This window comes from Mangrovibacter phragmitis, assembly GCF_040429585.1.
GTDB classification, from domain to species: domain Bacteria; phylum Pseudomonadota; class Gammaproteobacteria; order Enterobacterales; family Enterobacteriaceae; genus Mangrovibacter; species Mangrovibacter phragmitis.
Window position 1 is genome coordinate 5,582,699 of record NZ_CP134782.1, and the last position, 54,997, is coordinate 5,637,695.

The following is a 54,997-nucleotide window of genomic DNA, read 5'->3' on the forward strand; positions in this document are numbered from 1 at the left end:
AAAGTCCAGAAAAGCATGTCAGTGGACGCGATGGGCACGATCATTTCAGTGCTGGAAGCGTCCAAAAAACTTGCACCAGATAAGCAGGTAGCCAACCTTACCCAGATTTTCGGTAAAGAGTTCGGCGATGATGCGCAGAAACTTGCGAACAACCTGCCCGAACTACGCCGCCAGATAGAACTGACGCAGGGCGCAGCCGCTAAAGGTTCCATGAATCGGGAATCTGATATCAATAAAGCTTCCCTTTCTGCTCAGTGGCAACTGACCAAAACCGGCGCGGTTAACGCATTGAGTTCAGCAGGAGAAACGCTCCGCGAACCACTGATGGATATCATGCTTACCGTCAGTAAGGTAGTTGGCAGCGTCCGCCGCTGGGTTGAGGCAAACCCGGCTCTGGTTGGCTCAATCATGAAAGTCACCGCAGCCATAGGCGCGCTGCTGGTTGTCGTTGGTGGCCTGATGCTGTCCATCGGCGCAGTGCTCGGCCCGATGGCACTTGTTCGCCTCAGCTTCACCACGCTGGCTGGCTCCGGTGGGGTAACTCCCCTCATAGGCTCGCTGGGAAAATTATCCAGCACATTACGCGGGCTGATCCCCTCACTATCTGGCGTGGGCCGAAGTATTAAAGACTGGCCTGCCCTCTTCCGATCTGCTGCGTCTGGCATTACCCAATTTAGTAAACAAGCTATTGGCGGGTTAAACACAGCGTTAATGGCACTTTCACGCGGTGCTGTTGCCGCCGGACAGGGGCTATTTACCCTGTTCACAAGGCCTATGACGGCTATAACCTGGCTTGGTAATGGCCTCAGAACTCTGGCAACCTCCGGTTTCGGCGCTTTGCTGAACGTTGGACGCACCGTAATGATGGCGTTGGGTAGCGGGTTATCATTACTTCTTAGCCCTATTGGAATACTGGTAATCGCTTTATCAGCAGCAGCGATCGCCGTTATTAAATTCTGGGAACCTATAAAAGCCTTTTTCACTGGCTTTTACACCGGGTTAATGAGTGGCTTACAGCCTTTAACCGCAGCATTTAGTACAGCCTTTGCACCACTAGCCCCACTCTTTGACTCTATCGGTAATGCTGTCGGTGGCGTCTGGGAGTGGTTCACAAAACTCTTCGAACCTATCCAGTTCTCCAGCGAAGCGCTGGCCTCCTGCACCAGTGCCGGGGAAACGTTCGGTAAGGTTGTCGGTAACGCTCTATCTGCATTAACACCAATAATCGAAGGAATAGCGCGCGGTATAGGATGGGTACTGGAAAAACTCGGCGCTATCCCCGACGCAACAAAAGCAGCGCAGCAAGCTGCGGAAAGTATGCACAAAGACCCTGTTGTCTGGGAGTGGGATCCGCAGCAAAAGAAAATGGTTAAAAAGGGTTGGAACTGGTCGCCGAAAGACGATCAGCAGAAGAAAACCAACCAGAAGCAACAGCAGGCCATTGACCAGCAGAAAAAGCAGGATAGCTTAATTAACTCGCTCAAGGGCCCGGCCAACATCGTGCCGAAGATGAGCAGCAGCCTGGACAAGATCGCCACCAATACCACGGAGAAGAAAGACGGGCCCGGCGAAATCGTCTTCAAGAATAAGCAGCCCTATATCCCGATCCGTGGCGGATATTCGGAACCGCTTAAGCAGGCGCAGCGCCAGCTACCATCCCTTACAGATTGGGTGACGCAGCAGGCCGGATCGCTGATCGCTTCCGTTACGCCGTGGCAGGTTGAGAAGCCCGCCGCACGGGTGCCCGTTTCGGCGTCGCCGTCTGCGGCTTCCGTCGCTGCGCTGATGCCTGCGCCGGGTGGCGATGTATATAACCTTAACTTCGACTTTAGCGGCCAGAAACTGGATGAAGAAACCATTATCAGGCGCGTGCGCGAAGAACTTGCGTTAGCGAAGCAGCAGGCTGACCGGCGCAAGCGTTCCCAACTGACCGATCACGTCTAAGGGCAATATCATGATGATGATTCTGGGGATGTTCCCCTTTTCACTGCAAACCACGCCTTACCAGAGTGCGAATAAAACCAACTCCTGGCGGCACGTCAAAAACGATCGCGTGGGGAAATCCCCGCGCTATCAGTTCATCGGCGCAGATGAAGAACCGTTCGTACTCAGCGGCACGCTGTACCCCGAAATAAGCGGCGGTGATGTGTCGCTTGTCATGCTGGAAACGATGGCTTTTTCCGGGCGCCCGTGGCCCCTGATAGAAGGCACGGGCAGGATCTACGGCATGTATGTCATTGAGCAGATCACGCAAAACCGGACGGAGTTTTTTAAGGACGGGAAGGCAAAGAAAATTGATTTCACGCTCAACCTGAAACGGGTAAGCGAGGACATACGGGAAAAGCTGGCTGAAACGACCACCGACGATCTCTTCTCTCTGGTGAAAACCAACCTTTTGATATAAGAAAAGCGGGCCTTTGCCCGCTTCGTCTTCCGGAACACACCGCCATAACTGACCGTGCTACAGCACCGTTAAAAATGACTGTACTCGATACGCACGTCCAGCACGGTTAGAACCGGCCATGCGTGCCGGAATGAAAACTTATTCCGGCTTATCCGGCCAGGTGATATCCGGCGCTTTCGAGGTGTCCACCGCCTGCACGGCTTTGATGTAGTTCATCCAGGCGATCAGGCTGGTTTTATCTTCATCGCTGATAATGCCTAACTGTAGCTCCGTCTGCCAGAGACTGATCGTTGCCTGCGCCTCAAGCAGTAGCGCAGCTTTCTGTTGCTCGGCCGCTTCCACGTCCGCCGCGTGCTGCGCCTCCGTATCCGTGACCCACTCGCTACCATCCCACTTATCGTAAGGCGTGTCAGGTGCCAGCGTGGTGGTGCCTTCCGGGTAATCGCCAGGCAAAGAAACGATCACCGATTCGCCTGTTTCAGTGCTGTACACCGTTTCACCACGGTGATCGGCGACGTATTCCCAGGTGGTAAAATCGGCTGTCCGGCAAATGGCCGAACCAGCTTTAGCTTCGCCTGGTGCCTCAGTACTAGAATTTGCAGGAATGCCGACGCCAACCGGCAGATATTCCACGGATGAAGAAAGGTATTCGCGTGTCTCTCCATCGTAGTTAAACACAGTGATATCACCTGCCGCCGTGGCAATAAATTCACTGTTTAATTTTGCCTGCGCCATTATGCTGCCCTCACGATGTAGCTGAATGAAACGTTACGCGGGCGCGTTTCTGCTGCTGACCGTGCGACCAGCGAAGAATCGAAGTTAACTGCGTATGATGTGCCCGCTATTGTGCTTAGTACTATGCCGCGCGTCGCCCCTTCGCTGAACACGCCTGATGTCGATTCATGCGGGCGAGTCATAAGACCAATGCCATTTCCACCCTCAAGTAGTCCCGTGATTTTCTGCAAAGCATCAAGTTGAAATGTCAGTATCCCACGCCCACTATCAATCCCGCGCCCATCATCCCAGCCGCGCAAAAATTCCCCGCGCAGATCTGGCAATACACCAGAAGGATAAGCCGTCGCCAGCTTAGGGTATTTAGCTTTATCGAACGTAGCGCCATTGCACTTAAGCCAGCCACCTGGCGGCGTTGCCTGCGGCCACGGAAGCGGAAAACCTGCCGGGAAATATTTATCAAAATCCGACTCAAGCAAATATTGCGCATGAGGATCAGCCGCAGCCACATGCGCCGCCAGTTGCTGATCAACATAGGCCTTCACCTGGATTATCTGATCATCAACATACTGGCGCGTTGCCAGCACTACCGAAGGGTCAATTTTCAGCGTCACGGCGGCGGTGCTGCTGACGATCAGGATCATGCGGACAATCTGAACGCGCCCGCTCCCCTCCTGCAACTGCGGCTTATAGGTTTCCGCACAGTTGGCTACGGCAATCATATCGCCGTCTTTATCGAATAAACCGATTTCACGGATCCACCATCCGCCCACATCTTCGGGGATCACCTGTTCGGCAATAATCTGGTTGGCGTTGTTCGGATCAATACTCATGGTATTGAGTGGCGCACGACGCAGCTCATGAACCAGCGCCGTTTGTGCCTGGTTCGGCGTCGGCAATGCGCCGTTACCATCGCCTACAGCCATCTGGGTGATCTCAACCTGCGCACCCAATGCCGTGGCATTTGCCAGTTTCGCCGCGCCCACATTGGTTAGCACGGCATAATATTTAGTCGCCACTTGCGATCTCCACGGTGTCAATTAAATGGATTGCCGCCCCGGTGTAATCATCACCGCCCACGGCTATGGTTTCATGGAAATACGGGTATACGGTCAGCGTATCGCCGGAATAACTGCCAGCGCCGATATACAAATCGCCGGTTGTTTGCAGGTGAAGAGACATTCCCAGCATATGACGGCTGCACGGTTTCACATCGGCGATCAGGCGTTCAAGCTCCTGATAGGTTTCTTCACTAATACCCTGGTCTTCCACGCCAATATCCAGCGTGAAGGTGCCCGGGGCGGTGTCGATGTTCCACCACTCGTTAACCCGGATGAAGAAGCCGAACGGCTCAACAACCCGGCGCATGGCGCCCGTTGTACCCTTGTACTTATGCAGGTAGAACGCATCGGCCACCGCCTTTCGTTTTGTGCTGATCGGCCAGGCCTCATCCCAGCGATCAACGGAGAAGGCCCAAGCCAGATAGGGCAACAGATCAGCCCGACACGTCCACGGGTTCCACAACTGGCGCAGCGGCACGGGCACTTCACCCAACGACGCGCAGACGCGTGCGGCGACTCGCTCCATTCGGCTGGCGCTGGGTGGTAACAGGTCATTACTCATCGTAACCACCCACCGTTATGGTGTATTCGGTGCAGTGTGATGCCTGGTAGTCACTCAGCACGATATCCGCAACAGGCTGCGCCAGTTCCACGCGCTGGACGCCTTCGACGTGCAGAGCGGCGTAGATAGCTGAAAGACGGATATCACGCCCTAAGCGATTCTGCGCGGCAATATACGCCTGTAACTGCTGTTCCGATGCCTGCCGGACGGGTTCGGCTTCCGGCCCCGGATAGATGTAAAGCGTTGCATCGATCTGATACGGCACGATCTCCGCAGACTGCACCGTTACCCTGTCGGCCACCGGGCGCACCTCTTCATCGTTCAGGGCAGCAGCGACCACGGAAAGCAGATCATCGCTGGCCGTTCCGTCACCCTCACGCGACAGCACCGAAATGGTGACGCAGGCAGGCGTAGGACTGACCGCCGAAATATCAGCTACGCGCCCGTCTGCCGAACGCCCCCAAAATTCATACGCTGCCGTTGGCCCGGCCACGCTAAGACCTTCAAAAGCCTGCTGGGTACGCGTGCGTAAATCCGGGTCTGACTCCATCACAGCTTCAATTGGCGGGGTAACGCTGTCGTCTTCTTCCTGAATGGTCAGACGTTCAACGTTGAAATTGACCGCCAGATTATCCAGATCGCTATCCGTGGAATAAGCCAGCATCACCGCGCGGGCCGCTTCATTCACCCGCTGGCGCAACAGCAATTCGCGATAGCAATTTTCTTCCAGCAGCATGGTGATCGGCTCCGATTCAAGCTCAAGCGTGCGGGCGATCTCTTCCTGATCGTCTTCCGGGTACATCGCAATAAATGCGGCCTTGCGCTGCGCGAAAAGCGTTTCGAAGTCCAGCGGTTCAACCACCACGGGCGGCGGTAGCTGCGATAAATCGATCGTGCCGCTCATGCCTGGCCCCTCAATGTGATATCGGCGTTAAATGGCGTCTGATTGTCGGTGCGATTGGCCTGGATAGTGGCAACCAGCCGACCGGCACCCGGCGCGCTCAGGGTGATACTGGTCAGAGAGATCCGCGGTTCCCATAAATACAGGGCGCTGTAGATGGCAGACATAACGCGCAGCTTCGTTATGGCGTTATCGACCGGCTGATCTATCAGGTTGAAAAGCTGCGAACCGTAAGCGCGGCGCATTACACGGGAACCGATCGGCGTTAACAGAATATCGCCGATAGACTGCGCTATATGCTCGTTGTCGGTGATGGCATGGCCTGAACCGGCATTCATGCCGCTGTAACGGACTGTACTCATACCGGGCCACCTGTATTACTGCCACCGGACTGGACGCCGCTATGTTTGTGCGAATGGACAACGACACCATTAGACGAAAGCGATCCGCCTGAATGGGTAATATTGCCCTTCATTTCCCCGCCGTTTTGTACTTCCAGCGTGGCGGTGATCAGCTTGTTGGTGCAGACCACTTCCGGCGTGTCCAGGGTAACGCGCGTATCTGCCTTGACAGTTACCACCGGCACGGTGGCGGTAATGGATTCCGACGCGGTGACGCTTGCCGTTTTCACCCCGCTGACAACCAGCGCGCTGGCCTCCGGGTCATATGAGATACGGGCGCCATCCGGGTGCAGGATCACGCAGGAGGTAGCGCCAGCATCTGGCGGCGGTGCGTCTTCGCTGTAAAGGCTTCCGGCAATGAATGCCGTTTCCATCTCACCGCAGGGGCACAAAATATAAACCTGCTCGCCCACTGTCGGCGCCCACCACGTCACTGCTTCACCGGCGCGCGGCACTGCCCAGCGGATCCAGTCGGTTTTGTTCTCGCCGGTTTCGACGCGTGCAAGATACTTTTCCGTATCCACTTCCAGCACGGTGCCAATGCGGGCGAGATTGCAGATAAGGCGATAGAGTTCGTTTAAATTCATAGTGCTGACTGTTTCCCGTGGTGCCGGTTACGCTGTCCGGCGTCGCTTCCACCCGGTATCAGGCTTTACGACCGTTTCGGCTTTTGGGTTATGCAGTCAGTATCAGGAGTCGCGCGCGCGCAAACAACGCGGCGCCATTGTGGCGGGTTGGTGACAATCAAATCTCTTGCATGAAGGTAACAACTGTATCGGCCAGCCAGTCTAAATCCCCCTCGGTCATGCCCAGGAGTTCACGCACCGGGTAACGCGCACGGGCACCCGGCACCACGTTATCAACTTCACCGTACTGGTGAACGCTGGCAATTTCGGCGGTATGCCCCTGATAGCCAACCACGGCCATGCCGCCCGTACCGTAAGCCTTAAGAAAGCGTGCGGTGCGCAGCTTGCGGAACATCGGATCCTTTCTGGTGCGGTTTTGCTTTGACTGGTTGAGATTGATTTCAATATAACGCTGGATATCGCGCTTATAGAACGTGCGCAGGGCACCGCGATCCACGTCATAGCCGGTGATTGCGCGGTGCTCACCCCTGCCCGTGGTTCGCCAGTTGCGTAACTCCCTGGCCTCATCATTCCATATGAACTTTATCCCGCCCTGGGTGCGCAGGATTTTGCGGCGGCGGGCCGGATAGCTTTCACCGCTGGGGTTCTTCTGGCTGGCGATACGCTTTTGCTGGCGCTTACGCAGCCCGATCGCAACGTCGCGCGTCAGCTTGCGACGGTGCCCAGGCGAAAGCTGCGCGGCAACGCTGGCTAACCAGTCGTCTAACTGTTGGAAGAGGGGATCGGTTTGTTGTCCTGCCATGTTTCGCCGCTGACCTCATCAACAAATACCAGTGACCACGCGCCAATTTCTGGCCCCGGTGCAGGGTCAGCACGGTGACGGGTGACGATCTCGCCATCTTCCCGGGTGACGATCACCGCTTCATCAGCCTGAATCTGGATCAGCACGTCCATCGTGCTGTTACTCAGGATATCGGCTTCGAATGTTATGCCGTTCTGCTGCCTGTCCGGGTTAAACAAAAGATCAGGCTGATATAAACGCGCCCAAGCCAGCACCGGCACGCTGATAGTATCCAGAGATTCAGGGTAATCCATCACCAGCACTTCCAGCGTATAGCGATACTCAAACGCAGCAGCACGCTGGCCGGTGCTGACCATACGGCCTTTACGCAGGTAAACCGCCAGATTATCGGGATTCTCACGCAGCCAGGGCACATGCTGGCTTATCATCTGGCGCAGCAAATCGGGTTTAAGCATTACTTATCCCTCCCGGACTTAACCGCATCATACGCAGCCTCACAGGCTAATCCTCTGGCTCTTGCTTCATCAGCTTCTCTTGCCAGCTCCCCCGCTCGCTCGTCAGCCCGCTTAAACAGGTCGGCAAGCAATGCGGCACCGCTGGCTTTTGCCTCGCTTCTGCCGGAAGTTCCGGCACCGCAGGCGCGTTCACGGTCTGCCAGTTGCCTGGCGAGTTCGTCGGCTTTGGCGTGCAGCCCACGAGAAACAGCACTGGCACGATCGGCAGCAGCCTGCACGCCAGCAAGCTGCTGGCTGGTTTGTTTTCTGATCGCATCAATTTCACCTTGTCGGCGTTGTTCTTCTGCCCTGGCCTCAGCCTGCCTTTGCGCCAGCGCGGTGGCGTCGCGTGCATCACGTTGCGCCCACTTTTCACGCCAGTGCTGATCGGCATCACCGTAACCGGCGCAGTAACGCCAGTGGCTAAAACCCCATACAGCAGCAGCGGCCAGCACAAAACAAACGATCACTTTCCAGCGTGATAACAGCCCCATTTCAAAACCTCTCGCCAGCTCGCACCGTCAATACCGGACGTGCTGGAGCACTGTCAAAAATGACCGCGCTCGATACGCACGGCCAGCACAGTTAAAAATGACCTGCACGGCACATCAGGCAGGGTAATCGGCATAAGGTAACTGGAAGTGTGGCCCGTCTTTGAGCGTCTTCCAGTCTCCGCCCCACTCCACTGGAATGCCCAGATTTTTACCCGCCTGCTTAAACGCCTGGGAAATCTGCTGGTAATACTGCCAGTCCCATGAACCGGTAGGCGTTGGATAAGCGAAAACATCAACGGCGTGACCGGAAATATGCCTGCTGTTCATGGTCTGGCTTTTACCTTCCGCAACCAGTTGCTTTTGACGTTCGACAGTACGCAAACCTTCCGTAATGCCGAAATCAACCGGCGAAAGCTCAAGCGCCAGCCTGACTACCTTCACCAGATCGGGATGCACACCACGCAGGTTATTTTCACTTCGCTGACTGAATTTAAAGTTATTTGCCATTACGGGCACCTCGTTTGCTTATGCTCATTACGTCCGATCTGTTAACAATCTTCATTACGTTGCCTTTGGCCGATAAAACAGCCACACAGAGCGCCATATTGATCGCCGTATCCGCAAAGTTTGCGGTTGAATACCTTCCGGTAACGATCAGGATGGTGACTGAACCGCACGCAACAATGAGCACCCAGGCAAACAAAGCAGCCATTCGCTTATGCTTTGCCCCATTGCGCTGATAAGTACCCAAAGTTACCGCGATTACTGCGCATGTAATTGCATTCACGATAAGTAGAAGTTCATTTAGCGTTACCATCGCCACCCCCCGAAAATAAACGCCCTTGGTTTATTTTTCTGAGCATGAGAAGTACATAAACCCCCAGCGCGGCGGCGACGGTTGCCCCAATAGATTTACCCACCGTAATGCCGTCAGGGAGGTACTTACCGATCGCCAACGTGATAAACCCGGTTGTCATATCTGCCGCGAGTACGCCAATCAAAAAAGAAGCAATGAAATACCCAATTTGAGCGAACCGGCTTAACTCAGCAGCGGAAAGCACATACACCACAGCCCCGGCAAAAGCGCCGACAAAAACGCCCGCGTCAGTGCCTGATAACATGCTGGCAAATGTGACGCCTGTAATTGTCACCGTTGCAGCGGCAGCGCCGGAAATTGGCTCACCGACCATACTTACACCCCGCTTAATCCTCTGAATTATTCACTTTTAATCAATCCCATAGCTGCACGGTTTCCCGCTGGGCTGGCGGCTGGATCTCTGGCAGGTAAACAATCTGCCCGGCCTGCAACTCAGTGGCGGCGGAAATGCCCTTATTGGCATCGATCACAGCCTCGGTGACGCCTGCTGTTCTGCCGTAATAGCGCCAGCAAAGCAGGTCGATCGTGTCGTTTTGCTGCGCCTGAACGTTCATTACACCAACTCCGCCAGGCCCCGGCTTTCGTCCTGGATATCACGGATTGACCAGCGCACATCCCGCCACAGCGTATCGATCTGCGTGCTCAATGCAGCCGCGTGGTCTTCGCCTTTACTGGTGGTATCAATATCGCGGTAGCCTTCAATCAACAGCGCCTTAGTGAGTGAATACACGGCGTTTTTATAGCGCCATACCTTCACGGAAGTGCCATTCACTGGACTGGCCGGAATTTCTGCCAATGACTCATAGCCCGCATCAATCTGCACCTGGCGCCACAGGAAAAGTTGATCATTAACATGGGCCACCGCTTCCACCGTTCGCGACATCAGGCGATCGGTTGTCACCTGCCCATCAAGACGCATCGCGCGGCGTAGTTCAGCCAGCGAAATGACCGGCCAGAATGGCAGGCTTTCAACTTTCGCGCCGCCATCATCAGGCACCGGATCGGATGGTGGTCGTACTGGCTCAGTGGCTACCAGACTCATGATCTCTACTCCGTATAAGTCAGGCGGTGGACGGCAGGACGAAGACGCGGCGTTGCCTGTTTTCGCCTGCCGTGCCGCCTGGGTGCGCGGGGGCACGTTCGGTTATGACGCCGCCTTCTGGCGGGCTGTCGTGGTTCTTTTCTTCGCTGCCGGCTTGCTTTTAGCGGCGGGCTTTTTGGTTTCCCGCTTCGCTTTTGGCTGGGCTGGCGGCGTTGCCGTCTGGGTTTCGGTGCTGTTTGCTTCTGGCTTGCCGTCTGCGCCGTCACCGTCAGCAGGTTGCCCGGACTTCTTAAGCGCCCGTTGCAGAAGCTCAATATCACGGGTTACGCCTGCTTTTTTCGGGTTCAACACTGCCGCCTGGCGCAGGTATTCAACCGCAGCGGTAAGCGATTCAACGTTGTCAGTCAGGCGCAGCGTATACCCCAGCGCCTTAAGCAGCTTTGAGCGCACCTCATCCGGCATATCTTCGTTCAGGGTTAAGCCCCTTAATGCTTCCAGCAGGTCAGCGGCGACCGGCGCAACAGCCGGGTTAGCTTTGAATGCAGCCAGGACGGGATCACAAATTTCTTCCACCAGTACGGTGGCGGTGGTGCGGCGATACTGATCCGGCATCGGCAACTTATGGCGCAATACGTACTGACCAATGCGCAGGGCTTCGGCGATGTTTCCGCAGTCACAACACCAGATCATGACGGTGGTTAACACGTCGTCAGACTGGCCGGAATCTGCCGTAAGTACGCCCTCGATCCACGGCTGATAATCCGGCAGCAGTTCGCGTTTTAAATCCGCTTTAGCCTTCTGGGACTGGACACGACTCAAACGGGCTTTATCCAGTCGCAGGCGGTGAAGCATGGTTTCGTATGCCGTCATTTCAAGCTGCGACGGCTCACGGCTGGCGTGGCGGCGTTCAGCCATCACGCGATTAAAATGTTGTTGAGCAGGTGTCAACATGATGCCCCCAAAGCGGCCAGCAGTTAGCTGGCCTGCGCTGATTTATGGTGCCGGTGCTGGTTCGGCGGCGGTAATGCCTTCGATCAGACAGCCGAAGCCGTAATCTTCAACAACATAGGCATCATTTGACGAACTGTAGGTAGAGACGCGGTTATATTCCGGCTCTTCCACGATACGGCGACGGTGCGCACCTTCCTGCCAGTAAATCGATAGGTTTTCCCACGAAGTGATAAACATGCTGCCATCAGGGAAGAAAGGCGCGATGAACGAAGGCAGGTTGCCGATCGTCTTACGCGATGCGATCAACTGACCGGCCAGCGCTTCGGAGTTCGGGTTATTGGTGCTGACGGCGTTGATGATCGGGAACGAACGGCTAACCGTCAGGTTACGACCAGTGATCACCACCAGATTGGGCGAATCTTTGTACCATTCGTCCATCAGTGAGTTAACCGCGTCATAAACCAGCGAGTCGTAGTTACCGTAATCACCTTTAGCGATCACCTGGTTGGAATCGTCGCGGCTGGTCACGGTGATATCTTTCATGACTCGTTGCGGCGCGTTCGCGCGGTACTGTTGCAGCCAGCCGATACCACAATCCTGCAAAAGCGGGTTGGCGTTGCGGTCGGACTTATCCGCATAGCTGGTTCCGTTAAAGCCGATCATGATGCGGTCAAGCGCGATACGCTGAATGATCTGATTGCTCAGACGCTGCTGGAAATCCGGGAATTTAGCCCAGGCATCAAGCTGCGCATAAGAGGCGAAAGTATCCGCGTTCACCTTATTACAGGTGTACTTGTTCGAATCCAGCGCCGTGACGGATACAGGCTGGCGGCGTTCGGTGGTGGAATTGTTGGTGCTGGAAATCGGGCCGCTCACGCCCAGACCGATTTTTTCACCGGACTGATCGTTCACACCGTAGATATTAATCTTCTTCAACATTTCGGAAGACTGCTGCACCTTGTCTTCAAGCGTCTGCTCAACGCTCGGATCAATGCTGAACGCCTTTGTTACGTGGGATTTGTTGATGTGATTCAGTTCAGCTTGTCGCTCAAGATACGCATCAAACAATTCACGGGTAGAATTACGCATAGTTATATTTCCTGTACTGTTCCTTCGTTACTGGCGGCGATCAGCAGTCAGCAAGCTGGGCGTTAGATTTTTCAGTTGCGCCGGTCGCTTCCGGGCGGCGTAATTTGCTGGCGTCCTGGGTAGAAAGCTGCGCTTTCATCTCGTCGAACTCAGAGCGCAACTTCTCCACCGCTTCGGCGGTCTGCTTGTTCTTAAGCTGCCCTGCGCTCAGTTTTTCCATCTTGTCCAGCAATTCACCCTGGCTTTCCGCTACCAGTTCAACCGCCTGGCGGATATCGCCATTTTCACGATCGAAGTGCTGGCGGGTTCCGGTCAGCATTTCCTTGATACGGGAAAAGAAATTCTTCCCGGTGTCGGACGCTGGCGGCTCTTCCTGTGCAAATTCAAGAGACGATTCCAGGGTTTCAGTGAAGAAGCATTCAGGTGCGTAGTGACGCGCGGCCAGTGGGTTGGCGCTGGCGTTCTGGGTGCAAAACTTCATCATTTCGGTACCCAGGCTCGCCGGGTTATCGGTACAGGCCAGCCCCATAAGGTAGGCTTTGCCGGTGTCGGCAAAAGACGGATGCACCTCAATGCTATGGTAGATTTTCTGGCGTTTGCCTTTCAGTTCTACCAGTTCGTCCGTGGCGTCTACCTTCACCAGAAGCGCCAGTTTGCCCTTTAACTGGCCCTCGGCAATTTCTTCGGCTTTGGCTTCAACCACGTCACCATACGCGCGGAAATCGCTTGTCGGCGACCAGCCTAAAATGTGCTCCAGATTGACGCGGGCACCATAGACCTGGGGATCGTACTGTTCGGCCATTTCGGTGATGTGCTGACGTTCCAGTACTCGGCCGTCACAGGTTGCGCCCTCTACTGCGGCGCGGAAAAAATTTGTCATTGGCATGGTGACAAAGCTCCGGGTTGGTAAGCGATTGATATTAACCAGTGCCCTAATCATTCCCTTTGCAGCCGGAAGGCGCAAAGCCTTCACTTTGTCGGACTCAGGCGACAACCAGCGGCGATATTGTTGCGCGCGCGAGCGCGATAGCCTGTTGCCATGAATACAGCCGAAGACCTCAGCACAAAAGCCAAAAGCCTCTACTGGCAGGCGTTTAGCATCACTCAGATTTCTAAGGAAATCGGGGTGAGCATTAACACGATCTACAGTTGGCGCCGCCGCTATGAATGGGATAAAGCCACCCCCATGCAGCGGGTGCAGGATCGCACGCATGTTCGTTACCTGCGCCTGATGGAAAAGGACGAAAAAACCCCGAAGGACTTCAAAGAAATTGACCTGCTGGCGCGCCAGCTTGACCGCTTTGAACGTCATGAGCGACGCGACCAGGAGAAAGAGAAGAAGGCGAAGACCCCGAAAAACCATTTCACCGAAGAACAGATAACCCAGCTTCGCGCCCTGGTCTTTGATTCGCTATACGAGCATCAAAAACGCTGGTTCAAACAGTGGAACCGGCGTAACCGCTTTATCCTCAAATCGCGCCAGATTGGTGCCACCTGGTACTTTGCCCGCGAAGCGCTGTTGCGTGCGCTGGAAACTGGAAATAACCAGATATTCCTGTCAGCCAGCCGCGCCCAGGCGTTCCAGTTCAAGCGGTTCATCCAGAAGCTGGCAAGGGAAATCGGCGTAGAACTTAAAGGCGGTGATGCCATTGAGTTAAGCAACGGTGCGATCCTGTATTTTCTCGGCACCTCCGCTGCGACGGCCCAGAGCTACACCGGCGATCTGTACCTTGATGAAGTCTTCTGGATCAGTAATTTCATCAAACTGCGCTCGGTGGCCGCAGGCATGGCGACACAAAAAGGACTACGCCGCACCTACTTTTCGACGCCTTCCAGTGAAGAACATGAAGCCTACCCCTTCTGGACTGGCGATCAGTTCAATGAAAGCCGCCGCCGATCCGATCGGGTGGATATCGACACCAGTTATAAGGCACTGAAAAACGGCAAGCTATGCGGGGATAACATCTGGCGCCAGATAGTCACGCTGGAAGACGCCATGAAGCTTGGTTTCGATCTGGTTGATATTGATGAAATCCGTAGCGAAAACTCCCTTGACGAATACGCCAACCTGTACGGATGTACCTTCGTTAAAGCAGGGGAACGCGCCTTCGACTACAACGCAATTTTGGGCTGCGGCGTTGATGGCTACATGCCGGACGCGTGGCCGGACTGGAACCCGTTTGCACCCCGTCCGCTGGGTAATCGCCCTGTCTGGGTTAGCTATGACCCCAATGGCAGCAGCGGCAAAGGCGACAGCGCCGGGTTGGTTGTGCTGGCCCCACCAGCCGTGCCTGGTGGTAAGTTCCGCGCGGTAGAGCGCCACCAGTTACGCGGCATGGAGTACGAAGAGCAGGCCAATTTTATTAAAGAGATCACCACCCGCTACAACGTGCAGCACATTGCTATCGACGGCACGGGGATCGGCGATGCGGTTTATCAACTGGTGATCAAGTTCTTCCCGCAGGCGGTTAAATACAACTATTCACCGGTTCTTAAGCGGTCGATGGTGCTCAAAATGTTGATGGTCATTCGCGCCGGGCGCTTTGAGTTCGACGCCGGAATGATGGATCTCGCACAGTCGTTTATGACCGTGCGTAAAGTCACCGCAGGCGGCGTTATTACCTACCAGTCCGATCGGGCCCGTGGCAGCAATCACGGCGATCTGGCATGGGCAACTATGCAGGGCATTTACAACGAACCGATCGGCGCGGAAGTGACCGGCGATAACGGCAGTTTTGTGGAGGAGTTTTAATTGAGCGGCAAAAAGAAATTCAGGGCGCCAACTGCTGCGCCAGCCAGCACGGCCAGCAACGCAACCACCCCGCTGGAAAGCGTGGAATCTTTCAGCTTTGGCGACCCGATCGCAGTCAACGATCGCGCGTCTCTTATGGAGTGCCTCGAATGCCATAACAATGGCCGCTGGTATGAACCACCGATCAGCCCCTACGGGCTGGCGCGCATGTTCGACGTTGCCGCCTATCACCAGTCACCGCTGATATTTAAACGCAATGTTATCGCCAGTTGCTACATACCACACCCACTATTGACCCGGCAGGAGTTCACCGCCTGGGTGCAGGATTATTTAATTTTCGGTAACTGTTACATGGAATGCCGCCGCAACCGACTCGGCCAGCCGATTGAACTGCGGCACAGCCAGGCAAAATATACGCGGCGCGGCATAGACCCGGCGCAATTCTGGTTTGTTCCGCGCTACGTTGACGATCACGCGTTCGAACCTGGCAGCGTCTGCCAGATCAAGAACCCCAGCCCGCACCAGGAGATCTACGGCGCGCCGGAATATCTGGCCGCGCTACAAAGCGCCATGCTGAACGGTGAAGCAACGGTGTTCCGCCGCAACTACTACATTAACGGCAGTCATGCGGGTGTGATCGTCTACCTCACTGACCCGGTGGCGAATAATAACGATGTGGAAAAGCTTAAGAAGTCGCTGAAAGATGCACGCGGCAACGGTGCTTTTAAAAACCTTTTTGTCTACGCGGCAGGCGGGAAAAAAGACGGTCTGCAAATTATGCCGTTCAGCCAGGTGGCGGCGAAGGATGAGTTTACCGGCATCAAAGACGCCACCCGCGACGATCTGTTAGCAGCGCACCGCGTGCCGCCCGTTCTGATTGGTGTAATGCCGAATAACTCCGGTGGCTTCGGCGACGTAGAGAAAGCGGCGAAGGTGTTTTCCATCAACGAACTGGCCCCGATACAAGAAAGCCTGAAAGAGTTAAACGACTGGCTGGGGATCGACGTGGTGCGCTTCAACCCTTACGCACTATTGCAGGCAGCGATCTGACGCCAGCCCGGACACACCCACCACCACCGTGGAACGGCCAGCACGGCCGCAACTGACCACACCGCACGTAAGCCCCTCAGCAGCCCGCTGGCAGGGGCTTTTCTTTTGCCTCAAACCACCACGGCGAACCGAAAACGACGCAGCAGCGAGGCGCAGCGGCGCGAAAATCTGCGCAGATAATACCGACCCTATCCCACCCCTCAGCGCGCGCTCATTCCCCCGCCTCGCCCGCACGCAGAAACCCCGCTTTTTTGTGCAAATGTGCAGACTACCGGAAGGCCCGCCCCGTCTGGTCTGCTCCTGAAAAATCACCAACATAAAATTTGTGCAGTTTTGCGCGGAATTTTGCACTGATTTTCGGCCCCCTCGCAAAGCCATTCACTGGCCTGCGTCAACCTCGTTAAGCGCCACCATGATCGCCAGCCTTTCAGCAGGAGGAAGGGCCGCATATTTCGCGCGCCAGCGTTCAACTTTGCGCTTAATACGGTGCCGATCGTTGTAGTCTTTCCCGGCAAACGTGTGGGTATACGCGCGCCCTTCCGGGTAATTCATCCAGATTTTTTCTGTTCGCACGCCGCCGCGCGTCATTGCCTGAAATTCTTTGCTGCGCCAGCCTGTTAAACTTTCGTCATAAAGCTGCGATGGATAGCCAGAAAGAATAACGGAAACGTTTTTCGGCAGGCTGACCAGGCAGGACAATAACCGCTCATGATCTGCAACAGAATATTCATAGCGATAGCGCGCGTTTCCGGTGCGGGTTTCATGCAGATACGGCGGATCGGCATAGATCAGGACACGGCCCGCACGATAAAAATCATAATTGTTCAGGTAGTCCACCGCGTCAGCCCGAACCAGATCGATGTAAAGGCGATTATGCTCATGTGCGAAATCTTCAAGTGTTTGCCCGTCAACATCGATCCCTATATTGCACATCGCCGGTGGCTTACGCAGCATCACCGCCCCACCTCCCAGATGGGTTTCAATGTAGGTATCATGCGGGGGCATTTCAGCAATAATCTTCTGATAAACCCCGCTCGCCGCTTTACTTCCCAGATAGCTCATTCTCTTTCGTCCTCAGCTGGCACCGTCCTTTCGAACAACCTGCAGCACTGTTAAAAATGACGGTTCTCGATGTATGGCCAACACTGCCGGAAATGGCTGTATTTGCCGGAATCCGGTACCACACCGTCAAAGCTGACCGTTCCGGCCATCGCGGTATTTCGGTACCACACTGTCAAAGCCGACCATGCCGATCGGCGCCCTACTTCCGCCCCGAAAACGCAGCCTTCATCCTGTTCACGAGGTCGCTTGTCTTTTTCTTCGCTGCCATCACCTGCGACGGCAGCTTATCCAGCCCGGACGCGGCGCGGTTGCGCGATACCAACCGCCCGTCCTGCACGGTCATAACAAGATCACCGCACGCCACTGACGCACCGGCCATCATCGATCTGACCATTCCGGCGCTGGCATCAATCCCACGCAGCGCCAGCAGTTCACTGATCTGCTGCTCTTTCACGGATAGCCCGGCCCCCTCTTCCCGTTCCGGTGGCCGTTTTTTACGCTTACTTCGCACATCGTCACTAAGCCGCTGCGCCAGTTCTCGCTTTTCCTGCCGTGAAAGCGCATCAAAATTCACCGTCACGCCCTCAGCTGGCACAGTCATTCCTGACTGTCCTGTAGCTTCGCTGGCGGCATGTTCAACACCGTCAGCACCTGCCGCGGGATCCCGCGTACAGTTATTGACAGAACTCCGAGGGGCGGCGTTGCCGCCTGAAAAACCAACGTCAACGGCCACACCGTCAGCGCTCTGGCGCTTCGGCACGATTTTGTATTGAGTGGTGCGGGTGAAGATCAAAGAGTCATTGCCCGTAATCGGGCAATAGATACCGGTGATTCGCTGGACGTCATCGCCGTAGGCGTTGCCGTTTTCAGTGGTTTCATAGTTCAGACGGATACGCAGATTATCGCGCTCAACCAACGGGCCACCCTGGGCTAATACGTAGTTATCCCACTCGCCTGCATCAGCGGCTTGCCGTGCGGTTTCCAGTTCAGGGTGTAAAACAAGTTCACGATTGCCCAGGCGGCGAAGTTCGCGATATACCGTGACCGGCGCACCGCCGATCTGCTGAAACTGGCGAATTGCCCAGCGCGACGCCCACGCGCTAACGCGCCTAGACATTTCCTTCAGGTCTTCCCCGGTTTCGTCGTCCTTTTCTCCATCCAGCGCGAAGCCGTCGATATTCTTCGAAATGTATTTCGCGATGTATCCCGTTGCAGACCCTTTAGCCGGATCAATCGGTTCAACGTGAAAACGCGCCCGGTTCATGGCCTCCGAGCCTTTTAACTCTGCTGAATCTTCACGCCGGGCGTGATAGCAAAAAATATCGCGGGCCTGATCGATATCGCACGGATGCATAAACAACAGTAAGTGCCAGTGCGGCGTTGCATCATGGTGCGGCTCAACGACACGAAAACCAAAGACGCGTATTCCGGCACGCTTCCACGCGGCGCGAGTTCTCGCCCAAACTTTGCAAAGATATTGCTGCGTCTCGCGCGGCGACGCGCCACAGTATTTATTATTGCGGCGCCCGTTATGCTGCATAGAGTGGTAACGGGAAGGCGCTGTCAGCGTATAGAAGTCACCGGCCAACCCTTCCAGCTTCGCCAGTTCTTCAAATCCGCGCATCCTCGTCATGAGTTCGCGGCGACGGTTGGCCGGATTGGCAACGCTGCCGGCGACTTTATCGATCAGTGAAATACGCTCGCCCGTGTCCTGGTCTTCCAGTTCCATAGCCTTAAGGTATTCACGATTAGCCTTTTTCTGGGCCAGCCATTCCGTAAGGCAAGGGGCGCTACTGTATGGGGAGGATTTTTTCTGGACGTATCCCGCTGCGATCATCAAATGCTCACGCCATCGGGCATGGATACGGCGCAGGCGGTTTAACCACCACTGCGGTGACTCAAGACGAAGAACCGCGCGTAACGCGTCCTCCGCTTCAAGTTCTTCATTGCAATACGCTATCCAACCGGGGATCGGCGTTTTCAGATGCACCGCCAGCGACGCAATACGCCCATAGCCAGAAAGCGCCGCGAACTCAGGATCGCCGGTGCGCGCCAACTGGTGATCGGACTCGCGTATAAACTCGCTCGTAAAGATATCGGCAAGCGTATAAGCCAGTCTTTTTAACTCTTTTTTCCCTGCCCAAAGCATACGGAAAAGCTGATCGCGGATTGGCAGCAGAATGCCGGGCATCACAGTGTCAGGCTGGTAAACACTGTTCACGCCATCAATACGCGTTAATACGTGGCGCTCAAAGGTGTTAAGCAGCCAGTGGTCTGCCGCTTTGCGGTCTTTCGCGTCCAGCGCATCAAGCTTCGCGGCAAAGTGGCGGCGAACATACTGCGGAAGTGAAGCCAGACGGCGACGCAGCAGCTTACTGCGTTCTGGCTTTTCGTCTTCCGCTACCAATTCACTGAACGCAATATGCTTACGCGTGCCATCCGGCGTGAGATAGTCGAAACCATCCAGCCCCGGCGCTACATCAACGCCAATCGGCTGGTATGGTTTGTTCCCGCCATAAGCGTAAGGGATAGCATTGTCAGTGCTACCCGGATACGGTGGAGGTGGAGAGGGCGCGCGACGGCCACGGGTTACGGCGGTCATTACGCCCCCGTGAACCGATCGATCGTCTGGTGCTGGATCTTCAACCCCAGCTTTTGAGCTAACGCGTATTCTGCTCTTGCCCCGGCAGACTGCTGCCAGCCATCCAGCAAGAAGATCTCGTCAGCACAACGCAACATGGCGAAGCAAATATCCATGTATTCCGCCTGCTCTAATCCATCCGGCAAAATCGCCGGATTAAGGGCAACGTTTCCGCGTCGCACTACGTGCCCGGCTGCACGGTTAAATGCCTGCCGATTGAATCCAGGCAAATCGCTCATCGGGCCAGCGATATAGATTTTTGCCATTAAAAAGCCTCCAGATCGTCAAACGTGCCCGCCGCAACCATCGCGTTGTAAGTCGCATCACCCATCACGGCGCCACAATCAGGGCAACCGCCGCCGTAACGCCCGCAGCAGTCGCAGACAGGCAGCACGCCGATCACTTCTTTGGCCTTCTGGCGGTTGTCTTTGTCGGTGCTGACGGAACGTTGCACGCTGATTTCGTGCATCTTGAAGGGCTGATAAATCGCGCGGGTGGCTTCGGTGTCACTGTTGGAAATGACGACCTTCACGCCATGCTTACGGTTAACTTCCAGCAGTGCCTGGACTAACTGGCGGTGGTTGTCTTCCGTGAATGGTTCGGTGTGGTATTGGGTAAAATCGGCTGTTTTGCTTTCAGGCAGGTAAGGCGGATCGCAGTAAACGAGAACATCGCCACCCGTGACGACCTGTAGAGAACGCTGGAACGGCGCGCAAAGAAATATTGCCTTTGTATCGTTGGCCTTTTCGGCAAAGAGGCGGATTTCATTTTCAGGAAAGTAGACGCTCTTATACTTGCCAAACGGCACGTTAAAGCCGGTCTTCCGGCTGTATCTGCATAAGCCGTTATAACCGTGGCGATTCAGATACAGGAATTGAGCAGCGCGCATAATGCACGCCATTTCAGCGCCATAACGCAACCCACCGCTTTTTACTGTACCCACCTGCTTATTGAACGCGGCGCGGACTTCGTTGTATCCCTGCGGGCTGTTCTTACTGTTGAACAGTTCGCGGGCCGCATCGATCACTAAGTCCGGGTAACGGGTGACTTCCCGATACAGGTTAATAAGATCCGGGTTGATATCAGCCAGCACATAGCGGCGGTATTCAGTCGCCAGAAATACCGATGCACCGCCTACGAATGGTTCGATCAGGCAGTCGGCTTTAGGAAGATGCGGCAGCAGGTCAGAGAGGACACGGGTTTTACCCCCTGCCCATTTGATGAACGGGCGGATCATAATGCAGCCTCCGCCGATTTATCATTCCCAGCGGCTGCAATAGCTTTCAGATTGTCAGAAAGCTGCGCAATCTGGTTCCAGACGTCAGCGGCAGCATTGTGCTTATTCTCATCAACTAAACGGCGGGAGGCGTACCCGCAAACCATTAAAGATATTTCTTCAACCGTGCGAACATCCCGAACGTTCCAGAAATTCCATACTGGCCGGATACCAATAGACTGCATCGCGTGGCTGATGATCGGCATATCGTAGTCAGTGCCACGCGCCCAAACCTTTACCGAATCAGCATCGCAATACGCAAGAACAAACAAGTTCAGGTCAGCGAGAGCAACGCCCAACTGCACAGCCTGATCGCTTAATACAGCGGCCTGAACATCGCGGGACTTCTTAAACCACCATTTCACAGTATCTGCGCCGATGGTTCCGCCTGCTGCCTCGCTGCTTTCAATGTTGACGGTGCGATACATTGACGCATCAACACGGCCAGTCATGGGATCAAATACAGCCGCAGCAAGAGAGACGATCGCCGCAGTTGGCTTTTTATCCAAAGCTTCAATATCAATCATTACATGTTTCATCGCGTTAAACTCCGTATGGGGAAGCGGGAATAGAAGGGCGCTGCAATTCTTCAATGCAGTGCTGACGCAGGTTGCTGATAAAATTAGTGGTTACTGATCCAGTGGCAGAAAGGGTTAACTCACCATCACGGCGGGTTTTAATGGTTAAGCCTTCATTTTCGATAGCAGGTAAAAGAACATGCAAAATGAAGCTATATTGATCACGTCTGGTCATAATCTCTTCCTCAAAAAAAGAATGAGTTGAACCGCCGCCACTTAATAAAGAGGCGGAGAAAACAGAGTTGATTTTTTAAAACCGAATTACTTAATTAGCTTTTTAAATAATTCAGCCAGTGTAAGCAGGAAGCTTTTATTTATTCTTTGGGTATAAATAAACGGTTTATTTTTACCTTTGATAAATTGAACCTTCGCCGGTTCGGGCTTAAAAAATCTTCCGTCCGGCGTTTCCAGCCAGCCGCGTGAGTTCTTGAAGTGTGTGACCTGGCACCCGTGCTTAAGTAGGCTTGCCAGTGATGGGCCTTCATCGTGCATTACTGCCCCCTTGCTTATACATCTGATCAACCGTGCGCATGGCTTCCGCTAAAGCAAAGTCACGCCCGTAATAATCGCCATTACTGGAAATACGATAAGAGTGCTTAAACGTAAATGGATTACGCTGGCACTTTTGAATCGTGAAGCCACGATATAAATATGAGTGACGACTTAACTGTATTAATTGTACAGCCACAAAAGCCCCCTCACATTCCCAATTTAAGCAATTCACCATCAACATGGCGCGCCACGTCTTTGGTTATTTTCTTAATCAGCTTTTTATCCCTGATCATAAACTCGCCGCTATTGGTGCGAATCATGAAGCCCGTTTGCATATTTTTTAAATGGGTGTCCAGAATATTGTTACATTCACGCACCCGGTTTTCGTGGTTGGCTGTTTTCTGGCTCATCGCGATAACCTCAAAGACCGATCCACAGCAACCAAGCGTCGCGCTGCTCTCTCGGACGGTTGTAGTAGGCGTCACGCATTGCGCGGTTGAACTCAGGAATATAGATCCAGTTCTCAGCACGGGCACCCAGGCTTTCCGGGTTCTTCCACGGGATGATCGGCAACTTACCGTCTTCAATCATGCTCTTAACCGTGGCGGGCTTCTTACCGATTAACTCGGCGAATTTTGGGTATGGAACTGCGTCAACGGCGTGACGCACTTCAATGAACCCCTCTAAATCTTTCTCAGTCATGTGTCATAATCCCCATTGGCGCTAGGCGCTTATTTCGGCTTGTAACTGCTTATATTGGCGGTTGCCATTTCATCTTAATGGTATCAATTGAGACCCAACAAGGAGAATGATATGGTATCAAATGAGACCCAGTCAAGCGGGATTGGGGAAAAAATTCGAGCTATAAGGGATGCAGAAGGGTTATCCAGAACTCAATTCTTTGAATTGACAGGTATTCCGGCAGGCACTCAAAAGCATTACGAGATGGGGAGAAGAGAAGGCGTTGGTAGTGAAATCTTGTTAAAGATCACACAACATCCCCGCTTTGCAAAATACACGCTCTGGCTCATGACAGATAAGACCGCCCCTCAAGCTGGTCAAATCGCACCGGCCCTCGCACACATTGGGCCAGAGTCAACTGGATCAGACCGCTCCGAGAAACAAACTGGTTAACCGTTTATAAACATTACATTTTCACTATCTGTTATCAGGATGGAGAAATAAACGCCAGAGGGCTTTCTTATGTCGATTAAGAAGCTCGAAGGTGGTCAATATGAAGTGGACGTATGGCCGCGCGGACGTAACGGAAAACGTATCCGCAGGCGATTTGAGAAGAAACAAGAGGCAGTTCTTTTTGAGCGTTATGTACTAGCCAACGCCGACAAAAAAGAATGGCTGGGCGCGAGCGTTGACCGCCGCACCTTAAGCGAGTTGTTAGATACCTGGTGGCTGCTGTATGGACAGACTCAGGAAAATGGCGAGATTGAAAAACGGCACCTGAATAAAACGATCAGGGCGTTGGGTGATCCAGCCGTTAACCGACTGAACAAGCGAATGATTGCACAGCACCGAAGCCAAAGGCTGGAAGACGGTATCAGTGCAGCAACGATCAATCGGGATATTTACCGTTTGTCCGGGATGTTCAGCACGTTGATAAAGCTGGAAGAGTTCAGGAAGGATAACCCCTGTAAGGGTCTGGAACCACTGAAAGAAGCGCCCCCAGCTATGACCTATCTCGCCAAATCAGAGATCAGCAAATTACTGGACACTCTGACCGGCGACGATCGACGCGTAGCACTGCTATGCCTCAGCACTGGCGCACGCTGGGGTGAAGGCAGCACGCTGCGCGGTGAACAGGTTAATCACGGGCGCGTGACGTTCCTTAAGACCAAAAATGGGAAAAAGCGCACGGTTCCCATATCGGAAGAACTGGAGAAAGAGATCAAGACCAGCGACACCGGGCCACTGTTCAAAGTTGACTATGAAAACTTCTGCGAACGGCTCAGACAGGTTAAGCCCGATTTACCACGCGGGCAGGCCACGCATGTGCTTCGGCATACATTTGCAAGCTGGTTCATGATGAACGGGGGGAACATTATTGCGTTACAGCAAATTCTGGGGCACGCCAGCATACAACAGACGATGGTTTATGCTCACCTTGCACCTGATTACCTGCAACACGCAGTAACGTTAAACCCTCTCGGCGGCGGGTTGGCGGTGTGACAATGTTGTCTACATCTTGTCTACACCCGTAACGCTATATCCTTCTTGTAACTGCTTATGGCTGTTGCAAGAAAGGTTGATTTATAAGGGATTTTTTCTAAGCACCTGATAAAAAAAACCCCCACATCATGTGGGGGAAGACAGGGATGGTGTCTATGGCAAGGAAAACAGGGTTCATCACTGGTTACTACGATTACTGCTATAAAACTCTTCAGAAGACACATTCTGTAACTCTGCAATTTCTCGCAAAGCGTTCATTCGTTTGCTGTGCTTCTTCTGCAAAAGCGCTTTCTGTTCAGACGTTAACAGGTTGTACATTTGGTGCTGTACTCTGGCCATTTCGACCTGGCGATCCACCTGTTCTTGTGCCATTTTTTCTGCCTGAGCACGAACAGCACTTTCATCAAACCGATTTTCTGTGACCAGTTTATGCATGGTCTCAATTTCATTCAGGTTTACAGGCGGTAAACTGTATCTCGCCCTTTGCATTAAATCTCGCATCTGCTGTCGCTGTTGTTCGGTTAAACTAATACCATCGAACATGTGACTTTCAATATTGAAACGTGATGCGTTATTCGTTTGCTGGTGCCAGTTATCTGCAAAAAATGTTTCATCGGCGTGGCTGTTGCAGCTGATAAAAACAAGCGCTGATGCCAAAGAAACTGCGATAACTTTGCACATTACATGCTCCTGAATCCTTATGCTCCGTGAGTCGACGTTATGCAGTCTACGATTAACGCTGCAAACATGCGTCAGGGGGTGTAAAACAACGTAAAGTCATGGATTAGCCGTGCTGGATGACGTAATTTCTGCCTCGGAGGTATTTAAATAATGAATAAGATACTGTTAGTTGACGATGACCGAGAGCTTACATCCCTGTTAAAGGAATTGCTCGACATGGAAGGTTTTAATGTATTGGTAGCTCATGATGGGGATCAGGCTCTCAGCCTCCTCGATGACAGCATCGATCTTTTGTTGCTTGATATCATGATGCCCAAGAAAAATGGCATTGATACGCTGAAAGAACTTCGGCAAACATACCAAACTCCAGTCATCATGCTGACAGCGCGCGGTAGCGAGCTGGATCGTGTTCTGGGGCTGGAACTGGGAGCTGATGATTACCTGCCTAAACCCTTTAATGACCGGGAACTGGTTGCCCGTATTCGCGCAATTTTACGCCGCTCGCACTGGAGTGAGCAGCAACAAAGCAACGACAACGGCACACCAACACTGGAAGTTGATTCTCTGAGCCTGAACCCAGGGCGCCAGGAAGCCAGCTTCGATGGGCAAACACTGGAACTGACCGGTACAGAATTTACATTACTGTATTTGTTGGCCCAACACCTTGGACAGGTTGTCTCCCGCGAACATTTAAGCCAGGAAGTGTTAGGTAAGCGGTTGACGCCTTTTGACCGGGCAATTGATATGCATATATCCAACTTGCGCCGTAAATTGCCCGAACGTAAAGATGGGCATCCGTGGTTCAAAACATTACGTGGGCGTGGGTATCTGATGGTGTCCGCTTCATGATAGGCAGCCTTACCGCCCGTATATTTGCTATCTTCTGGCTTACGCTCGCTTTGGTGCTGATGCTGGTGTTGATGTTACCCAAACTCGACTCCCGGCAAATGACCGAGCTGCTCCAAAGTGAGCAACGCCAGGGCATGATGATAGAACAACATGTTGAAGCGGAACTGGCTAATGACCCACCGAACGATTTAATGTGGTGGCGGCGTCTGTTTCGGGCAATAGATAAATGGGCGCCACCAGGTCAACGCTTATTGCTGGTCACCAGTGAAGGGCGGGTTATTGGTGCCCAACGCAATGAAATGCAAATTATCCGTAACTTTATCGGTCAGTCGGATAACGCAGCACACCCACAAAAGAAAAAATATGGTCGGGTTGAGCTGGTCGGCCCCTTTGCTGTTCGTGATGGCGAAGACATGTATCAGCTTTACTTAATTCGCCCGGCAAGCAGCTCTCAGTCGGATTTTATTAATTTATTGTTCGACAGACCATTGCTGTTGCTCATTGTCACAATGTTAGTCAGTTCTCCACTTTTGCTATGGCTGGCATGGAGCCTGGCACGTCCGGCGCGCCGGCTTAAACTGGCCGCAGATGAAGTGGCTCATGGGGATCTTCGCCAACACCCTGAGCTCGAATCAGGCCCACAGGAGTTTCTGGCAGCCGGTTCAAGTTTCAACAAAATGGTCACTGCTCTCGAAAGGGTCATGACCTCACAGCAGAGGCTGCTGTCTGATATTTCCCATGAACTGCGTACACCATTGACCCGCCTTCAACTGGGTACCGCGTTGTTGCGGCGACGTGCTGGCGAAAGTAAAGAGCTGGAACGTATTGAAATGGAAGCACAGCGCCTGGACAGCATGATTAATGACCTGCTGGTCATGTCGCGTAATCAGCAAAAAAATGCGCTGGTTAGTGAAACGATGAAGGCCAACCAAATCTGGAGCGAAGTGCTGGACAATGCGGCATTTGAAGCGGAGCAGATGGGCAAATCACTGGAAGTCACCTATCCACCCGGCCCATGGTTGCTTTATGGCAACCCTAATGCGCTGGAAAGTGCGCTGGAAAATATTGTTCGCAATGCGCTGCGTTATTCGCATACCCATATTGCAGTAAATTTCTCGGTTGATAACCAGGGGATTACTGTTACGGTGGATGACGATGGCCCAGGCGTCAGCCCGGAAGATCGGGAACATATTTTCAGGCCATTTTATCGCACAGATGAAGCCCGGGACCGGGAATCTGGTGGTACAGGGTTGGGGCTGGCCATTGTCGATAGCGCCATTCAGCAGCACAGAGGCTGGGTCAAAGCCGATGACAGCCCATTAGGCGGATTACGCTTAGTATTGTGGTTACCGCTTTATCATCGTACAAACTGAGGCCTTCACGGCCTCTCGTTTTACTGCACGGTTAAATTTGCTATTCTTGCGCCCCTGACCAGGGGGTTGTTGTATGTTGAATATCGTTTTGTTTGAGCCCGAGATCCCACCGAATACCGGGAATATTATTCGCCTGTGTGCCAATACAGGTTTCCGTCTGCATATCATTGAACCCATGGGTTTTACATGGGATGACAAGCGACTGCGCAGAGCCGGGCTGGATTACCATGAGTTTACGGCGGTTATACGTCATCACGACTACCCGGCTTTCCTTGAAAAAGAACAACCGGGCCGGCTATTCGCACTCACCACAAAAGGTACCCCAGCGCACAGCGCAGTGGCATATCAGCAAGGTGATTATTTGATGTTTGGCCCGGAAACACGCGGCCTGCCAGCATCAATTCTCGATACATTTCCTGCTGAACAGAAAATTCGTATCCCTATGGTAGCTGACAGCCGGAGTATGAACCTGTCTAATTCTGTTGCTGTCGTGGTATATGAGGCCTGGCGCCAACTGGGCTACGATGGCGCAGCACCACGCCGTTAAATACCATCGCCATCTTCGAAGCCGTGATTCAGGGCATTAAAGAGCTGGTCCATATCCATTGATGGCTTCTCGCTGTCGGGTTTACCGACTACACGAGCCGGCACTCCTGCTGCTGTGGTATGTGCAGCCACGGGCTGTAACACAACGGAACCAGCTCCAATTTTGGCTCCCCGGCCCACTTCAATGTTGCCGAGAATTTTTGCTCCCGCACCAATCATGACGCCTTCGCGAATTTTCGGATGGCGATCACCACTGGTTTTACCTGTCCCGCCCAACGTCACCGACTGGAGAATAGACACATCATCCTCCACCACAGCCGTTTCACCGATCACGATACCTGTCGCGTGATCCAGCATGATCCCTCGGCCTATGCGGGCAGCGGGATGGATATCAACCTGAAAAGTTACTGAGACCTGGTTTTGCAGAAAAATCGCCAGAGCTTGCCGCCCCTGCCCCCACAACCAGTGACCAATACGATAAGCCTGCAACGCATGGAACCCTTTCAGATATAACAATGGCGTTGAATACTTATCTACTGCCGGGTCGCGCGTGCGCACAGCCTGAATATCGCAGGCCGCAGAAGCTATCATTTCAGGATCAGCAGAATAGGCTTCTTCCACTACTTCACGGATGGCAATCGCTGGCATAATAGCTGAAGCAAGCTTATTCGCCAGCATATAACTGAGCGCACTACCCAAATTTTCGTGTTTAAGTAATGTCGCATGATAGAAACTCGCCAGCATCGGCTCACAATCGGCCAATGCCCGGGCTTCGGCTTTAATGTTCTTCCAAACCAGGTCAAGTTCTTCACACGACATTGTTTTCTCCAGACAGAAATAAGAAACCGGCGACATATGCATATGCCACCGGTTTTAATCATAAACACGCGTTCCGTCAGTGACTGCTTTCATCCTTGCGCGCACGACCAAGTAGTGTCAGCGCGGCGTCCCGGGCATCTTTATTACAGTATAATACCTGATAAATTTGCTCAGTTATTGGCATTTCTACACCATAACGTTGCGCCAGAGCCCGCACCTCTTTGGTATTTCGATACCCTTCGACAACCTGACCAATTTGATCCTGAGCAGACTGCACATCCGCGCCCTGCCCCAGCATCATACCGAAGCGCCGGTTACGAGACTGGTTGTCGGTACAAGTCAGGACTAAATCACCTAACCCGGCCATTCCCATGAAAGTTGTTGGGTCTGCACCCAGAGCAGACCCCAAACGCGACATCTCTGCCAGCCCACGGGTAATCAACGCAGTTCTGGCATTAGCGCCGAAACCAATCCCATCAGACATCCCGGCACCAATAGCAATCACGTTCTTCACCGCGCCACCCAACTGCACGCCGATAAAATCCGGGTTGCTATACACGCGGAAGCTTTTCCCGCAATGCAGCAGATGCTGCAGGTCAGCCGCAAACTTGTCATCTGTGGCCGCCAGCGCAATGGCCGTTGGCAAGCCAGCCGCCAGTTCTTTAGCAAATGTTGGGCCTGACAATACCGCCAGAGGGATAGTGTCACCCAGCTCATCTCTTGCAACATCCTGCAGCAAACGCCCGGTCTCTGCTTCAAGACCTTTTGTGGCCCAAACAACCCGGGCATCGGGGCGCAGCAGTGGCTTAAGCTGACGCAGAACATCACCAAAAACATGACTTGGCACTACAACCAGAACATTACGGCTGGCAGCCAGTGCCTTTGCCAGAGAGCTTTCCGGATGGAGAGTATCAGGGAATGCAACGTCAGGAAGGAATGCGGCATTGCATCGCTCTGCCGCAAGTGTGGCGATATGGGCGGGATCATGCCCCCATAAAACCACATGGTGGCCATTACGTGCGACGGTAATGGCCAGTGCTGTGCCATAAGAGCCGGCACCAATCACGGTCATGGAGGCATTCATTGTCATCAGGCGTCCTGATGTTCTTCCGTACCTTCACCTGACTGCTGCTGCAGGTAATTCATAAACAGCGCGTCAAAGTTTACCGGAGCCAGGTTCAACTGAGGGAATGTACCACGAGAAACCAGGCTGGTAATGCATTCGCGAGCATACGGGAACAGAATGTTAGGGCAATAAGCCCCCAGGCAATGCGCCAGTTGTGTACCTTCAATACCACCGACAGTAAAAATACCGCCCTGCTGAACTTCACACAGGAAAGCGGTTTCTTCTTCTACTGTAGCCGTCACAGTAACACGCAAAACCACTTCGTACACATCATCAGCTAACTGGCTGGAGGCAGTATCCAGATCGAGTTTTACTTCTGGTTGCCAGTCTTTCTGGAAAATGTGCGGTGCATGAGGCGCTTCGAAAGAAATATCCTTGGTGTAAACGCGCTGAATCTGAAAAGACATTTCAGTATTATTTTGTTCTGACATGTGTCAACCCTTAACGTTTTGTCCTTAATATCATTAATGGACAGCTAAAAAATTAGTTTAACAGGGGATCAAGTCCACCACGAGCGTCCAGCGCATACAAGTCATCACAGCCGCCAATGTGCTGTTCATCAATAAAAATCTGCGGAACTGTACGGCGCCCACTACGCTCCATCATCTGGGTACGTAACCCATCATCTCTGTCAATAATGATTTCGTTGAAAGAGACGCCTTTACTTTTCAGCAGCGCTTTAGCACGTGAGCAGTAAGGACAGGTTGTTGTGGTATAGATCTCAATATTAGCCATCACAACTCCTCATTTACCGGTTATTTACCGCGCACCAGAGGCAAATTCTCACCACTCCAGCCCGCAACACCTTCTTTCAACACGGTCACTTGTTCGAAACCCGCTTTACTCAGTGCGCCAGCCAGTTCCTGCGAAGACATACCGTTGGCATCAACTACAATGATGGGTTTGTTTTTATGTTTTTCAAGCTCGCCCACATTGCCAGCTTTGATTTCGTTAGGCAGCACATTGATTGCATTGGCAATATGCCCTTTACGGAAATCATCACGCTGGCGCACGTCCACGACCACCGCATCTTCTTTGTTAATCAACCGTGTTGCTTCACCACGTGAAATCACTTTCACTTTAGAGGCAAGGCCTTTGAAAGTAGTAACCAGCACAGCCAGTAATAAGCCAACCCAGGCGATACTCAGCACCGGATGACGGCTAACAAATTGCATAATCTCTTGCATGGGGGGTTGTAACTCCCGAATCAGTGAAAAAACCAGGAAAGGAGTATACCTGCGCGTTGTTCTAAATACAGCCAAAGAGCATCAGGTTATGCATTTTCTGCTGCAAGTGGTGAAAAAAAACATCAACCCTCCGGAGATATGTGAGCTGGCTCCACGCTTTCTTTGATCTTCCGGGGCTATTTACTGAGGCCAACTGTAGTAAAATTACGCAAAAGAATTGTGTCTTTTACGTAAGAGGTTGTTGCAATGTCGGTTTCTAAAAAACCTATGGTTCTGGTTATTCTTGATGGTTATGGCTACCGCGAAGATAAACAGGATAATGCCATTCTGAATGCTAAAACCCCGGTAATGGATAGTTTGTGGGCACAACGTCCACACACTTTGATTGACGCCTCCGGTCTTGAAGTTGGCCTGCCTGACCGCCAAATGGGTAACTCCGAAGTCGGTCACGTTAATCTGGGCGCTGGTCGTATCGTTTACCAGGATTTAACGCGTCTTGATGTTGAAATCAAAGAACGTACTTTCTTTGCAAATCCAGTATTAACTGCCGCTGTTGATAAAGCTGTTGCGGCAAATAAAGCCGTCCACATTATGGGCCTGATGTCTCCTGGCGGTGTGCACAGCCATGAAGACCACATCATGGCCATGGTGGAATTGGCAGCTGAACGTGGCGCAACAGCCATTTATCTGCATGCATTCCTTGATGGCCGCGACACCCCGCCACGTAGCGCTGAAGCGACACTGAAACGTTTTGAAGATAAGTTCGCGACTTTGGGCAAAGGCCGCATTGCGTCTCTGATTGGGCGTTATTACGCCATGGACCGCGATAATCGCTGGGATCGCGTTGAACTGGCTTATAACCTGATGACACAAGCTCAGGGCGAATTTCAGGCAGACAGCGCAGTTGCCGGCTTACAGGCGGCTTATGCTCGTGATGAAAATGATGAGTTTGTTAAACCGACAGTTATTCGTGCAGCAGGCGAAGCCGATGCAGCAATGCAGGATGGCGATACCTTAGTTTTCATGAATTTCCGTGCAGATCGTGCTCGTCAAATTACCCGCGCATTCGTCAATTCTGACTTTGATGGTTTCTCCCGTAAAAAAGTGGTGAACTTCAGCGAATTCGTCATGCTGACAGAATATGCAGCGGACATTAAAACCGCCTGTGCATACCCACCAGCCTCACTGGCTAATACCTTTGGCGAGTGGATGGCGAAAAACAATAAAACTCAGTTACGTATTTCTGAAACCGAAAAATATGCTCATGTCACTTTCTTCTTTAACGGTGGTGTAGAAGAACCGTTCCCAGGGGAAGATCGCGTACTGGTGAATTCTCCGAAAGTTGCGACTTACGACCTGCAACCTGAAATGAGTTCAGCAGAACTTACCAGCAAGCTGGTCGCTGCAATTACCAGCGGGAAATACGACACCATAATCTGTAACTACCCTAATGGCGATATGGTAGGGCACACAGGCGTCTTTGAAGCCGCTGTGACTGCAGTCGAAACGCTGGACAAGTGTGTTGAGCAAGTAGTTAAGGCCGTAGAATCTGTTGATGGTCAATTACTTATCACCGCAGACCATGGTAATGCCGAACAAATGCGTGACCCGTCTACAGGCCAGGCACATACTGCCCATACCAACCTGCCTGTACCACTGATTTATGTTGGCAATAACGCTACAAAAGCCGTGAATGGCGGAAAATTGTCTGATATCGCTCCCACCATGCTAAGCCTGATGGGTATGGAAATCCCACAAGAGATGACTGGCAAGCCGCTGTTCATCGTGGAATAATCGCTCCCCATGAGGGGAAAAGCGATTTTTTCAATAACCTGTGTCTCATTGAAGCCTCACCGCTCAGCTTTGAAACACATCTTTTACGCCAGCGTGATAAGCGCTGGCGTATTGTTGCGTCCGTTATCTGCACTGGCAGATGACAAGCAACAGCTCCAGTCTATCCAGCAAGATATTGCCGCGAAAGAGCGTGCTGTGCGCCAGCAAATGCAACAGCGTACAGAGCTACTGGCTCAGCTAAAAAAACAAGAGCAGGCCATTGCGGTTGCCAGTAAAAAACTGCATGAGACGCAATCGACACTCGCCGCACTGGATAAGCAAATCACAGAAATGAGCGCCTCAATCGCCCGTCTCGAAAAACAAAAAGCAATGCAGGAACGTAACCTGGCGGCACAGCTGGATGCGGCTTTTCGCCAGGGGAAACATTCAGGTCTGGAAATGTTACTCGATGGAGAACAGGGTCAGCGGAATGAACGCCTGCAAGCTTATTTTGGCTATCTGAATCAGGCACGACAGGAAACTATTGAGCAATTAAAACAAACCCGCGCCGAAGTCGCTGTACAACGTAGCCAATTAGAAGATAAGCAAACTGAACAACAAACTCTGCTCTATGAGCAGAAAGCACAACAAGAAAAGCTGGAAGCCGCACGAGATGAACGGCAAAAAACCCTGCGGAGCCTGGAAGGATCTATCCAGGCAGGCCAGCAACAACTTAACGAAATGCGCCAGAACGAAGCTCGCCTGCGTAACAGCATCGCCCGGGCGGCAGCCGCCGCAAAAGCCCGGGCAGATAAAGAAGCCCGGGAAGCGCAGAAAATTCGCGATCGTGAACAAAGTGCAGCCAAAAAAGGTACCACATACAAACCGACACCCAGCGAACGGGAATTAATGGCAAGAACCGGTGGTTTAGGGACTCCGCGTGGCCAGGCATACTGGCCGGTGCGTGGGCCAATACTTCATCGGTATGGCGAACAACTGCAAGGTGAGTTACGGTGGAAGGGCATTGTCATTGGTGCCAGTGAAGGTACCGAGGTCAAAGCTATCGCGGATGGAAGGGTCATCCTTGCTGACTGGCTTCAGGGTTATGGCCTTGTTGTCGTTGTCGACCACGGGAAAGGTGATATGAGCCTGTACGGATACAACCAAAGTGCGCTGGTCAGTGTTGGCGCACAAGTCCGGGCAGGGCAACCAATCGCACTGGTGGGCAGCAGTGGAGGCCAGGGTCGCCCTTCTCTCTATTTCGAAATTCGCCGCCAGGGTCAGGCGGTCAATCCACAACCGTGGTTGGGAAGATAAGTTTTGCTTCAGTTTCGTCAACTCGCGCTTGCCGCATCTACACTGCTACTTTGCAGTACCTCCGTTATGGCTGGTCGCCTCGCTATCGTTATTGATGACTTTGGCTACCGCCCACATACAGAAAACCAGGTTATTGCATTACCCGCCCCCATATCTGTCGCGGTATTACCCAATGCACCCCATGCCAGGGAAATGGCCACTAAAGCTCACGATGCCGGGCATGAAGTGCTGATACATTTGCCCATGGCGCCTATCAGCAAACAGCCTTTAGAGGTTGATACGCTGCGACCGGAAATGAGCAGTGCAGAAATTGACCGTATTGTACGCGATGCCGTCAACAAGGTGCCTTATGCCGTTGGGCTTAATAACCATATGGGCAGCGCAATGACCTCAAGCCTGTTTGGCATGCAAAAAGTGATGCAGGCGCTGAACAGCTATAATCTCTATTTTTTGGATAGCATGACCATTGGCAACAGCCAGTCAATGCGCGCGGCGATCGGCACACATGTCAGGGTCATTAAGCGCAATGTGTTTCTTGATGATACGCAGAATGAAGCAGATATTCGTTACCAGTTTAACCGCGCAATAAAGCTGGCACGCCATAATGGCTATGCCATAGCGATTGGTCACCCACACCCAACCACCGTCAAAGTACTGCAGCAAATGGTCTATAACTTGCCACCGGATATTACGTTAGTCAGGCCGAGTAGCCTGCTTAATGAGCCGCAGGTGGACCATTCCACACCACCAGGCCCGGGAAAACAGCTACCACGTAATCCTTTCCGTGGATCCCAGTTGTGTAAAGCGAAAAAACCATTAGCACCAGTCACCCCTGTACGGTTTTTTGAAGTACTACAAGACAGTATCAGCCAAAGTACTTTGTTTAATTATTTCCGTCACCAGTGGCAGGGGTGGATTCCTGTTCAAAAGAACAATAATATTGCGAAAAAATAAGAATGATAATGTCGGCCATTATTTATCCTAATTGCCGACATTCACCTATTGTACAATTCATAAATGATATAAACCCTCAATTATTTGGAGGTCAATCACCGTCACATGCTAATGCATTGATTGTTTCACTGCATACCAAATCAAGATCAAGCTTATGAACTTTCTTATCAAAAATAAGTTGCTTTGCGTTCCTGCTCAAGGGAGAGAATATTGTATTCCCCTCATATTCCTTATTATGATCCAGCAGCATAGAAAAATACACAGCAATAAGTTTCTTATCAAAAGCACAGGCTATATGTACAATAGCAGTATCAACTGAAACAACTAGATCAGCTTTTTTAATGAGTGCAATTGCATCCCATAAAGAATTAAATATGCATATTGATACATTATCTTTCTTGATGTGTTTATTAAGTGGTTCAATTTTTCTCCCCTCACCAATAATAAAAACATGCACTCCACGTTGGCTGGCTACCTTCTCTACCAGAACACTTAATTCTTCAAGGTTAAAACTACGCTCATCAACGCTCGCAAATGGGTTTATCACTACTAAATTTTTATCTTTAAAATCATCAAGATAAGAGGATAAAAATAATTCATTTTCTAATGGCACAGATAAACGATACGACAATTCTTCTACACCAGCCCCCATAAAATCAAGGATTTCACGCTGAGCACTGGTGATATGAAATTTTTGCCTGACAGGAATTATGAGGTTATACGGTTTGCGGATCCACCCACCAACAGAAATTGCATATTTATATTTGATGTTTTTTAAAATAGCAATATTAAAAACCTCTTTTCTCTTCATCCATGAATACAGGCTCACAATCAGGTCGGTTTCGATTCTGCCCATATCATTTATTTTATTTAAATCGACTACATAAACCTCATCAATATATTCAATTCTTTCAAAAAGAGGGCGATTTCTTTCTTCCACAATAACTTGAACAATATACCCGGCAGATTTTAACTGATGCCATAGCCCTGTGTGACAGACTGCATCTCCAATTCCCAGGTCGACAAACGGAAACAATACACGATTTACAGAGTGGAAATTTATACTCTGCATGTATTTATCGTCTATTAAGCGAGCCATTGTATAAAGTTTAACTTTTCGCTTAAACTCTTTTGTTTTATAATTTCTTTCCCTGTTAAGCTTTTTTAAAAAACCAATTAATTTCATCATAGTAAATTTCAATTATATCGCTTTTACGCTAGTATAGCGTCAAAAAGCTGAAAAGATAGCTTATATAGATAACAATGAAATATCTCTATGCTATATCTCTTCGCCATCAAATCAATAACCTGCATTTTCAGCCATCACTTTTGTAAAAAATCTGTTTGCTCCAGGAAGAAACAAAAATTTACCGGGCGGTAATTTATCATTTTCGAATATCTCTAATCCATCAAAAATGCTTGTTTATGCACCAAAACTACAGAGTAAACCAATGGCGAACAAAGAAAAGGGTGAGAGGGATAGCAATGCAGGGAAGTAAATAATCCACAGATTCACAAAGAAGCAGCAGGTACTCTCGCTTTCGGGAATACCTGCCAGTACAACAAAAGGGGTAATGGCTAAAACGACATCAATCCCAGTTCAGCACAACTTTACCAGACTGACCGGAGCGCATAGCGTCAAACCCTTTCTGGAAATCATCGATACTAAACTGGTGGGTAATAATGGGGGACAAATCCAGCCCGGACTGAATCAGCGCCGCCATTTTATACCATGTTTCAAACATCTCGCGTCCGTAGATACCCTTAATAAACAGCCCCTTAAAAATTACCTTACTCCAGTCTATCGCCATCTCTGCCGGCGGAATACCTAACATGGCTACTCGCCCGCCATGGTTCATGGTCTCCAGCATTGAACGAAAGGCTGGCGGTGCGCCAGACATCTCCAGGCCCACATCAAAACCTTCGGTCATCCCTAACTCAGCCATGACACTTGCGAGGTTTTCATTAGCAACATTAACAGCCCGAGTAACGCCCATCTTACGAGCTAAATCCAGGCGATATTCATTCACATCAGTGATAACGACATTACGGGCGCCAACATGCTTCGCAACTGCTGCAGCCATAATGCCAATTGGGCCGGCACCAGAAACCAGCACATCTTCACCAACCAGGTCGAAAGATAAGGCTGTGTGCACTGCATTACCGAAAGGGTCAAAAATTGCTGCGAGTTCATCAGAAATATTGTCCGGGATCTTAAACGCATTGAATGCCGGAATAACCAGATACTCGGCAAAACACCCTGGGCGGTTAACACCCACCCCTATGGTATTACGGCATAAATGAGTGCGCCCGGCACGGCAGTTACGGCAATAACCACAAGTAATGTGCCCTTCACCAGAAACTCTGTCACCCGGTTTAAAACCCTTTACTTCTTGCCCCACTTTAACAACTTCACCCACATATTCGTGCCCGACCACCATCGGTACCGGGATAGTCTTTTGCGACCAGTCATCCCAGTTATAAATGTGTACATCGGTACCACAAATCGCGGTTTTCCGGATTTTAATCAGGAGATCGTTGTGCCCCATTTCAGGTTCAGGCACATCGGTCATCCAGATCCCTTCTTCTGCCTTCAATTTTGATAATGCTTTCATCACACAACCCTCAGGCTATAACACCCAGTTGTTTGCCAATCCGAATAAAGGCATCAACCGCACGCTCAATTTGTGCTGTTGTATGTGCCGCAGACATTTGAGTACGAATACGCGCCTGGCCTTTTGGTACTACCGGATAGAAAAAGCCAGTTACATAAATGCCCTCTTTCTGTAGTTCACGGGCAAAGTTCTGAGCAATAACTGCGTCACCCAGCATAACTGGAATAATGGCATGGTCGGCTCCAGCCAGGGTAAACCCAGCCGCAGTCATTTTTTCCCGGAATAAACGGGCATTGGCCCACAGTTGCGCACGCAGATCACCACCGTCTTCAAGCATTTCCAGCACCTTAATGGAGGCTGCAACAATAGACGGAGCAAGTGAGTTAGAGAATAAGTAAGGACGGGAACGCTGGCGTAACCACTCAACCACTTCTTTACGCGCTGCGGTGTAACCGCCAGAAGCACCACCAAGCGCTTTACCCAGCGTACCGGTAATGATATCCACACGCCCCATGACGTCACAATATTCGTGGGTGCCACGCCCATTGTCACCGACAAAACCCACAGCATGAGAGTCGTCAACCATTACCAATGCATCATACTGATCGGCGAGGTCACAAATACCTTTCAAATTAGCTATGACCCCATCCATTGAGAACACGCCATCAGTGGCAATCAGTATATGACGGGCACCGCCATCACGAGCCTGTTTCAGGCAGTTTTCCAGCTCGGAAAGATCATTATTGGCGTAACGGAAACGCTGCGCTTTGCACAAACGCACACCATCAATGATAGAGGCATGATTCAGCGCATCAGAAATAATGGCATCTTCCTGCCCCAGCAAGGTTTCGAACAACCCTCCATTCGCATCAAAACAGGAAGAATAGAGAATGGCATCTTCCATTCCGAGGAATCCAGCCAGTTTCTTCTCCAGTTGCTTGTGGTTGTCTTGCGTACCACAAATGAAACGCACGGACGCCATACCAAAACCATGGGTATCCATCCCACTTTTCGCAGCGTCAACCAATGCCGGGTGATTCGCTAATCCAAGATAATTGTTTGCACAAAAGTTAATGACCTGGCTACCACCCGCCAGAGTGATATCAGCCTGCTGCGCAGAAGTGATAATACGCTCTTCTTTAAATAAGCCTTCTTTACGTGCCGTTTCCAGGTTCGCTGCTAACTGTTGGTAAAAATCCCCTCGCATCACCATTCTCCAGAGATGAAAAAATTTGGCATATATTACCGAAACCTGGCACTTTAAACGAGATGACACAACAGTGTTTACGCACTTTGCAGCATAAATCACGTCTTAATGAAATCCGGAATTACTGCCAGTTGAAAAAATGGAAACCACTGCGCAAACAGCAAACTAAACGCAATATATGCGCATAATTGAAGGACACTGACTGATGTAATGATATGATTAGTGCAATTTGTGTGGGCGCGTAGCGCAGCTCCACTTCAAAACAGGTAAAGGTTACGCATATGATTATTGTCACTGGTGGCGCCGGTTTTATCGGCAGCAATATTGTTAAGGCTTTGAACGATAAGGGCTATCGCGACATCTTAGTGGTAGATAACCTGAAAGATGGTACGAAATTCGCCAATCTGGTGGATTTGGATATTGCCGATTATATGGACAAAGAAGACTTCCTTATCCAAATCATGGCTGGGGAAGAATTTGGCGAAGTAGAAGCGGTGTTCCATGAAGGTGCCTGCTCATCCACCACTGAGTGGGATGGCAAGTACATGATGGATAACAACTATCAGTATTCAAAAGAATTACTGCACTACTGCCTGGAACGTGAAATTCCCTTCCTTTACGCTTCATCCGCAGCGACCTATGGTGGCCGCACATCTGATTTCATTGAGTCGCGTGAATATGAACAGCCGCTAAATGTTTACGGCTACTCTAAGTTCCTGTTTGACGAGTATGTTCGCCAAATTTTGCCTGAGGCTGATTCTCAAATCGTTGGATTCCGTTATTTCAATGTTTACGGTCCACGTGAAAGCCACAAGGGCAGCATGGCAAGCGTAGCCTTTCATCTGAACACGCAACTGAATAAGGGTGAAAACCCGAAACTGTTTGAAGGTAGCGATAACTTCCGTCGCGACTTTATCTATGTTGGCGATGTTGCCGCTGTTAACTTGTGGTTCTGGGAAAATGGCGTTTCTGGCATTTTCAACTGTGGCACAGGCCGCGCAGAATCATTCCAGGCGGTTGCCGATGCAACTCTGGCATGGCACAAACAAGGCAGCATTGAATACATTCCGTTCCCGGACAAACTTAAAGGCCGTTACCAGGCTTTTACGCAAGCCGATCTATCCAATCTGCGCGCTGCTGGTTATGACAAACCCTTTAAGACTGTCGCGGAAGGGGTAACCGAATATATGGCCTGGTTAAACCGTCAGGCATAATGGTTATCAGGGCATGAAAATTTTGGTAACAGGTCCATCCTGGGTCGGCGATATGATGATGTCGCAAAGCCTTTATCGCACGTTGAAGGCACGCTACCCACAGGCCGTGATCGATGTGATGGCACCAGCATGGTGCCGTCCACTTTTATCACGCATGCCTGAGGTGAATGAGGCAATCCCCATGCCTCTTGGTCATGGTGCTCTGGAAATTGGCGAACGGCGTAAATTGGGTTTAAGCCTGCGCAACAAGGGCTATGACCGCGCTTATGTGCTACCTAATTCGTTTAAATCAGCGTTAGTGCCGTTCTTTGCCAATATTCCTCAACGTACTGGTTGGCGTGGAGAAATGCGTTACGGAGTATTGAATGATATCCGCTCCCTGGATAAACAAGCATGGCCGTTAATGGTGCAACGCTACGTTGCTCTGGCTTATGAAAAAAGTGCCATGCATTCAGCACAAGACTTGCCTCAGCCCTTGTTATGGCCGCAACTTCAGGTCAATGACGGTGAAAAGGCACAGGTCAGGGCCCAATTTAATCTGGAAAATGAACGCCCTGTCGTTGGTTTTTGTCCGGGAGCTGAATTTGGCCCGGCGAAACGCTGGCCACATTATCACTACGCAACCCTGGCCGGTAAACTCATCGACGAAGGCAAGCAGGTTGTTTTGTTCGGTTCGGTAAAAGACCACGAAGCTGGGCAGCAAATACGGGAAGCCCTGAACGATGAACAACGCCAGTATTGCCGTAACCTCGCGGGTGAAACAGCATTAGAACAAGCTGTTGTGTTACTGGCAGGCTGTGAGTCCGTTGTCACTAACGATTCAGGCTTAATGCATGTTGCCGCCGCCCTGAATCGTCCGCTGGTTGCATTGTATGGCCCCAGTAGCCCGGACTTCACACCACCATTGTCTCACAAAGCACGGGTTATAAGGTTGATTTCCGGTTACCACAAGGTGCGTAAAGGCGAAGGCGAACAAGGTTATCACCAGAGTCTGATAGATATTGCGCCCGAACGCGTGCTGGCTGAATTAAACGATTTACTCAAGGAACAGGAAGACTAAATGCAGGTATTGATTGTCAAGACATCATCAATGGGCGATGTGCTGCATACATTACCTGCACTGACAGATGCCTGCGACGCAATACCGGGTATCCGTTTCGACTGGGTGGTGGAAGAAGGTTTTGCCCAAATCCCAGGGTGGCATACCAGTGTGAATCGGGTTATTCCTGTGGCTATCCGCCGCTGGCGTAAAGCCTGGTTTTCATCTGCTGTTACTGAAGAACGTCATGCGTTCCATAAACAAATCCAGTCTGTTCAATATGATGCAGTTATTGATGCCCAGGGGCTTCTAAAGAGCGCCGCACTGGTTACCCGTCTTGCCCGTGGTCCCAGACATGGGATGGACTGGCGTAGCGCCCGTGAACCTCTGGCCTGCCTGTTTTACCAACACCGCCATACCATTGCCCGCCAACAGCATGCGGTGGAAAGAACGCGTGAGTTGTTTGCCAAAAGCCTTAATTATGAGAAACCGCATCACCAGGGTGACTACGCGATTGCACAGCACTTCCAGACACAGACAGTGAGGGATACAGAGCAGTATATTGTTTGTCTGCATGCCACAACGCGAGATGATAAGCACTGGCCTGAGTTACGCTGGCTTGAGTTTATCCAGTTGATGCGCGGCACTGGATGCAAAATTAAACTACCATGGGGTGCAGAGCATGAAAGGTTGAGAGCTGAAAAATTAGCCCAGGGAAACCCACATGTTGAAGTCCTCCCAAAATTATCACTGGAGGAGGTCGCTAAAGTTCTGGCGGGAGCATGCGCCGTTGTGTCTGTCGATACCGGGCTTAGCCATCTAACTGCGGCTCTCGATCGCCCCAATATCACACTTTTTGGCCCAACAGACCCTGCTTTAATTGGGGGATACGGAAAAAATCAGCATCAAATAATTAGCAAAACCAGAGAGATGGCTGATATTTCTGCATCGCAGGTACTCCGTACCCTATGGGAACTTCATCTACCTTTTTTCGTGAAACCATAATAGATGAGCTACGTATTCCTTTTTATTCTGCTTATACCTGTAAAACTGTTTAAGAAGCTGTTTTATAAACCCACAGGCAAAACACTCATCATCCAAACCGCGAAAATTGGTGATTTCGTCAATATGACGCCATTACTGGCATGGTGCGGGAAAAGTGATGTACTGATTAGCTCTGTGATAGCACCACTGGCACAACGCGACAATACTATAGATACACTCTATTTTATTGAGCAAAAAAAACAGTCACTGGCCGCTAAATTACGCTTTGCCGTTTATCTTATGAACCGCTACGAACATGTGTATTTACTACACCCAAATAGTGTTAATTTATTCTTTGCAGCGGTCTGTAACGCACCTGATAAACAGTTTTTATCTATTTATACGCGCCGTTGGTATCACGGGATTTTCTATACCACAGCTAAAGGTGTGGTTGAACACACCAAAATGTCGCTGACAGTGACAAATTACCTCAAACTGGCAGACAGATCCCTGACCTGGCAAGATGCGCCCAAACACGCGACACGCCCACTTTACCATCCCGCAAATCACGCGCCTGAATTTGACTTAACAGGTGCAGTAAAAATAGGTCTGAGTATTTCAGCAGGCAACAAAGCAAAAACTATTCCCCCCGCTACCTGGTCGCTCATTTTCGATAAACTGGCAGGAATGCCATGCGTTTATTACATTTTTGGTGCCAGCAATGAACAACCCTGGCTTGACGACCTGATGCGTCATACGGAAAGTAAGCCCAATCTGGTTAACATGATTGGTAAAATTGACCTTGAAGATGTTCCATGGGCTATTTCACAAATGGACTGCTACATTGCCTCCGATTCCGGCAATGTCTATATTGCGGATGCAGTAGGCACACCAGTTATTTTGTTATATGGTCCTTGTTGCCCTCACGAGCAACGTCCATTGGGTAACGTTTTGCTTATTGGGGATGATTCCAATATAAAATCTTTTGTGTTTGAAACACGCTACTACTTTGATAAACCTCGTGAAGAGCTGTTTGCACTGAGTAGAGATGATTTGGACGCCATTGAGAATTTTGTTGCAAGTTGTACTTCTAATGAACATCACACCCGCTATTCACATTCATGAGTAGAGATATGGCACCCTTTCTGAGCATTATTATTGCCGCGCATAATGGTGAAAAGACATTATCAGAAACACTGCAAAGTTTACTGGATGCCAGCCGTACGGTTGCAAACGAAGTGGAAATTATTCTTGTAAATGATGGCTCATCTGACGGAACACAGGAAATTATTGATAATTTCGCGCCTCCTGGTATATCGGTATTATCACTTCATGTAGAATTCTGCAATATCGGGAAAACCCGTCAGGCGGCTATTGAAAAGGCTTCAGGCAAGTATATTACGATGCTTGACAGTGATGATTTATTAATCAAAAATAGCCTTGATGATATTGTTCCTTTTCTCAGAAAACATTCTCCTGATATGTTTTTAACCCATCTGGAAGAAATTCGGGATCCGGCAAAAATAACACATTTCTGGCCTGGATTGTCTCCTGTTGCATTGTCCCGGGATGAGACAATACGGCGTTTTCTGATTCATAAAGACTTCCAGGCACACCTTATTGGGCAGTTTATTCTTCGTTCCCATTACCTGGCTGAACCAATAGCCCCCATGACTTGCTATGAGGATTTTTTTGTGTTCCCCGCTATAGTCATGCGCTCTCAAAACATCTGGTTTCAAAAGCAAGGACATTATTACTACATTAAGCGGGAAAATAGTCTGTCCAATGATCTCGATAATGTTAAAATCCAAAATCTGATTATCTGTACAGAAAAGATGCAGAACATCTTCCCTGGCAAATTTCATTGTCTGGTTCTTTGCCACTGGCTGGATATCCTGGTTAAACAAAAGCAATGGCTAACAGAAGCACAAACTGAAGCCGTTTCACGTCAGGTGCAATCTCTCTTTTCTTTCAGTTTTTTTCTGTCACCCAATGTCAGGTTCAGCTACAAGAAAAAGGCCCTAAAATATTTATGGAAAAACTGAATAAATCTCTGTTATTTATGATTTATTTTCTTAGTGTAGCCTCGGTATCGGTTGCACTTATCAGCTCCGGGTATCAGCGTAATCTGTTCTATATAGCTATTTATTGCAGCCTGTTAGGATTGATACTCAACTTTCGAAAAGTAAAATTTTCTTTTTCCAGCATCTCTTTCCCGATAATTATCCTGGGTCTGGTTAAAATTTGTTGGTATCTTCTCTTCCAACAAAAACATGGAGATTTAAATTTTTATAATGATTACCTTGATGGTGGCAAAAAACTACTTCTTGGTGGTTTTTTAGTATTTTATGCTGAGCAGTTTATAAAAGAATTAAGGACTGTACAGTATAAAAACATAGGATTAGCCATTCTTTTCTGTGGTTTTGTATCTGCAACTGCTTATGGCTTCTTTCAGGCGTTTAACCATATTAACCGGGTAGAAATGGGGATTAACCGCCCAACAATTGCCGCTTATGTCTATTCCACTTTTTCAGTTTTTATTATTTTTGCATTATATACACTACGTAGCAAAATTGGGTATATAATTGCAGGCGCCACTATTATAGTTTCTTATTGTCTCATAATCCTCACTGGCACCCGGGCGGCTATGATTTGCTATTTATTCATGGTTGCATGCCTGACATTATACCACTTTAGAAAAATTCATATTAAATCACTGCTTATCGTCAGTGTTCTTGTTGCTGTTTGTTTTGCAGCATTGTACAAGCCTTATATTAAACCCAAAATAGACCAAACGCTGAACGAAGTGAGTGATTATCAGGAAGGCAACGATAATACCTCACTGGGTGCCCGATTCTCTATGTGGGCAGTTGGTGTACATGCATTTGTAGAGCACCCTGCAGGTCAGTCCATGGGAACGCGCGCAGACACCACTATAGCGTATGTAAAACAATACCCACACTACCAGTCTTCACTCCATTACCTGAGTATTCACTTGCACAATGAGTTTATTGACAGCCTGTCATTACAGGGATTAATGGGCGGGTTATCATTACTTTTTTTCTACGTAATGCTGATTTACACCGGTATAAGGAGACAGTTGCCTGTTTTATTATTCAGCGCTGGCTTTATGATTTTGTATGGCATTACTGATGTGCTGTTAATCAGTTCAGAAGCTATTCAATTCTACATTATTATTATTTCGTTAGGGCTACTTTTCCCCCGGGAAACGCCTAATCCTGTTCAACCGGTAGCAAATTCTCATCTCGATATACAATAGCTCTCAGATCTACAGACAATCCGCATACTGATAGTGCGGATTGTCATACTGCAAGTATATATTCCACTATACAGGGCATGCAGTAGCACGTTTTCGGTTGGCGTAAAATTCAGCCAGTGTCATCCCTTGTGTGCGTTCAGCGAGCCAGCCAAATAATTCTTCCAGGTCGTGATACAATTTGTTAATAGAAGCTTCATCCTTAAATGTCGGGCTACCTCCAGGCATAAACTCAGATGAATGCAGCATGAATTCAACATAATCATTTCCCTGTGCAAGGGTATCACATGCTACCATTTTCATCGTTTCAAGATTTTTCCCATCAGGGCGTAACCAGTAAACCGAAGGACTACGTCTCCTTCCACGCAAGTTATCATACCCTTGTTTCAAAATATTCAGCCAGGCAGAATGCTTATATTGAATACTCATTGGCACTTCCAGCAATGAAGACTCGCCCGCCTGGTGTATCCGTTGAGGATCAATAAAATAAGCGCTGGTTGGGAAGTTTCGGTAATTAGTCCCACCCTGCCCATTTGGGGCACCCGGAGTAAAACGCCAGTCAACCCGAGGAGTAACCGAACAGTCCACCTGGTATCCTGACTCGATCAAAAGCTGAGCATAACGTGAATCAAAAGCCCACCGCCCTGCACGATGGCTGAGCATTTTGGTCTGGAAGGTGTCTTCCAGCAACCGGGTCATAAACAAGACTTTTTCCCGTAAAACTGAATCGGGAAATTCAATAAGATAGGGTTGATAACGCCAGTCATCTCCAGTGAGATCATAATCCGGTGGACTGTTCCAGGCATGCAGGTGCATCCCCACTTCCCCCTGCCCACGAGCAATCACATCGGAAGCGAATTCAATGTAGACAGGATCAACCGCCATTTCATAGTTAGTCAGCCAGACGGGTTTAAAACCAAATTTCTCGCAAAGAGACTGAAAACGCGGCAGAAATTTGGCATTCTCCGTAGTGATTTGATGATGATTTTGCCAAAGGTTATCCCCTTCAGTATCAATGGTGATGATAAATGCCGGTTTTTTCATAACAGTGCAGGAGTCCATTGAAAGTATGTTGCTAATGTTACGCACAAGTGTTGTTAACGCCAACAATACTCGATTGATAGAGGGGAATGATAGCCACACCAGGCCACGTCTATTAGAATTGGCACAAGTAAACTACAGAAAGATATTATGAGCACATCGATTTCTTCATTTGTGGGCAAGCCAGATATCCGCGTTCTGGTCATTAAACTCCGCCACCATGGCGATATGCTGCTGATGTCACCCGTGCTGGAAACCCTTCGGGCTCAATGGCCGCAAGCAACTATTGATGTTCTGCTGTATGAAGAAACCCGGGAGATGCTCTCCGCTCTGCCATCTATAAATCACATCTATGGCATTGACCGGAAGTGGAAAAAGCTGGGGACTCGCCAACATCTTACCAAAGAATGGCAACTGCTAAAGCAACTGCGTAAGCAGCATTATGATCTGGTACTCAACCTGGCAGACCAGTGGCGTAGCGCTCTGGTTACAAGATTCACCGGCGCGCCAGTACGTATTGGTTTCGGCTTCAACAAGCGCAAAGGGCATATCTGGTCCTGTTGCCATACCCAGTTGGCCTCCGTTTCCGGGCACCAGAAAATGCACACTGTAGAGCAGAATTTGTCCATTTTTGCACCTTTTGCTATTCCCACAGTCAGTGATGTCAAAATGGCCTGGCCCCCAACCGCCTGGCAGGCCGTCGAGAATAAACTAAAAGCGCTGAATGTTTCAGCGCCGTATATCATTATCCAGCCGACCTCTCGTTGGTTTTTCAAATGCTGGAGTGAAGAAAAAATGGCGCAAACCATTTGCGAACTACAACAACAAGGTTTCCCTATTATTCTCACTTCAGGGCCAGATGAAAAAGAACGGGCAATGATCGCTGAAATCCAGGCAAACTGCCCTGTTGAAGGCGTTTACTCCCTTGCCGGTGAATTAACCTTGCAGCAATTAGCCGCATTGATTGACCATGCAAAATTATTCATTGGGGTCGATTCGGTTCCCATGCATATGGCTGCTGCCTTACATACCCCATGTATCGCGCTATTTGGCCCTTCCAAACTGCAATTCTGGCGCCCCTGGCAAGCAACAGGAGAGGTCATTTGGGCTGGCGACTACGGTCCATTGCCAGACCCTGATGCCATAGATACACACACCAGCGAACGCTATCTGGATGCCATTCCTGCAGAGGCCGTTATTAATGCAGCAAGGAAATATCTCTGATGAAACCATACCGTTTAGCCATAGTCAGGCAAAAATATCGCCCGGATGGTGGCGCTGAGCGTTTCGTTTCCAGAGCGCTGGAAGCGTTGGAAGGCGAGAATCTGGAGTTAAATGTTATCACCCGGGAATGGCAGGGTGAACGAAATGAAAACTGGCACATTCACATTTGCAACCCTGCCAAATTGGGACGCATTAGCCGTGAGCGAGGGTTTGCCCGTTCGGCCAGAGAACTATGGCTGAAGGAAAAATTTGATCTGGTACAAAGCCATGAGCGAATTGCCGGTTGTGATATTTACCGGGCTGGCGATGGCGTACATCAACGCTGGTTAACCCTTCGCGCACAAACATTACCAGCCTGGCGGCGCGCATTATTGATGAACGATCGGTATCACCGTTATGTTGTTGCTGCCGAGCGAGCGATGTATCAGTCACCGCAACTGCGTGCCGTTATTTGTAATGCTGAAATGGTGAAACGGGAGATCATAGAAACTTTTGGTTTTCCGGAAGAAAAAATACACGTCATCTATAATGCTATTGATTCCTCCCGGTTTTTACCTGCGACACCAGACGAGCGCCAGGCATTGCGGGATAATTTAGCGATACCTCACCAGGCTGTCGTACTGGTTTTTGTTGGGTCCGGATTTGATCGTAAAGGGTTAGCCAGTGCTATCAAGGCCATAGCCCCAACTAACCGTTATTTGCTCATTGTTGGGCAAGATAAAAATGAACAACAGTACCGGAAACTTGCTCAGTCTCTGGGATGCCTGGAGCGAATTCGGTTTATGGGCGTACAAAAACAAACATTACCGTTTTACCAGGCCGCTGATGGGTTGTTATTACCAACAAAATATGACCCATTCCCAAATGTCATTCTCGAAGCAATGGCGTGTGGTTTACCTGTCATAACCACCCCAACATGTGGTGGTTCTGAATTTATCGTAGATCAGGAAAGTGGGTTTATTTGTGGTGCACTGGATATCAACCAGCTAACACAAGCTGTAAGTGCGATACCATCATTGAATAACGACAACAAAATGGGGGAACTTGCACGTGTCCGGGTTAAAAATGAGACACCGGCAAGGCTTTCGCAGCAATTAATTACGCTGTATAAAAATTTACTGGAATGATGATGCGTATCCTGATGATTATCGATGGGCTACCCGGTGGTGGGGCCGAAAAAACAGTGCTGACGCTGGCCCGAGGATTACTGGAAATGGGGCACCGTGTCTCCATTTTTTCACTGCGCGACGTTTGTGATTACACCATTCCTGACGGCGTTGATTTTCACATTATCCAGGATACCTGCCGCACACCCTGGCGTAAACTAACTGAGCTAAAGCGGCGCGCTCAGCTACTGGATGATGCTTACCAGACAGCAGAGCAAATAGGCGGGGAATTTGATCTTATCTGCTCTCATCTGCACAAAACAGACCGTATCGTTTCCTATACGAAAGTGATTCCACGCCATAAACTTTGGTTCTGCATCCACGGCATGTTTTCGTTTTCTTATCTGGTGCACAAGCGGGGTTTCTCGCGCTGGCTGAAAATGACAAAAATCTGCCGGGTGTATCGGGGGGCGCAAATTGTGGCTGTTTCGCAGGCCGTACTGGATGATTTGACAGAAAATCTGGCGATTAAACCATCCCGCAAGTGCGTCATTTATAACCCTTTTGATATCGCGCATATTCAGGCGCTGGCCCTGCAACCTTGTGAGTTTTCCGGCCAGGAATATTTGATTCATGTAGGGCGTTTTCATGAGCTTAAACGCCATGACAGGTTAATACGTGCCTATGCTAAAAGTGGTATTCAGGCTCCATTGGTATTAATGGGGAAAGGCTCCCCAGACAGAATCGAGTATCTTAAATCACTGGCGGTCAATGCCGGTGTTGGAGACAGGGTGCTATTTAAATCGTTTGAAACTAACCCCTATCCATGGATTAAACATGCCAAAGAGCTCGTGTTAAGCTCAGATTGCGAAGGGTTTGGCAATGTACTGGTTGAAGCGATTATCTGCCAGACACCTCCGGTCAGTACCGACTGCCCTGGTGGGCCTTCTGAGATATTAACTGGTGAATTATCCCGGGGGCTGGCACAAATGAATGATGCCGATCTTGCCAGGGCAATGAGGGATATCTGGGAAACACCTCCCAGAATCAATACAGATACGATTGAGAATTATAGTATCCGAACCATTTGCCAGCACTACCTTACACTGGCACAACGTTAAATCAGGTATTTTATGCACCACGCTACATGCCCACAACTCAGTGTTGTGGTCGCCGTCTACAATGGCGCCGCTTTTTTGGAACAATTTTTCCAGTGTCTTTCGGCACAATCTATTGATGATATGGAAGTTATCATGGTGAATGATGGTTCAACTGATAACTCTGTGGATATTATTCACCAGTGGCAGCCACAGTTTGCCAACATGAAAATTATTGATCAGGCAAACCAGGGCGTATCTGTAGCACGTAATACTGGCCTGGCAGAGGCAACAGGGCTTTACTTGTCATTCCCGGATATTGACGATTACTTTCGCCCGGGTATGTACCGCCGTATGCTGGATATGGCACAGACAGGAAATTTAGATGTTGTTACCTGCAATGGTAACTATATCTGGGAAAATAATAAAAAACCGAGCAGGCCAATTTTCCCAAAAGACAAATTACAGTCGACCGGTGTACTCACCGGAGCCCAATGGCTAAAACAAGCTCTCGACTCCCGGAAGTTCCTGCATGTTACCTGGCTTAACCTCTACCGCCATGATTTCATTCGTGCGCATCATTTCTCTTTTGAGCCCGGCCTGCGCCACCAGGATATTCCATGGACAACAGAGGTACTGCTGGCGGCGGATCGTGTGCAGTATACTGACGAGCAATTTTATGATTATTACATTCACTCAGCGTCGGTTTCGCATATGCCGGACAACGATGACACACTGATCCGCTCAGCCCGCCATTACATGAAAATTTTGCAGATGCTGGATGAAATTAATCAGCGCTACCCGGAAAAAGTGCAACATATTCCAGCTTGCCGCTGGCAAATTGCCAAAGAAGGGCTGGGTATTCTGCATACCTTCTTCAATATGAAGGACCCACAAAAACAACGAATGATAGTGCAAGAATTTTTCGATAAGGGTGTGTGGAAACTGGTGTGGCGCAACGCACACAGCCTACGGCTACGCTGGCGCTTAGGCCGTCGCTATTTCCGGTTACGTAAAATTTTACAGTCACCGGCCTGATTCGCATAATTACTGAGCATTGCCAGGGCATCAGCCCATCACTCGTAGCCCTGGCGTTATTCGTAATAGCGTCAATAAAAATAGCTTTAACCAGGGTAAATGCTTAGAATTTGCCCCGGCAATAAATGAAAAACCGGATATTAGTTTGGAATTACTATATACCTTTCTACTCTACCTTATTCAGCCATTTGTTTGGCTAAGGCTTCTGCTACGCAGCCGTAAAGCCCCGGCGTACCGGAAACGCTGGGCCGAACGCTATGGTTTTTGCAGTGGGAAAGTCGCCCCAGAAGGTATCCTGCTGCATTCAGTTTCCGTGGGTGAGACACTGGCAGCCATCCCGCTGGTGCGTGCCCTGCGCCACCGTTACCCAGCCTTACCCATTACCGTTACCACCATGACGCCAACCGGGTCTGAACGGGTTATGTCTGCATTTGGCAAAGATGTCCACCATGTGTACCTGCCTTATGATTTACCCGGTTCAATGAACCGCTTTCTGGATACAGTTCGTCCCAGGCTGGTCATTGTGATGGAAACAGAGTTGTGGCCGAATATGATTTCTGCCCTGCACGCACGCAAAATTCCCCTTGTGGTGGCGAATGCCCGTATGTCGGAACGCTCAGCAAAAGGTTACGGTAAACTCAGTGGCTTCATTCGGCGGGTTCTTGGCAAAATTACCCTGATAGCGGCACAGAACGACGAAGACGGTAACCGTTTTTTGGAATTGGGCCTCAAACGCAGCCATCTTGCCATTACCGGTAGCCTGAAATTCGATATTTCCGTTACACCAGAGTTGGCCGCAAGGGCAGTCACACTACGCCGCCAGTGGGCTCCACGCCGCCGGGTGTGGATAGCAACCAGCACCCACGATGGCGAAGAACAAATTATTCTGGAAGCACATCGTCAATTACTGGCAAGTTTTCCAGGCCTGCTGTTAATCCTGGTGCCCCGCCACCCGGAACGTTTCCGCGATGCCGAAGAAATGACGCAAAAAGCCGGGTTCAGTTACACACTACGCAGCACGGGTGAGATCCCGTCAGGCAGCACTCAGGTAGTGATTGGTGACACCATGGGCGAACTGATGCTGCTCTATGGTATTGCCGACCTGGCTTTTGTGGGTGGTAGCCTGGTGGAACGTGGTGGGCATAACCCGCTGGAGCCTGCAGCACACGCAATTCCAGTGCTGATGGGGCCACATACCTTTAATTTCAAGGATATTTGTGCCAGGTTACAGCAGGCAGATGGCCTGATAACCGTCACCGATGCTGCATCACTGGTCAAAACGGTCTCCGGCTTGCTGAACGACGAAGACTATCGTCTGTGGTACGGCCGACATGCCGTTGAAGTGCTGTATCAAAACCAGGGTGCATTACAACGCCTGTTGCAACTCCTTCAACCTTATCTTCCTCAGCGGAGCCACTAATGGCATACCGGTTATCCGTTGTTATGATTGCCCGTAATGCGGCAGATACGCTGGAAGAGTGCCTGAAATCAGTAGACTGGGCTGATGAAGTGATTCTGCTGGATTCAGGCAGTACCGACAGCACCATGGCGATTGCCGCCGCTCACGGTGCTGTTGTGCATTCATCACCCGACTGGCAAGGGTTTGGCATTCAACGCCAGCGCGCCCAGGGTTACGCTACGGGCGACTACGTTTTGATGATCGATACCGATGAGCGCGTTACACCTGAATTAAAATCAGCAATTCAGTCGGTGCTGAATAACCCGCCCGATGAAACAGTGTATATCATCAACCGGCGTAACTTGTTTTTGGGGCGTTTTATGCGCCATAGTGGATGGTATCCTGACCGAGTAACCCGCCTGTATGCCAGGGAGAAGTACCAGTACAACGGCAACCAGGTCCATGAATCACTGGATGCTCCCGGTGCGCCGCAAACCCGATTGCAGGGTGACTTTATCCACCTCACCTGCCGCGACCTGGGTGTCTTTCAGGCCAAACAACTGCAGTACGCCACCACCTGGGCCCATGAACGGCATCAACAAGGTAAGCAAACCTCTGTCATCAGTATTTTCACCCATACAATTGGGGCATTTGTGAAGACGTTACTGCTGCGGGGAGGTGTTCTGGATGGAAAACAAGGCTGGATACTTGCAGTTGTTAACGCACAGTATACCTTTAACAAGTATGCTGAATTATGGGCTATTAACCACGGTTACACGGAAAAACAGCCATGAGTGTACGCGCGATATACCCCGGCACATTTGACCCAATAACCAATGGTCATATCGACATTATCACCCGGGCATCCAGGATGTTCGACACATTGATCCTGGCTATTGCCGCAAGCCCCGGTAAAAAACCGTTGTTTTCACTGGCTGAACGTGAAGCACTGGCAAAAGACGCTACTGCTCATCTGTCCAATGTCCAGGTAGTGGGGTTCAGTGAATTAATGGCAGAATTCGCCCGCCTGCAAAATGCTCAGGTACTGGTGAGAGGCGTTCGCGCTGTGGCTGATTTCGAATATGAAATGCAACTCGCTCATATGAACAGCCACCTGATGCCCGGGCTTGAAAGCATTTTCCTGATGCCATCGCGTGACTGGTCTTTTATCTCATCATCACTGGTCAAAGAAGTGGCGAGGCATCATGGCGATGTCAGTGCTTTTCTGCCTCCCAATGTGCATCAGGCATTGTTAGCAAAGATAAACACTAACAACCCGGCTCCCTGAGGGTTTAATGCTGGCAACACGGACACCAAAAAGTTGTACGTTGCCCGTGTTTACCACTTTTAATCGCTGTCCCGCACTGGCGGCATAATTCCCCTGCCCGGCCATAAACCTGCAATTCCTGAGCAAAATACCCGGGCTTACCGTCCGTTTGCAGGAAATCGCGCAGTGTTGTTCCGCCCTGCTCAATTGAGTGGGCCAGTACCGCTTTAATTGCCTGAGTCAGACGTTTCGCATCCTCTGGCGATAACGAATGTGCCACCCTGTCCGGGTGTATACCCGCAGCAAAGAGTGATTCACTGGCATAAATATTCCCTACTCCCACTACGAGCTTGTTGTCCATCAACCAGGGCTTTACCGCGATTTTTTTACTTCGGCTCTTCTGATACAGGTATTCAGCATTAAACACCTCTGTGAGCGGTTCAGGCCCTAAATGAGCCAACACAGGGTGCCCTTCCAGCTCTGAAGCCCATAACCACGCGCCAAACCGACGAGGGTCGGTATAACGCAGGCACTTACCGTTAGATAAAATGACATCGACATGGTCATGTTTTTCTGGTGGCGCATCCTGCGGCAAGACACGCAAGCTGCCAGACATACCAAGATGGACGATTATCCAGCCCGTGGGGAGTTCCAGTAGCAGGTACTTCGCCCTGCGCTGCACACTCAGTACAGGCACATCACTCAGACGATAGATTTCATCAGAAACAGGCCAGCGCAGGCGTCCATTGCGAACTTCAACAAACTGAATCGTCGCGCCCACTAAATGGGGCTCAATTCCACGTCGGCTGGTTTCAACTTCTGGTAATTCGGGCATGGCATCCTCTTTGATCTTTCAGTTTACCTTGTGGCGGCAAAACCTGTTCACAAACGCATCTGGCAAACAGACACCAACATGTAAGCCAGCACCATGATGATATGGGGATTGAAGGTGGGAAATTCCAGGCATAAAAAAACGGCCCCGAAGGACCGTTTCTCACAAAGCCACTAAAATTATTTAATTTTAGCTTCTTTGTATACAACGTGCTTACGAACAACCGGATCGTATTTGTTCAGTTCCAGTTTTTCGGGTTTAGTACGTTTGTTCTTCGTGGTGGTATAGAAATGACCAGTACCAGCAGAAGAAACCAGCTTGATCTTCTCGCGAACACCTTTAGCCATGATTTAATTCCTCTTAGTACTTCTCGCCACGGGCACGCAGATCAGACAGAACTGATTCGATGCCTTTTTTATCAATTACACGCATACCTTTAGCAGATACACGCAGGGTTACAAAACGCTTCTCGCTCTCTACCCAAAAACGGTGAGAGTGCAGGTTCGGCAGAAAACGGCGTTTAGTCGCGTTCAGTGCGTGTGAACGGTTGTTACCGGTCACCGGACGCTTGCCAGTAACTTGGCAGACTCGGGACATGTC

At 50.5% G+C, this 54,997-nt stretch carries 65 protein-coding genes (1 of these 65 only partly in view); 25 read left to right on the top strand and 40 right to left on the bottom strand.

The window, feature by feature from the left end; translation table 11 throughout:
• Together MPHASIOC01_RS26760 and MPHASIOC01_RS26765 are read left to right on the top strand one after the other, a co-directional pair.
• Positions 1-1,944, top strand: the 3' portion of a protein-coding gene (locus MPHASIOC01_RS26760) for a phage tail tape measure protein (RefSeq protein ID WP_353613626.1). 1,227 nt of this gene lie to the left of the window's left edge; only the last 1,944 of its 3,171 coding nucleotides appear in the window; its start codon lies beyond the left edge, outside the window; it ends in the stop codon at positions 1,942-1,944.
• A gap of 10 nt (positions 1,945-1,954) precedes the next feature.
• Positions 1,955-2,404: a phage tail protein gene (locus MPHASIOC01_RS26765; RefSeq protein ID WP_353613627.1), complete on the top strand. Its 450-nt coding sequence runs from the start codon at positions 1,955-1,957 to the stop codon at positions 2,402-2,404.
• 138 nt (positions 2,405-2,542) lie between these two features.
• Here the strand turns inward: MPHASIOC01_RS26765 and MPHASIOC01_RS26770 are convergent, their stop codons facing one another.
• The 17 genes from MPHASIOC01_RS26770 to MPHASIOC01_RS26850 form a co-directional block, all read right to left on the bottom strand.
• A complete protein-coding gene (locus tag MPHASIOC01_RS26770) occupies positions 2,543-3,139 on the bottom strand; it encodes a tail fiber assembly protein (protein ID WP_353613628.1) in 597 nt (198 codons plus the stop codon).
• The gene (locus MPHASIOC01_RS26775) at positions 3,139-4,155 is read right to left on the bottom strand and encodes a phage tail protein (protein ID WP_353613629.1); all 1,017 of its coding nucleotides are present in this window, start codon (positions 4,153-4,155) and stop codon (positions 3,139-3,141) included. Before MPHASIOC01_RS26775 ends, MPHASIOC01_RS26770 begins: the two co-directional genes overlap by 1 nt.
• Complete coding sequence (locus MPHASIOC01_RS26780; protein ID WP_353613630.1) at positions 4,145-4,759, bottom strand: phage tail protein I; 615 nt, start codon at positions 4,757-4,759, stop codon at positions 4,145-4,147. Before MPHASIOC01_RS26780 ends, MPHASIOC01_RS26775 begins: the two co-directional genes overlap by 11 nt.
• Positions 4,752-5,663: a baseplate assembly protein gene (locus tag MPHASIOC01_RS26785; RefSeq protein ID WP_353613631.1), complete on the bottom strand. Its 912-nt coding sequence runs from the start codon at positions 5,661-5,663 to the stop codon at positions 4,752-4,754. Before MPHASIOC01_RS26785 ends, MPHASIOC01_RS26780 begins: the two co-directional genes overlap by 8 nt.
• Positions 5,660-6,022, bottom strand: a complete 363-nt coding sequence (locus tag MPHASIOC01_RS26790) for a GPW/gp25 family protein (protein ID WP_000108898.1) — start codon at positions 6,020-6,022, stop codon at positions 5,660-5,662. Before MPHASIOC01_RS26790 ends, MPHASIOC01_RS26785 begins: the two co-directional genes overlap by 4 nt.
• Positions 6,019-6,648 carry a phage baseplate assembly protein V gene (locus MPHASIOC01_RS26795; RefSeq protein ID WP_061360017.1) on the bottom strand — a complete coding sequence of 210 codons (630 nt, stop codon included), beginning with the start codon at positions 6,646-6,648 and terminating at the stop codon, positions 6,019-6,021. Before MPHASIOC01_RS26795 ends, MPHASIOC01_RS26790 begins: the two co-directional genes overlap by 4 nt.
• Before the next feature lie 157 nt (positions 6,649-6,805).
• On the bottom strand, positions 6,806-7,450 hold the full coding sequence (locus MPHASIOC01_RS26800) for a phage virion morphogenesis protein (RefSeq protein ID WP_250856833.1): 645 nt from the start codon (positions 7,448-7,450) through the stop codon (positions 6,806-6,808).
• Entirely contained in the window at positions 7,411-7,905 is a 495-nt protein-coding gene (locus MPHASIOC01_RS26805; protein ID WP_250856834.1) for a phage tail protein, read from the bottom strand. Before MPHASIOC01_RS26805 ends, MPHASIOC01_RS26800 begins: the two co-directional genes overlap by 40 nt.
• Positions 7,905-8,438 carry a DUF2514 family protein gene (locus MPHASIOC01_RS26810; RefSeq protein WP_250856835.1) on the bottom strand — a complete coding sequence of 178 codons (534 nt, stop codon included), beginning with the start codon at positions 8,436-8,438 and terminating at the stop codon, positions 7,905-7,907. Before MPHASIOC01_RS26810 ends, MPHASIOC01_RS26805 begins: the two co-directional genes overlap by 1 nt.
• A 114-nt stretch (positions 8,439-8,552) precedes the next feature.
• Entirely contained in the window at positions 8,553-8,945 is a 393-nt protein-coding gene (locus tag MPHASIOC01_RS26815) for a M15 family metallopeptidase (RefSeq protein WP_353613632.1), read from the bottom strand.
• A complete protein-coding gene (locus MPHASIOC01_RS26820; protein ID WP_353613633.1) occupies positions 8,935-9,255 on the bottom strand; it encodes a phage holin family protein in 321 nt (106 codons plus the stop codon). The genes MPHASIOC01_RS26815 and MPHASIOC01_RS26820 overlap by 11 nt, the downstream gene beginning before the upstream one ends.
• Entirely contained in the window at positions 9,239-9,628 is a 390-nt protein-coding gene (locus MPHASIOC01_RS26825) for a putative holin (protein WP_353613634.1), read from the bottom strand. The genes MPHASIOC01_RS26820 and MPHASIOC01_RS26825 overlap by 17 nt, the downstream gene beginning before the upstream one ends.
• 40 nt (positions 9,629-9,668) lie before the next feature.
• Positions 9,669-9,869 (bottom strand): tail protein X, encoded by a 201-nt coding sequence (locus tag MPHASIOC01_RS26830; protein ID WP_001102549.1) that lies wholly within the window; start codon positions 9,867-9,869, stop codon positions 9,669-9,671.
• Positions 9,869-10,357 (bottom strand): head completion/stabilization protein, encoded by a 489-nt coding sequence (locus tag MPHASIOC01_RS26835; RefSeq protein WP_016246752.1) that lies wholly within the window; start codon positions 10,355-10,357, stop codon positions 9,869-9,871. The genes MPHASIOC01_RS26830 and MPHASIOC01_RS26835 overlap by 1 nt, the downstream gene beginning before the upstream one ends.
• Before the next feature lie 102 nt (positions 10,358-10,459).
• Complete coding sequence (gene gpM / locus MPHASIOC01_RS26840; RefSeq protein WP_032654161.1) at positions 10,460-11,308, bottom strand: phage terminase small subunit; 849 nt, start codon at positions 11,306-11,308, stop codon at positions 10,460-10,462.
• Between the two features lie 42 nt (positions 11,309-11,350).
• Positions 11,351-12,397: a phage major capsid protein, P2 family gene (locus MPHASIOC01_RS26845; RefSeq protein ID WP_353613635.1), complete on the bottom strand. Its 1,047-nt coding sequence runs from the start codon at positions 12,395-12,397 to the stop codon at positions 11,351-11,353.
• A 40-nt stretch (positions 12,398-12,437) separates the two neighbouring features.
• Entirely contained in the window at positions 12,438-13,283 is an 846-nt protein-coding gene (locus tag MPHASIOC01_RS26850; RefSeq protein WP_353613636.1) for a GPO family capsid scaffolding protein, read from the bottom strand.
• A gap of 153 nt (positions 13,284-13,436) precedes the next feature.
• On the opposite strand from MPHASIOC01_RS26850, the gene MPHASIOC01_RS26855 reads away from it, so the two are divergent.
• Together MPHASIOC01_RS26855 and MPHASIOC01_RS26860 are read left to right on the top strand one after the other, a co-directional pair.
• Positions 13,437-15,149 carry a terminase large subunit domain-containing protein gene (locus MPHASIOC01_RS26855; protein ID WP_353613637.1) on the top strand — a complete coding sequence of 571 codons (1,713 nt, stop codon included), beginning with the start codon at positions 13,437-13,439 and terminating at the stop codon, positions 15,147-15,149.
• On the top strand, positions 15,150-16,199 hold the full coding sequence (locus MPHASIOC01_RS26860; RefSeq protein WP_353613638.1) for a phage portal protein: 1,050 nt from the start codon (positions 15,150-15,152) through the stop codon (positions 16,197-16,199).
• Between the two features lie 378 nt (positions 16,200-16,577).
• Here the strand turns inward: MPHASIOC01_RS26860 and MPHASIOC01_RS26865 are convergent, their stop codons facing one another.
• From MPHASIOC01_RS26865 to MPHASIOC01_RS26910, 10 genes are all read right to left on the bottom strand, one after another.
• Entirely contained in the window at positions 16,578-17,261 is a 684-nt protein-coding gene (locus MPHASIOC01_RS26865; RefSeq protein WP_045900636.1) for a DNA methylase, read from the bottom strand.
• Positions 17,262-17,460: 199 nt separating this feature from the next.
• Positions 17,461-19,863, bottom strand: a complete 2,403-nt coding sequence (locus MPHASIOC01_RS26870) for a replication endonuclease (protein ID WP_353613639.1) — start codon at positions 19,861-19,863, stop codon at positions 17,461-17,463.
• Positions 19,863-20,168, bottom strand: a complete 306-nt coding sequence (locus MPHASIOC01_RS26875) for a DUF4406 domain-containing protein (RefSeq protein WP_353613640.1) — start codon at positions 20,166-20,168, stop codon at positions 19,863-19,865. The genes MPHASIOC01_RS26870 and MPHASIOC01_RS26875 overlap by 1 nt, the downstream gene beginning before the upstream one ends.
• Positions 20,168-21,139 (bottom strand): Dam family site-specific DNA-(adenine-N6)-methyltransferase, encoded by a 972-nt coding sequence (locus MPHASIOC01_RS26880; protein ID WP_353613641.1) that lies wholly within the window; start codon positions 21,137-21,139, stop codon positions 20,168-20,170. The genes MPHASIOC01_RS26875 and MPHASIOC01_RS26880 overlap by 1 nt, the downstream gene beginning before the upstream one ends.
• Complete coding sequence (locus MPHASIOC01_RS26885) at positions 21,136-21,717, bottom strand: 3'-5' exonuclease (protein ID WP_353613642.1); 582 nt, start codon at positions 21,715-21,717, stop codon at positions 21,136-21,138. The genes MPHASIOC01_RS26880 and MPHASIOC01_RS26885 overlap by 4 nt, the downstream gene beginning before the upstream one ends.
• A gap of 4 nt (positions 21,718-21,721) precedes the next feature.
• On the bottom strand, positions 21,722-21,931 hold the full coding sequence (locus MPHASIOC01_RS26890; RefSeq protein ID WP_023309725.1) for a hypothetical protein: 210 nt from the start codon (positions 21,929-21,931) through the stop codon (positions 21,722-21,724).
• 86 nt (positions 21,932-22,017) lie between these two features.
• Entirely contained in the window at positions 22,018-22,248 is a 231-nt protein-coding gene (locus MPHASIOC01_RS26895) for a phage filamentation protein Fil family protein (protein ID WP_047749498.1), read from the bottom strand.
• Entirely contained in the window at positions 22,238-22,444 is a 207-nt protein-coding gene (locus MPHASIOC01_RS26900) for a DUF4761 family protein (RefSeq protein ID WP_353613643.1), read from the bottom strand. Before MPHASIOC01_RS26900 ends, MPHASIOC01_RS26895 begins: the two co-directional genes overlap by 11 nt.
• 10 nt (positions 22,445-22,454) lie before the next feature.
• Positions 22,455-22,658 carry a hypothetical protein gene (locus MPHASIOC01_RS26905; RefSeq protein WP_054628203.1) on the bottom strand — a complete coding sequence of 68 codons (204 nt, stop codon included), beginning with the start codon at positions 22,656-22,658 and terminating at the stop codon, positions 22,455-22,457.
• A gap of 10 nt (positions 22,659-22,668) precedes the next feature.
• A complete protein-coding gene (locus MPHASIOC01_RS26910) occupies positions 22,669-22,950 on the bottom strand; it encodes a Cox family DNA-binding protein (protein ID WP_000136421.1) in 282 nt (93 codons plus the stop codon).
• 111 nt (positions 22,951-23,061) lie between these two features.
• Here MPHASIOC01_RS26910 and MPHASIOC01_RS26915 point away from each other — a divergent pair, with 111 nt between their 5' ends.
• On the top strand, positions 23,062-23,382 hold the full coding sequence (locus tag MPHASIOC01_RS26915; protein WP_016246740.1) for a DNA-binding transcriptional regulator: 321 nt from the start codon (positions 23,062-23,064) through the stop codon (positions 23,380-23,382).
• A 69-nt stretch (positions 23,383-23,451) separates the two neighbouring features.
• A complete protein-coding gene (locus MPHASIOC01_RS26920; protein WP_016246739.1) occupies positions 23,452-24,432 on the top strand; it encodes a tyrosine-type recombinase/integrase in 981 nt (326 codons plus the stop codon).
• A 177-nt stretch (positions 24,433-24,609) separates the two neighbouring features.
• Here the strand turns inward: MPHASIOC01_RS26920 and cpxP are convergent, their stop codons facing one another.
• The gene (cpxP, locus tag MPHASIOC01_RS26925) at positions 24,610-25,113 is read right to left on the bottom strand and encodes a cell-envelope stress modulator CpxP (protein ID WP_353613644.1); all 504 of its coding nucleotides are present in this window, start codon (positions 25,111-25,113) and stop codon (positions 24,610-24,612) included.
• 150 nt (positions 25,114-25,263) lie between these two features.
• Here cpxP and cpxR point away from each other — a divergent pair, with 150 nt between their 5' ends.
• The 3 genes from cpxR to trmL all read left to right on the top strand — a co-directional run bounded on the left by cpxR (position 25,264) and on the right by trmL (position 27,882).
• The gene (cpxR, locus tag MPHASIOC01_RS26930; protein WP_036115795.1) at positions 25,264-25,962 is read left to right on the top strand and encodes an envelope stress response regulator transcription factor CpxR; all 699 of its coding nucleotides are present in this window, start codon (positions 25,264-25,266) and stop codon (positions 25,960-25,962) included.
• Positions 25,959-27,335, top strand: a complete 1,377-nt coding sequence (gene cpxA / locus MPHASIOC01_RS26935) for an envelope stress sensor histidine kinase CpxA (protein ID WP_064596153.1) — start codon at positions 25,959-25,961, stop codon at positions 27,333-27,335. Before cpxR ends, cpxA begins: the two co-directional genes overlap by 4 nt.
• Before the next feature lie 73 nt (positions 27,336-27,408).
• Complete coding sequence (trmL, locus tag MPHASIOC01_RS26940; protein ID WP_353613645.1) at positions 27,409-27,882, top strand: tRNA (uridine(34)/cytosine(34)/5-carboxymethylaminomethyluridine(34)-2'-O)-methyltransferase TrmL; 474 nt, start codon at positions 27,409-27,411, stop codon at positions 27,880-27,882.
• Here trmL and cysE read toward each other — a convergent pair.
• From cysE to MPHASIOC01_RS26965, 5 genes are all read right to left on the bottom strand, one after another.
• Positions 27,879-28,700: a serine O-acetyltransferase gene (cysE, locus tag MPHASIOC01_RS26945; RefSeq protein WP_353613646.1), complete on the bottom strand. Its 822-nt coding sequence runs from the start codon at positions 28,698-28,700 to the stop codon at positions 27,879-27,881. The genes trmL and cysE overlap by 4 nt on opposite strands.
• Before the next feature lie 76 nt (positions 28,701-28,776).
• Complete coding sequence (gpsA, locus tag MPHASIOC01_RS26950) at positions 28,777-29,793, bottom strand: NAD(P)H-dependent glycerol-3-phosphate dehydrogenase (RefSeq protein WP_156519017.1); 1,017 nt, start codon at positions 29,791-29,793, stop codon at positions 28,777-28,779.
• A complete protein-coding gene (gene secB, locus MPHASIOC01_RS26955) occupies positions 29,790-30,257 on the bottom strand; it encodes a protein-export chaperone SecB (RefSeq protein ID WP_036115781.1) in 468 nt (155 codons plus the stop codon). Before secB ends, gpsA begins: the two co-directional genes overlap by 4 nt.
• Positions 30,258-30,309: 52 nt before the next feature.
• Complete coding sequence (grxC, locus tag MPHASIOC01_RS26960; RefSeq protein WP_064596160.1) at positions 30,310-30,561, bottom strand: glutaredoxin 3; 252 nt, start codon at positions 30,559-30,561, stop codon at positions 30,310-30,312.
• Between the two features lie 20 nt (positions 30,562-30,581).
• A complete protein-coding gene (locus tag MPHASIOC01_RS26965; protein ID WP_064596162.1) occupies positions 30,582-31,013 on the bottom strand; it encodes a rhodanese-like domain-containing protein in 432 nt (143 codons plus the stop codon).
• 246 nt (positions 31,014-31,259) lie between these two features.
• Here MPHASIOC01_RS26965 and gpmM point away from each other — a divergent pair, with 246 nt between their 5' ends.
• The 3 genes from gpmM to MPHASIOC01_RS26980 are packed head-to-tail and all read left to right on the top strand — an operon-like array spanning position 31,260 to position 35,057.
• On the top strand, positions 31,260-32,807 hold the full coding sequence (gene gpmM, locus MPHASIOC01_RS26970; RefSeq protein ID WP_353613647.1) for a 2,3-bisphosphoglycerate-independent phosphoglycerate mutase: 1,548 nt from the start codon (positions 31,260-31,262) through the stop codon (positions 32,805-32,807).
• 9 nt (positions 32,808-32,816) lie between these two features.
• Positions 32,817-34,103 carry a murein hydrolase activator EnvC gene (envC, locus tag MPHASIOC01_RS26975; RefSeq protein ID WP_353613648.1) on the top strand — a complete coding sequence of 429 codons (1,287 nt, stop codon included), beginning with the start codon at positions 32,817-32,819 and terminating at the stop codon, positions 34,101-34,103.
• Positions 34,104-34,106: 3 nt separating this feature from the next.
• The gene (locus tag MPHASIOC01_RS26980; RefSeq protein WP_353613649.1) at positions 34,107-35,057 is read left to right on the top strand and encodes a divergent polysaccharide deacetylase family protein; all 951 of its coding nucleotides are present in this window, start codon (positions 34,107-34,109) and stop codon (positions 35,055-35,057) included.
• 91 nt (positions 35,058-35,148) lie between these two features.
• On the opposite strand, the gene MPHASIOC01_RS26985 is transcribed toward MPHASIOC01_RS26980, so the two are convergent.
• The 3 genes from MPHASIOC01_RS26985 to kbl all read right to left on the bottom strand — a co-directional run bounded on the left by MPHASIOC01_RS26985 (position 35,149) and on the right by kbl (position 38,879).
• Entirely contained in the window at positions 35,149-36,246 is a 1,098-nt protein-coding gene (locus MPHASIOC01_RS26985; RefSeq protein ID WP_353613650.1) for a glycosyltransferase family 9 protein, read from the bottom strand.
• A gap of 400 nt (positions 36,247-36,646) precedes the next feature.
• Positions 36,647-37,672 (bottom strand): L-threonine 3-dehydrogenase, encoded by a 1,026-nt coding sequence (gene tdh / locus MPHASIOC01_RS26990; RefSeq protein WP_064596167.1) that lies wholly within the window; start codon positions 37,670-37,672, stop codon positions 36,647-36,649.
• A 10-nt stretch (positions 37,673-37,682) separates the two neighbouring features.
• On the bottom strand, positions 37,683-38,879 hold the full coding sequence (gene kbl, locus MPHASIOC01_RS26995) for a glycine C-acetyltransferase (protein ID WP_064596169.1): 1,197 nt from the start codon (positions 38,877-38,879) through the stop codon (positions 37,683-37,685).
• Between the two features lie 281 nt (positions 38,880-39,160).
• On the opposite strand from kbl, the gene rfaD reads away from it, so the two are divergent.
• The 6 genes from rfaD to MPHASIOC01_RS27025 are packed head-to-tail and all read left to right on the top strand — an operon-like array spanning position 39,161 to position 45,396.
• Entirely contained in the window at positions 39,161-40,093 is a 933-nt protein-coding gene (gene rfaD / locus MPHASIOC01_RS27000) for an ADP-glyceromanno-heptose 6-epimerase (RefSeq protein ID WP_036115751.1), read from the top strand.
• 13 nt (positions 40,094-40,106) lie between these two features.
• Complete coding sequence (rfaF, locus tag MPHASIOC01_RS27005) at positions 40,107-41,153, top strand: ADP-heptose--LPS heptosyltransferase RfaF (protein ID WP_064596170.1); 1,047 nt, start codon at positions 40,107-40,109, stop codon at positions 41,151-41,153.
• Entirely contained in the window at positions 41,154-42,137 is a 984-nt protein-coding gene (gene rfaC, locus MPHASIOC01_RS27010; protein ID WP_064596171.1) for a lipopolysaccharide heptosyltransferase RfaC, read from the top strand.
• A 3-nt stretch (positions 42,138-42,140) separates the two neighbouring features.
• Positions 42,141-43,241 carry a glycosyltransferase family 9 protein gene (locus MPHASIOC01_RS27015; RefSeq protein WP_064596173.1) on the top strand — a complete coding sequence of 367 codons (1,101 nt, stop codon included), beginning with the start codon at positions 42,141-42,143 and terminating at the stop codon, positions 43,239-43,241.
• 8 nt (positions 43,242-43,249) lie between these two features.
• Positions 43,250-44,161: a glycosyltransferase family 2 protein gene (locus MPHASIOC01_RS27020; RefSeq protein WP_082917837.1), complete on the top strand. Its 912-nt coding sequence runs from the start codon at positions 43,250-43,252 to the stop codon at positions 44,159-44,161.
• The gene (locus MPHASIOC01_RS27025; RefSeq protein ID WP_064596177.1) at positions 44,149-45,396 is read left to right on the top strand and encodes an O-antigen ligase; all 1,248 of its coding nucleotides are present in this window, start codon (positions 44,149-44,151) and stop codon (positions 45,394-45,396) included. The genes MPHASIOC01_RS27020 and MPHASIOC01_RS27025 overlap by 13 nt, the downstream gene beginning before the upstream one ends.
• A gap of 66 nt (positions 45,397-45,462) precedes the next feature.
• Here MPHASIOC01_RS27025 and MPHASIOC01_RS27030 read toward each other — a convergent pair whose 3' ends face one another.
• The gene (locus MPHASIOC01_RS27030; protein WP_353613651.1) at positions 45,463-46,437 is read right to left on the bottom strand and encodes a polysaccharide deacetylase family protein; all 975 of its coding nucleotides are present in this window, start codon (positions 46,435-46,437) and stop codon (positions 45,463-45,465) included.
• A 147-nt stretch (positions 46,438-46,584) separates the two neighbouring features.
• Between MPHASIOC01_RS27030 and rfaQ the strand changes: the two genes are divergently transcribed.
• The 7 genes from rfaQ to coaD all read left to right on the top strand — a co-directional run bounded on the left by rfaQ (position 46,585) and on the right by coaD (position 53,586).
• Positions 46,585-47,658 (top strand): putative lipopolysaccharide heptosyltransferase III, encoded by a 1,074-nt coding sequence (rfaQ, locus tag MPHASIOC01_RS27035; protein ID WP_064596182.1) that lies wholly within the window; start codon positions 46,585-46,587, stop codon positions 47,656-47,658.
• Positions 47,658-48,785: a glycosyltransferase family 4 protein gene (locus tag MPHASIOC01_RS27040; protein WP_064596183.1), complete on the top strand. Its 1,128-nt coding sequence runs from the start codon at positions 47,658-47,660 to the stop codon at positions 48,783-48,785. Before rfaQ ends, MPHASIOC01_RS27040 begins: the two co-directional genes overlap by 1 nt.
• Before the next feature lie 2 nt (positions 48,786-48,787).
• A complete protein-coding gene (locus MPHASIOC01_RS27045) occupies positions 48,788-49,885 on the top strand; it encodes a glycosyltransferase (RefSeq protein ID WP_353614986.1) in 1,098 nt (365 codons plus the stop codon).
• 12 nt (positions 49,886-49,897) lie between these two features.
• Positions 49,898-50,899: a glycosyltransferase gene (locus MPHASIOC01_RS27050; RefSeq protein ID WP_353613652.1), complete on the top strand. Its 1,002-nt coding sequence runs from the start codon at positions 49,898-49,900 to the stop codon at positions 50,897-50,899.
• A gap of 145 nt (positions 50,900-51,044) precedes the next feature.
• Positions 51,045-52,319, top strand: coding sequence for a lipid IV(A) 3-deoxy-D-manno-octulosonic acid transferase (waaA, locus tag MPHASIOC01_RS27055; RefSeq protein WP_064596189.1), 1,275 nt, complete (start codon positions 51,045-51,047; stop codon positions 52,317-52,319).
• The gene (locus tag MPHASIOC01_RS27060; RefSeq protein ID WP_353613653.1) at positions 52,319-53,092 is read left to right on the top strand and encodes a glycosyltransferase family 2 protein; all 774 of its coding nucleotides are present in this window, start codon (positions 52,319-52,321) and stop codon (positions 53,090-53,092) included. Before waaA ends, MPHASIOC01_RS27060 begins: the two co-directional genes overlap by 1 nt.
• Positions 53,089-53,586, top strand: coding sequence for a pantetheine-phosphate adenylyltransferase (coaD, locus tag MPHASIOC01_RS27065; protein ID WP_353613654.1), 498 nt, complete (start codon positions 53,089-53,091; stop codon positions 53,584-53,586). Before MPHASIOC01_RS27060 ends, coaD begins: the two co-directional genes overlap by 4 nt.
• Positions 53,587-53,590: 4 nt before the next feature.
• Here the strand turns inward: coaD and mutM are convergent, their stop codons facing one another.
• The 3 genes from mutM to rpmB all read right to left on the bottom strand — a co-directional run bounded on the left by mutM (position 53,591) and on the right by rpmB (position 54,994).
• The gene (gene mutM, locus MPHASIOC01_RS27070) at positions 53,591-54,400 is read right to left on the bottom strand and encodes a bifunctional DNA-formamidopyrimidine glycosylase/DNA-(apurinic or apyrimidinic site) lyase (protein WP_064596199.1); all 810 of its coding nucleotides are present in this window, start codon (positions 54,398-54,400) and stop codon (positions 53,591-53,593) included.
• 176 nt (positions 54,401-54,576) lie between these two features.
• Positions 54,577-54,744 carry a 50S ribosomal protein L33 gene (gene rpmG, locus MPHASIOC01_RS27075; protein ID WP_036115707.1) on the bottom strand — a complete coding sequence of 56 codons (168 nt, stop codon included), beginning with the start codon at positions 54,742-54,744 and terminating at the stop codon, positions 54,577-54,579.
• Between the two features lie 13 nt (positions 54,745-54,757).
• Positions 54,758-54,994: a 50S ribosomal protein L28 gene (gene rpmB, locus MPHASIOC01_RS27080; protein ID WP_036115703.1), complete on the bottom strand. Its 237-nt coding sequence runs from the start codon at positions 54,992-54,994 to the stop codon at positions 54,758-54,760.
• Between the last annotated feature and the right edge of the window lie 3 nt (positions 54,995-54,997).

Bases quoted from the DNA above. Each gene is read 5' to 3' on its own strand.
- MPHASIOC01_RS27025 (WP_064596177.1), top strand. From the start codon at position 44,149: ATGGAAAAACTGAATAAATCTCTGTTATTTATGATTTATTTTCTTAGT.
- trmL (WP_353613645.1), top strand. From the start codon at position 27,409: ATGTTGAATATCGTTTTGTTTGAGCCCGAGATCCCACCGAATACCGGG.
- MPHASIOC01_RS26805 (WP_250856834.1), bottom strand. From the start codon at position 7,905: ATGCTTAAACCCGATTTGCTGCGCCAGATGATAAGCCAGCATGTGCCC.
- MPHASIOC01_RS26845 (WP_353613635.1), bottom strand. From the start codon at position 12,397: ATGCGTAATTCTACCCGTGAATTGTTTGATGCGTATCTTGAGCGACAA.
- MPHASIOC01_RS27020 (WP_082917837.1), top strand. From the start codon at position 43,250: ATGGCACCCTTTCTGAGCATTATTATTGCCGCGCATAATGGTGAAAAG.
- MPHASIOC01_RS26815 (WP_353613632.1), bottom strand. From the start codon at position 8,945: ATGGCAAATAACTTTAAATTCAGTCAGCGAAGTGAAAATAACCTGCGT.
- rfaF (WP_064596170.1), top strand. From the start codon at position 40,107: ATGAAAATTTTGGTAACAGGTCCATCCTGGGTCGGCGATATGATGATG.
- MPHASIOC01_RS26835 (WP_016246752.1), bottom strand. From the start codon at position 10,357: ATGAGTCTGGTAGCCACTGAGCCAGTACGACCACCATCCGATCCGGTG.
- rpmB (WP_036115703.1), bottom strand. From the start codon at position 54,994: ATGTCCCGAGTCTGCCAAGTTACTGGCAAGCGTCCGGTGACCGGTAAC.
- MPHASIOC01_RS26830 (WP_001102549.1), bottom strand. From the start codon at position 9,869: ATGAACGTTCAGGCGCAGCAAAACGACACGATCGACCTGCTTTGCTGG.
- rpmG (WP_036115707.1), bottom strand. From the start codon at position 54,744: ATGGCTAAAGGTGTTCGCGAGAAGATCAAGCTGGTTTCTTCTGCTGGT.
- MPHASIOC01_RS27060 (WP_353613653.1), top strand. From the start codon at position 52,319: ATGGCATACCGGTTATCCGTTGTTATGATTGCCCGTAATGCGGCAGAT.
- secB (WP_036115781.1), bottom strand. From the start codon at position 30,257: ATGTCAGAACAAAATAATACTGAAATGTCTTTTCAGATTCAGCGCGTT.
- MPHASIOC01_RS26870 (WP_353613639.1), bottom strand. From the start codon at position 19,863: ATGACCGCCGTAACCCGTGGCCGTCGCGCGCCCTCTCCACCTCCACCG.
- MPHASIOC01_RS26855 (WP_353613637.1), top strand. From the start codon at position 13,437: ATGAATACAGCCGAAGACCTCAGCACAAAAGCCAAAAGCCTCTACTGG.
- MPHASIOC01_RS26800 (WP_250856833.1), bottom strand. From the start codon at position 7,450: ATGGCAGGACAACAAACCGATCCCCTCTTCCAACAGTTAGACGACTGG.
- MPHASIOC01_RS26795 (WP_061360017.1), bottom strand. From the start codon at position 6,648: ATGAATTTAAACGAACTCTATCGCCTTATCTGCAATCTCGCCCGCATT.
- MPHASIOC01_RS26915 (WP_016246740.1), top strand. From the start codon at position 23,062: ATGGTATCAAATGAGACCCAGTCAAGCGGGATTGGGGAAAAAATTCGA.
- MPHASIOC01_RS26765 (WP_353613627.1), top strand. From the start codon at position 1,955: ATGATGATGATTCTGGGGATGTTCCCCTTTTCACTGCAAACCACGCCT.
- MPHASIOC01_RS26910 (WP_000136421.1), bottom strand. From the start codon at position 22,950: ATGACTGAGAAAGATTTAGAGGGGTTCATTGAAGTGCGTCACGCCGTT.
- MPHASIOC01_RS26780 (WP_353613630.1), bottom strand. From the start codon at position 4,759: ATGAGTAATGACCTGTTACCACCCAGCGCCAGCCGAATGGAGCGAGTC.
- coaD (WP_353613654.1), top strand. From the start codon at position 53,089: ATGAGTGTACGCGCGATATACCCCGGCACATTTGACCCAATAACCAAT.
- MPHASIOC01_RS27040 (WP_064596183.1), top strand. From the start codon at position 47,658: ATGAAACCATACCGTTTAGCCATAGTCAGGCAAAAATATCGCCCGGAT.
- MPHASIOC01_RS26770 (WP_353613628.1), bottom strand. From the start codon at position 3,139: ATGGCGCAGGCAAAATTAAACAGTGAATTTATTGCCACGGCGGCAGGT.
- cpxA (WP_064596153.1), top strand. From the start codon at position 25,959: ATGATAGGCAGCCTTACCGCCCGTATATTTGCTATCTTCTGGCTTACG.
- MPHASIOC01_RS26790 (WP_000108898.1), bottom strand. From the start codon at position 6,022: ATGAGTACAGTCCGTTACAGCGGCATGAATGCCGGTTCAGGCCATGCC.
- MPHASIOC01_RS26965 (WP_064596162.1), bottom strand. From the start codon at position 31,013: ATGCAAGAGATTATGCAATTTGTTAGCCGTCATCCGGTGCTGAGTATC.
- MPHASIOC01_RS26865 (WP_045900636.1), bottom strand. From the start codon at position 17,261: ATGAGCTATCTGGGAAGTAAAGCGGCGAGCGGGGTTTATCAGAAGATT.
- MPHASIOC01_RS27015 (WP_064596173.1), top strand. From the start codon at position 42,141: ATGAGCTACGTATTCCTTTTTATTCTGCTTATACCTGTAAAACTGTTT.
- MPHASIOC01_RS26820 (WP_353613633.1), bottom strand. From the start codon at position 9,255: ATGGTAACGCTAAATGAACTTCTACTTATCGTGAATGCAATTACATGC.
- mutM (WP_064596199.1), bottom strand. From the start codon at position 54,400: ATGCCCGAATTACCAGAAGTTGAAACCAGCCGACGTGGAATTGAGCCC.
- MPHASIOC01_RS26875 (WP_353613640.1), bottom strand. From the start codon at position 20,168: ATGGCAAAAATCTATATCGCTGGCCCGATGAGCGATTTGCCTGGATTC.
- MPHASIOC01_RS26985 (WP_353613650.1), bottom strand. From the start codon at position 36,246: ATGATGAAATTAATTGGTTTTTTAAAAAAGCTTAACAGGGAAAGAAAT.
- MPHASIOC01_RS26810 (WP_250856835.1), bottom strand. From the start codon at position 8,438: ATGGGGCTGTTATCACGCTGGAAAGTGATCGTTTGTTTTGTGCTGGCC.
- cysE (WP_353613646.1), bottom strand. From the start codon at position 28,700: ATGTCGTGTGAAGAACTTGACCTGGTTTGGAAGAACATTAAAGCCGAA.
- MPHASIOC01_RS26785 (WP_353613631.1), bottom strand. From the start codon at position 5,663: ATGAGCGGCACGATCGATTTATCGCAGCTACCGCCGCCCGTGGTGGTT.
- gpmM (WP_353613647.1), top strand. From the start codon at position 31,260: ATGTCGGTTTCTAAAAAACCTATGGTTCTGGTTATTCTTGATGGTTAT.
- rfaC (WP_064596171.1), top strand. From the start codon at position 41,154: ATGCAGGTATTGATTGTCAAGACATCATCAATGGGCGATGTGCTGCAT.
- grxC (WP_064596160.1), bottom strand. From the start codon at position 30,561: ATGGCTAATATTGAGATCTATACCACAACAACCTGTCCTTACTGCTCA.
- MPHASIOC01_RS27030 (WP_353613651.1), bottom strand. From the start codon at position 46,437: ATGAAAAAACCGGCATTTATCATCACCATTGATACTGAAGGGGATAAC.
- MPHASIOC01_RS26920 (WP_016246739.1), top strand. From the start codon at position 23,452: ATGTCGATTAAGAAGCTCGAAGGTGGTCAATATGAAGTGGACGTATGG.
- cpxP (WP_353613644.1), bottom strand. From the start codon at position 25,113: ATGTGCAAAGTTATCGCAGTTTCTTTGGCATCAGCGCTTGTTTTTATC.
- MPHASIOC01_RS26825 (WP_353613634.1), bottom strand. From the start codon at position 9,628: ATGGTCGGTGAGCCAATTTCCGGCGCTGCCGCTGCAACGGTGACAATT.
- MPHASIOC01_RS26890 (WP_023309725.1), bottom strand. From the start codon at position 21,931: ATGACCAGACGTGATCAATATAGCTTCATTTTGCATGTTCTTTTACCT.
- MPHASIOC01_RS26885 (WP_353613642.1), bottom strand. From the start codon at position 21,717: ATGAAACATGTAATGATTGATATTGAAGCTTTGGATAAAAAGCCAACT.
- kbl (WP_064596169.1), bottom strand. From the start codon at position 38,879: ATGCGAGGGGATTTTTACCAACAGTTAGCAGCGAACCTGGAAACGGCA.
- cpxR (WP_036115795.1), top strand. From the start codon at position 25,264: ATGAATAAGATACTGTTAGTTGACGATGACCGAGAGCTTACATCCCTG.
- gpM (WP_032654161.1), bottom strand. From the start codon at position 11,308: ATGTTGACACCTGCTCAACAACATTTTAATCGCGTGATGGCTGAACGC.
- tdh (WP_064596167.1), bottom strand. From the start codon at position 37,672: ATGAAAGCATTATCAAAATTGAAGGCAGAAGAAGGGATCTGGATGACC.
- MPHASIOC01_RS26850 (WP_353613636.1), bottom strand. From the start codon at position 13,283: ATGCCAATGACAAATTTTTTCCGCGCCGCAGTAGAGGGCGCAACCTGT.
- MPHASIOC01_RS27045 (WP_353614986.1), top strand. From the start codon at position 48,788: ATGCGTATCCTGATGATTATCGATGGGCTACCCGGTGGTGGGGCCGAA.
- rfaQ (WP_064596182.1), top strand. From the start codon at position 46,585: ATGAGCACATCGATTTCTTCATTTGTGGGCAAGCCAGATATCCGCGTT.
- rfaD (WP_036115751.1), top strand. From the start codon at position 39,161: ATGATTATTGTCACTGGTGGCGCCGGTTTTATCGGCAGCAATATTGTT.
- MPHASIOC01_RS26905 (WP_054628203.1), bottom strand. From the start codon at position 22,658: ATGAGCCAGAAAACAGCCAACCACGAAAACCGGGTGCGTGAATGTAAC.
- MPHASIOC01_RS27050 (WP_353613652.1), top strand. From the start codon at position 49,898: ATGCACCACGCTACATGCCCACAACTCAGTGTTGTGGTCGCCGTCTAC.
- MPHASIOC01_RS26880 (WP_353613641.1), bottom strand. From the start codon at position 21,139: ATGATCCGCCCGTTCATCAAATGGGCAGGGGGTAAAACCCGTGTCCTC.
- envC (WP_353613648.1), top strand. From the start codon at position 32,817: ATGAGGGGAAAAGCGATTTTTTCAATAACCTGTGTCTCATTGAAGCCT.
- MPHASIOC01_RS26895 (WP_047749498.1), bottom strand. From the start codon at position 22,248: ATGCACGATGAAGGCCCATCACTGGCAAGCCTACTTAAGCACGGGTGC.